This window comes from Pseudoalteromonas sp. CO109Y (genome assembly GCF_004208935.1).
In the GTDB taxonomy this organism is placed as follows: domain Bacteria; phylum Pseudomonadota; class Gammaproteobacteria; order Enterobacterales; family Alteromonadaceae; genus Pseudoalteromonas; species Pseudoalteromonas shioyasakiensis.
Genome location: NZ_SGPD01000024.1, coordinates 115,344 through 173,014, shown reverse-complemented (window position 1 = coordinate 173,014; position 57,671 = coordinate 115,344). Strand labels below are relative to the sequence as shown.

The following is a 57,671-nucleotide window of genomic DNA, read 5'->3' as shown; positions in this document are numbered from 1 at the left end:
CGCCACTTTTAACTTGCTTAATAAGGTTTTCGTAAAGTGGTTTCCATGCATCTGTTGGCACCATGTACACATCAAGACCGGCATTTGCTGCTTGCGCGCAGTTGCCATTAGTACAACCTGGAATTTGGCCGTGGCCGTTCCAGTCACCAACTACAAAACCATCAAAGCCCATTTTGCCTTTTAGTACGTCAGTAAGTAGGTATTTGCTACCGTGAATTTTTTCACCATTCCAGCTATTAAATGACGCCATTACAGTTTGTGCGCCAGCACCTAAGCCGCCCACATACCCTTGCGCATGAATATCAAATAACTCTTGCTCAGATGCCGTGTTATTACCTTGGTCATCACCGCCTTCTGTGCCGCCATCACCTAAAAAGTGTTTAACGGTACTTATCACGCGCTTATCAGATAAAAAGTCGTCATCAACTGCACCTTGCAACCCTTTAACAATGGCTGCTGAATATGCTTTTACAATTTCAGGGTCTTCAGAGTAACCTTCATAAGTACGGCCCCAACGGTCGTCACGAACAACCGCAACCGTAGGCGCGAACACCCAATCGATGCCGGTTACCATCACTTCTTGCGCGGTAGCGGCTGCAATTTTTTCGATTAGCTCAGGGTTGTTTGTTGCACCTAAACCAATGTTATGAGGGAATAGTGTCGCACCAATAACGTTGTTGTGCCCATGCACGGCATCGGTGCCCCACATAGTCGGAATTGAGCTGCCATCGAGCGAGTCATCAATTGAGGCTTGATACATTTTTTCAGCAAGATCAATCCAATCTGCAGCACTAGCATGTTTATCATTATTAGGGAATGCGCCACCGCCATTGAGGTAAGAACCAAAGCCGTATTTACGCATATCTTCAACAGTAATATCGCGGATTTCTGGCTGGATCATTTGCGCAATTTTTTGCTCAAGGGTCATATTTGCCAGCATTTTCGCAATTTTTGCTTCCATTTCTGGATTTGCAGCAATGCCCGTTTCGATGTTTGGCCAAATTTCTTGCTCAGCGCTCACGTTTGCCACCTTATCTTGCCCAGTGCAAGCTGTCATGCTGGCGCCTGCCATCATTAACGAGAAGAGTGTGAATGTTTTTTTCAATTTCATTTTTACACCTATGAAGATTGCTGAGTCTGAGTCGATACTTTTGAGCCAACCAGCGCAAAGTAAGTAATATATAAATAACAGGCGATAGGTAAGAATAACGCCATTTGTACGCCAATAGAATCGGCTAACACACCTTGTAGTAATGGAATAATTGCACCACCTACAATCGCTAAACATAAAATACCAGAACCTTTTGATGTGTACTTACCAAGGCCGTGTAAAGCAAGGCTGAAAATGGTTGGGAACATAATCGAGTTACATAAACCCACAAGCAGAATTGCCCACATAGCCAGGCTGCCCTCACCTGTCATGGCAATAACAACCAATAAAACAGCCAATAAGCCATGACATGCTAACACCTTACCTGCATTAAATTTTTGCATTACCACTGCGCCAATAAAACGACCAACCATGGCTCCTGCAAAATAGTAGCTAATATAATGCGCGGCTTCGTTTTCTGGTAAACCCGCAATGTTATCTAGGGTCAAAAAGCCGACTAAAAAGCTGCCAATCGCCACCTCTGCGCCTACATACACAAAGATACCTACAGCACCTAGAATTAGGTGGCGGTAACGCCAAACACTACCTAAATCAACAAAGTCTTCTAAGTCTTGATGTGCCGCTTCGCTATCACTTTCTTTTCCTAGTTTTGGCAGTTTTAAAAACGCAAAGATAACCGCAAGCACAAGTAAGGTTAACGACAGCATTAAATAAGGGAGTTTCACTTCCTCTGCTGTAGCTTGGCTAATTTCAGAGAGAATTAACCAACCACCAAAAATTGGCGCAACTGTTGTTCCTAAAGAATTAAAAGCTTGCGTCATAGTCAAACGCGAAGACGCTGTTTTTTGTGGACCAAGAACACTTACATAAGGGTTAGCAGATACTTGTAAAATAGTGATACCCGAAGCAAGAACAAACAAAGCCAATAAAAATAACTCATACACATGAGCAACAGCAGCTGGGTAAAACAGCGCACAACCAATGGCTGCAACCACTAAGCCGACAACAATACCAAACTGGTAACCAATACGACTGACCAACTTACCTGCCGGAATCGACATCACAAAATACGCGCCAAAGAAGCAAAACTGTATAAGCATAGCCTGCGTATAGTTAAGTGAAAACATGCCTTTTAAGTAAGGGATTAATATGTCATTAAGACAGGTGATGAATCCCCACATAAAAAATAATGTGGTCAATGATGCCAGCGCAAAGTGCTGCTTTGGCATATCTGCTTGGCCTGCTGCAGCCGAAACAGGAGTTGATACATGAGCCATAATTTTCTTCTCTAGTTAATTATATTTATCAGTTTGTTACAGCAAACTCTGGTACTTAATCACTAACAACAAATAGCGAAAAATGTTGCAACATTAAATGTAAGCGCTTACATTTATAACATATAAATCATATTTAGCAATTTATTTGCAGAAAAAATGTAAGCGCTTACAGCCGAGTCAAAACTCTAAATATTCAAGCCTTACACTAACCCAAAGGACGAGTATTAACTGTGTATAAATCAATCTCACTGTTACCAGATTCGGCTTTGCTCAAGCCCGAATTCACTTTTGGGGTGGCAACAGCCTCATTTCAGATTGAAGGGGCACGCGATAAGCGCCTCGATTGTATTTGGGATACATTTTGCGAAAAGCCTGGCACCATTGCAGATCAAAGCCATGGCGATGTAGCTTGCGATCATGTTGCGCGTTGGCAGCAAGATGTCGAGATGATTGCAGATTTGGCTGTCGATGCTTACCGCTTATCTATTTCGTGGCCGAGGGTCATGCAGCAAGATGGCTCGGTTAACGAGCAAGGTATGGAATTTTACGCTCAGCTATTATCGGCGTTAAAAGCACGTAATATTAAGACCTACGTCACCTTATATCACTGGGATTTACCTCAATACCTTGAAGATAATGGCGGTTGGTTAAACCGCGAGACAGCCTATAAATTTAAAGACTATGCCGAACTTGTTACTCAACACCTTGGTCACTTAGTTGATTCATTCGCCACCTTGAACGAGCCATTTTGTAGTGCCTACTTAGGTTATGAAGTGGGTGTACATGCACCTGGCATTAAATCGCAACAAGCTGGCCGACAAGCAGCGCACCACTTATTACTTGCCCACGGCCTTGCTATGCAAGTATTACGTAAAAACTGCCCAGACACAGAAGCAGGTATCGTATTAAACTTCAGCCCGACCTACCCTTTAACCGCCGATGATAAAAAAGCCGCAGAGCTTGCTGATCAATACCATAATCAATGGTATATCAAAGCGGTTTTAGAAGGTGCTTACCCATCTTTACTGGATGATTTAGCAGATGAAGTTAAGCCAACTATTATTGCTGGCGATATGGCAATTATTAGCCAAGATGTCGACTTTATTGGCGTTAACTACTATACCCGCATACACTACAGAAATACCGCTGATAACTGGTTTGAAGAAGCAAACCTTACAGATGTTCGCGTTACCGATATGGGCTGGGAAGTTTACCCACAAGGTTTAACTGAACTTTTGGTATCACTTCATCAGCAATATGATTTACCAAAAATGTATATTACCGAAAATGGCGCAGCCATGGCCGATACGTTAGAAAATGGTGAAGTGAACGATATAGAACGAGTAGATTATTATCACACTCACTTAAATGCAGTGTGTGATGCAATTCGCCAAGGCGTTGATATTCAAGGCTACTTTGCGTGGAGCTTAATGGACAACTTTGAATGGGCGTATGGCTACGAAAAGCGCTTTGGGTTAGTTTATATTGATTATCAAAGCCAACAACGCATTTTAAAAGAAAGCGCAAAACAATATCGCGCGCTACTCAAACAGCGATAAAAATAACAACAATCGAGAACACACATGCTGACAAAAAGAGAAAAAATAGCCTACGGATTAGGCGATACAGCAAGTAATATCATCTTTCAAACGGTGATGTTATTTTTAACTTTTTTCTATACTGATATCTTTGGTATTTCACCCGCGATTGTTGGCACCTTGTTTTTGGTGGTGAGAGTCGTTGATGCAATTACCGACCCATTAATGGGAGCTTTAACTGATTCAACCCGCACTAAGTGGGGAAGCTATCGTCCCTACTTACTCTGGCTTGCTTTACCATTTGGGGTGATCAGCATGATCACCTTCACCACGCCCGACCTTCCTGAATCAGGCAAAGTCATTTATGCGTTTGTCACTTACACTTTGCTGATGCTGGTTTACACCGCGATTAATATTCCTTACTCAGCGTTAGGTGGGGTATTAAGTAGCGACCCTAAAGAGCGAGTATCCATTCAATCATATCGCTTTGTGTTTGGTATGCTGGGCGGCTTAATTGTCAGTGCCTGTACTTTGCCTTTGGTAAATTGGCTTGGCAAAGGTGATAACGCAACGGGCTACCAACTCACTATGGCCCTGATGAGCGGCTTAGGTGTAATCTTATTTCTGATTTGTTTTCGCTTTACCAAAGAGCGTGTTGCAGCTCATAACAGCTCATCGTTGAGCTGGAAAACCCGCATGAACACACTATGGCAAAATGGTCCATTTAAAGTGTTGTGCTTTGCTGCATTTATGCTGTTAACCAGTATGGTATTGCGCACGACCCTTGCCATTTACTATGTAAAATATGTACTTGGTGAAGCAGAGCTAGTCACCTACTTTGTTACCATCGGCATGATAGGTAATATTTTGGGCTGTGCCTGTGCAAACCCACTCAGCAAACGTGTTGATAAGAAAACCGCCTATATTCGTTTGCAATATATCTCTGCAGCTATCAGTTGCGTGGCATTTTGGTTGCCGGGTGAACAACTGATACTTGCCTTTGCAGTGTACTTTTTATGGTGTTTCTTCACGCAAATGGCAACCCCGCTACTGTGGGCAAAAATGGCCGACACCATAGATTACGGGCAATGGAAAACTGGTGAAAGGCTAACAGGCCTAGTCTACGCAAGCGTGGTCTTCTTTATTAAGCTTGGTCTTGCCCTTGGCGGTGCCATTGCAGGTTGGTTACTGGCATTTTATGGCTATGAAGCTAATACCGAACTCAGTGAACACACGCTTTCGGGTATATTAATTTCGTTTACCCTTTACCCAGCAATAGGTAGTATGCTTGTCGCTTTTATAATGAAAAGGTATATTCTGGATAACCAAACGGTTGAGCAGATCAGTGCCGATTTATCGTTAAAGCAGCATCCATAATTTTGTTTAAAAAGGAATAACATGGCCACCATTTACGAGGTGTCGAAACTTGCAGGTGTTTCTCTTGCAACCGTTTCACGAGTAATGAACAACAATGCAAATGTCAGTGATGCAACACGTAAAAAAGTCACTGCCGCAATGGATGAGCTTGGCTATCGACCTAACTCAATTGCTCAGTCATTGGCATCAAATTGCTCGAACAGTGTTGGCCTACTGGTCTCTGAATTACAAGGTCCGTTTTACGGGCCTATGATGAGTGGCATTGAAAATACCTTTCGTAACCAAGGTAAGCATTTGATTATTGCTGCGGGTCACAGTGATGAAGAGCGTGAAAAACAAGGAATTGAGTTTTTGATTAGCCGTAACTGCGATGGCCTTATTTTACATGTTGAAGCGGTCAGCGATGACTACCTTATAAAACTCAGTAAAGGCCGTACGCCATTTGTATTGATCAACCGCTATATCAGCGAACTCAGTGATCGCTGTATTTTACTTAACAATATTAAAGGCGGTTACTTAGCTGCGAAACATGTTTTAGAACAAGGTCATAAAGATATTGCCTACATCAGCGGGCCGCTTTGGAAACAAGATGCCAAAGACCGTCTAGAAGGTCATAAACAAGCTCTGGCTGAGTTTAATCTTGAGTTTGATGAAAACCTCTTATTCCAAGGTGATTTCATGGAAGCGAGCGGTTATGAAGGTTTAAAAGCGCTTCATGAACAAACGCACCCATTCACTGCGCTTATCTGTGCCAATGATGAAATGGCAGTAGGTGCCATGGCTAGCGCGCGCGATTTAGGGTTAACTTTACCTAAGCAATTGTCGATTATGGGTTACGATAACGTATTTTTCACCCGTCACGTTTACCCACAATTGAGCACCGTTAATTACCCAATAGATGAGATGGGTCGCATGGCAGCAGATTGGGTGTTAAATCATGTTTATCAAAAACAAACCCCACCACTACAAACGCTATTTGAACCGGAACTGGTAGTTCGGCATTCAATTAGCCGCCAATCAGCTCAGATAACAAGCCAAGGTTAATTGGCTTTAATAACACTTGTTCAATCTCAAGTTGTTCAATTTTTTCTGGCTCTGGCTCTGCGCCACTAACAATGACTAGATTTAAGTCAGGGTGGCGCTGTTTTATTTCATGGGCTAAATCAAGCCCTTCGCCATCAGGCAAATGCATATCGAGTAACACTTTAGCAAAGTTTTGATCGTCACTCAGGGTCGCAAGACACGCAGCACAACTTGGTGCTATAACAGTTTCAACACCTAAACTTTCAAGCAATAATTGAGTGATTTGCGCTGCATCACCGTCGTCCTCAACCAATAAATAGCGCGTACTCTGTAAGGTCACTTCAGGGCTGTCGTCTTGCTCAACTACTGGTTCTGTATTGCCTTCGCAAATGTAATGATTGAGCACTTGGTAAAGCAACCCAGAATCAACCGGTTTTGCAATCATATCGTTAAAGCCAAGCGCACTTAACTCAGTTTTCACCCCTTTCATGGTGGCAGCTGTAAGCGCGATGATTGGTCCTTGATAACCCATTTTACGCAGCTCTATAGTGGCTTCTTTGCCGCCCATAACCGGCATATGCAAATCAATAAATACAATATCAAAAGGCTTACCCGCTTGCTCTGCATTAGCTACTTTTTCAATTGCTTGTTTACCGTGCTCGGCATAATCCACTTCTGCGCCAGTGCTGGTGATCATATGGCCAACGAGATTACGTAAATCTTTTAGGTCGTCGACCACTAATACTCGCCCAGTGGTTTTTAACGTTGTTAGTTTTTGCTGGCAATCGGGGTTTGAATCAAAGCGCAGCACTTGGCGTTCAATATCTCGAATATTGCCAGGGTAAATCGAAAGGGTAAATTCAGAGCCCACGCCTTGCGTTGATTCAAGTTCAATAGAACCTTGCATACGACTAAGTAACTCTGAACAAATAGCAAGGCCCAACCCTGCTCCACCGACATCTCGTGATTCTACATCAGCAATTTGTTCAAATGGTTTAAAGATCAGTGCTTGTTTTTCAGCTGGAATACCAAGGCCTGTGTCTTTAATACTAAAAAACAGCATTTCTCGTTCATTAACCCAAGCAGTCCAAGCTCGCACTGTGATCTCGCCTTGGTTGGTAAACTTGATTGCGTTGTTGATGATGTTAATGAGGATTTGGCGTAACCGTGTAGCGTCTGTGTTTATAACTAAAGGCAAGGCTTGCTGTGACTCAAACTTAAGAGTCAAGCCTTTATCAAGCGCAGAAACGCGCATTAAGGTATAAACGTCAGCCATTAGGCTATCTAAGTTAACATCACTGCAATTGAGCTCCAGTTTATCGGCAGCAATCTTTGATAGGTCGAGCACATCATTAAGCAAACTCAGTAAATGTTTACCATTTCGGTAAATCACACCCAACTCATTTTGAGCATGCTGATTTTTATCACTTTGCATGAGTAACTCTGTGTAACCCAAGATAGAAGACAGAGGTGTGCGTAACTCATGACTCAAATGGGCCAAAAAGCGGTCTTTAGAGCGGTTTTCAGCTTCTGCTTTTAAACGCTCAACACGCTCATCTTCAACATCTCGGCGAGCTAAAGCGTAGCGTATAGCACGGGCAAAGCGGCTAGAGTTCATCTCGCTTTTAACCAGATAATCAACCGCACCGGCATCGAGCGCTGCAGAATCGAGAGCTTCATCTGATTGCCCGGTTAGCATGATAATCGGGCCGCGAAAGCCATTTGCTACAGCCCGTTTTAGTACTTCGAGGCCATCTGATGCGCCTAAGCGGTAATCTAACAAACAAATATCATGTTTGTTTTCGCTAAGCTCACTAATGGCCTCTTCAGGGCAACTTAACCACTCAACATCGAATGTATGGGAACCTAATTGGTCTAAGTAGTCGCAAGTAAGAATATAATCGTCTTCGTCGTCTTCTACTAAGAGTAATCGGGTTACCTTGTCTAACATTCTTATTCCTTATTCCAATTTGCTTAATTAAGTATGATTGCGAATTGGACTTAATCGTTCTGTGATGTTGGTAGCTCTACAAACTCTACCCAGTATTTCCCTAATGTTTGCATTAACTCAACTAAACCTTCAAAAGTAACCGGTTTAGTGATGTATGATGCAGCGCCCAAGTCGTAGCCTTTAACCATATCTTCTTCTTGTTTTGATGTGGTTAAAATCACAACCGGTATGCCCTTCAAGTTAGGGTTGGCTTTGATGGCTTGTAAAGCTTCTCGACCATCCATACGCGGCATATTTAAATCGAGTAAAATCAAGCCCGGACGAGGCGAGTTTTCTTTTTCACTAAATTTGCCTTTACGCTCAAGGTATTCAAGCAGTTCTACACCGTCTTCAACAAAAAACAGCTCGTTCAATACACGGCTTTCGGCCAATGCGTCTTGGGTTAATAAACGATCATCTTCGTCGTCATCAGCCATTAAAATGGTAATTGGTTTAACTTTATTAAATGGCATTACGCCTCTCCTTGTAATGTGAAAAGCGATGCTTCCACGGGTAATTTAATAGTGAAACTTGCACCCTCACCAACGCGACTGCTTGCGGTTATTTCTCCGCCGTGACGCTCAACAATACGGCGACAAACCGATAAGCCTATGCCTGTGCCTTTATATTGAGAACGACCATGCAATCGCTGAAACGGAACAAATATTTTTTCGAGATACTCTTCAGAAAAGCCGATGCCGTTATCTGAAATTGTAATAACTTCCCACTCCACATCAGTGTTGTGATTTTCGCTGAATTCTGACGTTCGCTGGTATGTAATATCAATCACAGGCGCAACATCCTCACGCCTAAACTTCACAGCATTAGAAAGAATATTTAAGAACAATTGCAGCATTTGGCTTGGATCGGCTTGAATATGCGGTAAAGTGTCGAGATTAACCGTGGTCTCAGATTCTTTTATCGCAATTTCAAGATCATCAAGAACTTCTGCAACAACTTCATTTAAATCAGTATCAATAAAGTCTTTACCCCGGGTGGTTACACGTGAGAACTCAAGCAAGTCGTTGATTAAATTAGACATACGCTGAGCGGCATTTTTCATGCGGCTAATATAGTCGATGCCTTTTTCACCGAGTTCATCTTTAAACATCTTTTCGAGGCGGTCACTAAAAGCTTGAATCTTACGCAGTGGCTCTTGTAAATCATGACTTGCAACAAAAGCAAAGTCTTCTAACTCTCTGTTAGAGCGGCTTAACTCGTCTGAATATATGGTTAGCTCTTGGGTACGTTCTGCAACTTTTGCCGCTAGATTCTCGTTTTGGTTTTCAAGTTCAGCTCTATATTTAGCTTGGTTACGTTGGTTAATACGAGTTAATACAAACATACCTATAATCAATAAGGTACTGGTCACAGCCGTAATCGCAAATGTTAGCTTAGCTTCATTTCTAATCTCAGAAAGCTTTGCAAACTGCTCTATTTTAAAGTTCAGTTCACGCATTTGAATTTCATCAACTGCAGCGCGGATATCTTTGTATAAATCACGGCCTTGGTCTGTTAATAACAAGCGGCGAGCTTTAACGTCTTTATTTGCAAGGGCCAGATCGGTGGTTTTAGTCATCACCGCAACTTTGTCGTTTACTAAATATATTAAACGAGCAATGCGGTCTGCTTGGCCTTCAATTTCAGAATGAAGACTTTTCACAAGCATAATCTGCGCCTGCATTGAAGCGATTGCATCATTGTAAGGCAGTAAATAATCTTCTCGGTCAGTAAGTAAATAACCACGCTGACCTGACTCAGCTTGCACTACAGATAAATGCAAACGCTCAATCGCGGTGTTAAGCGAGTTGGTGTTATCAAGACTACTTTGTGTTTCGGTGAGTGAGCGAATGCTATTAAGGGCTAAAAACGCATTAGCCACCACGATACACAGCACCACGGCAATAAAGCCAGCCCAACTGACTGCTATTTTTCCTTTTTGTTTTTGCATTTGCTTCCCAGTTTTTAAGTGCTTAATCAGCTGCGTGAGTGTCGCTTATTTCCTGTAAGTGCTCACTACACTGCTGACAATTAGCTATTATTTTATTTAATGCCTCTAGTGCTTTTTGTTTTGGCATATCATTTTCTAATACGAGCTTAACTAACTCTGCATTCATTGAAATACGGTTCAGCGGCGCACGGGCATCGTGCACCATTTTTCGTAAAGACTCGTTATTATTCATAGCTATCCTTTTATTTGTATTCGCCAATGCCTCCATAAGCATTTAAACGGTTATAAAGTGTTTTAGTACTGATCCCCAGCATTTGTGCTGCAATCGTCTTATTACCTTGTACTTTATCTAAAGTAGCGTGGATCAATTCTTTTTCAACTTCTTCAATGGTTTGCCCTGCAACGACTTGGTTTGCTTGGCTCTCTTTATTCACTTTAGAAAATGGTGACTCTAATGATTCAGGTAAGGTAATAGTAGTGCCTTTAGGGTCACTCATAATAAAAGCACGGTGAATAGCGTGGCGAAGCTCACGCACGTTACCTGGCCAATCATGAGCTTCTAGCTCTTTGATTTGCGCCGCTTGCCATTTAAAGTCGGTGCCGTTTTCTTCATTAAGCTGCTCTAAAAAGGCATTGGCAAGCAGTGGAATATCTTCTTTTCGCTCACGAAGCGGTGGAATATCAATGGGGAATACCGCTAAACGAAAGTAAATATCTTCACGTATAACATTGTTTTGCGCAAGGTCGGTCAAGGTGCGGTTTGTTGCAGAAATAACACGGCAATTCACTGCTTGCTCTTTGGTACCACCCACTCGAGTTACTTTTTTGCTTTCAAGCACGCGCAGTAAATTTGGCTGCATATCAATTGGCATTTCAGTTACTTCATCTAAAAATAAAGTACCACCAGCAGCTTGCTCAAACACCCCCTCTTTACGCGCAATCGCGCCTGTAAATGCGCCCTTTTCATGGCCAAAAAGCTCGCTACCAATCAGCTCTTTTGAAAATGCACCACAGTTAGTTGCCACTAGAGGACCATCACACTCAGTGGCGTTGTGAATTGCTTGCGCCACCACTTCTTTACCTGCACCACTTTCACCCATCAACATCACATTAGCAGAGGTTGCAGCGACGCGTTCAATCATAGTGTAAAGCTTTTGCATCACCTCAGATTCACCTATTAGAGTGCCGAAGTGGCGTTTAATCGCTGGCGTTGCTTTTTTCTTAGGGGCTGCTTTTTTAGGGTTAAGTACACGCTCAATGTCTTCACGTTGAAGTGGCTTAACTAGGTGGCCGACATTTGGCTCACACATTTCAGCCAACTTACCTTTTACTGAAGGGTGACCTGAAATTAACGTAACACGCGGCGATTGACCGATAGCTTTTAAGTGCTCAAGTAAATGAAGTCCGCTGCCATCTGGCAACATAAAATCTAAAAAAACATGGTCAAACGTATTGTTTTCAAACCATTGCTCAGCTTCAGCAAGGTTCGCTGCGGTATTTATATTGTGCCCTAGGAACTCAACTATATGACAAACTACATCGCTAAATTCACTGTCATCATCAACTAAAAGTACGTTCAACATATTCATTTCCTAAGCTTTTTCTACCATTCTACGCAAAGTTTTTTCGAAAATAAAACTAAACGTTAGATACCTAAATAGTTCTTAATTCCAGTTATATTACCTTATTAGTTTCGATTTAGGGTAAGTATAATGAATTAAATTCGGAAAAAAGGTTATTATGGCGAGTTCAATATTAAGCCAAGCTGTACTTGCATTAATTTAAAGTTGTAATTCTATGAAGTTATTAAGAAAAGTAATTCACCCAAGTTTAAGTAATGACTATGGAACGGTGTTCATTCGTAACACTGCCCGCGCCATTGTTTTAAAAGGTGAACAAATACTACTTTTATACACCGCCCGTTATGATGACTACAGCCTACCTGGTGGTGGCGTTGATGAAGGCGAAAGCATTAAGCAAGGGCTTCTACGAGAGTTACATGAAGAAACAGGCGCACTACAAATTAAAATAAAGCAGCCATTAGGATTATACGAAGAAGTTAGGCCTTGGTATAAAGACGACTTTGATTGTGTTCATATCAAATCTTATTGCTACTACTGTGAAATTAGCGATGAATTTACAGACCCAAAAATGGAGCATTACGAAGTGCAAAATGGCATGCACCCTAAGTGGGTGAATATTTTTGATGCCATCGCGCATAACGAAACCACTATGACAATGAGTGATAAACAGGGACTATCGATTCAGCGCGAGACCTTTTTATTAAAGCTCATTGCTGACACTCTTTAAGTTATTTTACATTACTTTACGCAACCATCAGATATTGTGGCAGTCTAAACTTATAGTTAAAGACAATCATAAGAGAAAACCATGAGTAAGGTAGCCCCCCTTTCAAAGCCAACCATCCTTTTACATTGGACCGTTGCCATTTTGTTTATCGGCGTATTCGCGATGGGCATTTATGTTGCTGATTTTGCCGAGCCACCCGCTAAATTTACTTATATGGGTTGGCATAAATCAATGGGCTTAGTGGTACTGGTTTTTGCAATCGCAAGGTTTATTTGGCGTATAAAAGAAGGCGCATTACCCGCGACATCTGCAATGCCTAAATGGCAAACAGCGATTGCTCACCTCACTCATGGCTTATTATTACTTGCAACTCTAGCCATGCCGTTATCTGGTTTTATCATGAGCTATGCAGGTGGTCGTGCAATTAGCTTCTTTGAGTTTGAGCTATTGAGCGCACCAGAGAAAACACCTTGGCTTGCTGATGCAGGCAGCTTTGTGCATCACAGTTCAGTGCTTATTATCGTGGTGATTTTAGCCTTACACATTGCCGCAGCACTTAAACACCAGTTTGTTGACAAAGATGGCATGCTGAGCCGCATGTTAGGTAAGTCTTAAATCAAATTTAAGCGGGCTTAGGGTGAGCATAAAAGCGCCATAAGCCCACTAAATTACTTATTAAAAATACCGTTTCCATTACCACTGCTAGTGGTGAAAAAACTAAAGTGTTATGGGCTATCCAACCAATCGTGCCAACAATCATCTGTATGCGTAAGGTAAAATCTTTGCCTTGGAATGAAGCATAAGTTTGCAGTAACGTTGCCGACAGCGCGATAAAGCTAACCCAGCTTTGCCAAGTAAATAGTACTGCGCTAATACTCAAAAGCATAAAAGCTATCATCACCCAGCTTTTGCGGGCAAAAATACAATAGCCATAACGTAGTGCTGCAATCAGCATTAAACATGCAGCGCTGAAGTTATCGAGCAGCATAAAGTGCACAGATGTCAGTAAAACCGAGCTAAACAAACAAGCTAAAATTGCCTGCCTTTGTTTAAACTGAAATGAAGCCAAATCGAGTAATGTGGCAATGGCAACTAAGCACTGAGATAAAATAAACATAACGACTCCTGAAAAATCAGCAGTGTAATGTTCACTGTTTTGCTGCGCCTTAACTTAAGTTAAGACGCCGTCTAATTCTCGATAAAGAAATCGCAGAGATCCCTAAATACATAGCAACCTCGTTTAAACTCAGTTGTTCAAGCCAATGCGGCTTTTGTTCCAGTAAATATCGGTAACGCTGCTCAGGGGTATTGAGTAATAAAAACGCTTCTTTTGCTTCTTTAAACAATAATTGCTGACTAATTAACTGATGTTTAATTGCTTGCCAGTCGGCACTATCAAGTAAAGCTAAAGGAACCTTAATAAGCTCAGCATCACGTATTACTTTAAGCTGATAAAGCGCTGGGGTTTTAGTTAACCAGTTACCATAAAGCAGTGCAAATTCATCTTGAAAGTAAAACTCTTTACACTTTTGCGCACCTTGCGATGATGCATGTAATGCCCCAAGCACCCCAGATATAATTAAGTAACCTGCATCTTGTTCGTCACCTTGCTGCAATAAAACATCACCTTTAGCGTAACGCTTTATAGCGCATTGCCCTGCAAGTTTGTTACGAAACTCACAGGCTAGCTGATGGTAACTATCACCAAGCGGAAGTAACTGGGTATCTGTCAAGATTGCCAACCTTGCATTAATAATCTAGTTATTTGCTGGGCGTTAATCCCCTCTCGAACCACAAAGCGCTCACCACACCAAAGCGGTGAAAAACCACTGTCGCCTTTAGCCTCTGCTTTTGCACGTAATGCGGTCATTGCAATCGACGCATACGGAAAAGGCGGCGCCTGCTCTGGCATCGCCCCTAATTCTTGCATCACTCTGTTGCGTATTCCTCGGGCCGGTCGGCCAGAGAATAAGGTTGTCAATTCTGTTGAGTCTGGCTTAGCCGTTTTTAATACTTCACGATGTAAAGCACTTGTTGTCGCTTCTTCACAAAGTAAGTAAGCGCTCCCCACCTGCACTGCTACTACACCTAATGCTTGGTACTGGGCTACATCTTCTGCTGTACAAATTCCACCAGCAGCAATAACGGGAATATCAAGCTTTACACACTCTCGCACCAATTGAACAGTGGTTGGTTGCAGCGATAAATCCATTGATAAAAAATGGCCGCGGTGGCCGCCTGCTTCAATCCCTTGTGCAATAACCGCATCGGCACCATTTGCTTGTAACCAGCGCGCTTCATCTAATGTCGTGGCTGATGAAAGAACCGCTCCGCCCCACGCTTTAATCTGAGAAACAATCTCTTTACTGGGCAGGCCAAAGTGAAAGCTAACAATGGCAGGCTTATAAGGCGCGATAATATCGATCACTTGCTGATTAATTGGCTGGCGTGAAGCGTTACGGGTAAATTGTGAGGCATCGACAGCAAACTCATCGAAATAAGGCTCAAGTACATTATGCCATGCAGTTTGCTGAGCCATTGTATAGTCAGGTGTTTGATGACAAAAGAAATTAAGGTTGTAAGGCTTATCAGTATGCTGGCTAATGTAATCAAGCTCTGAGACAAGCTGCTCAGCCGAGAGCATAGCGCAAGGTAACGAGCCAAGCCCCCCAACTTCACAAACAGCCACTGTCAGTTTGGCGTTTTGCACACCCGCCATCGGCGCTTGAATAATCGCAAGTTCGGTATTTAACACAGAATTTGTCATTACGTATTCCTTGTAAGTTTTGCAGCCTGTTGCAGTTTTTACAGAAAAAGAGTGCCCAGCTAAGATTAAATTAAAATAAAAGGCAATTAAATCAAATAGCTAGAACAGCGAAAAATTAGGTATTAGCCTTGCAAACCTTTTCCTACAATTTTGTAAGGAGATAATGATGACTGATACTGTTACTACAATCAATCCAGCCAATGAGCAAACCTTAAATACGTATAATTTATTGTCGCTGCAACAAGCACAAAGTGAAGTTGACCAATGTCATCAAGCTTTTTTAAAGTGGCGCACCACATCCCATGAGCAGCGCGCTAAATTACTCAATCAACTTGCACAAGTAATTGAATCAAACCAGCAAGAGTTGGCCCAGTTGATGACCGATGAAATGGGAAAGTTATATCAACAAGGCCTACAAGAAGTTGAGCTTTGCGCTGCAATTTGTCGCTATACCGCAGAGCAAGGGCCACAAGTGCTTGCTGATGAAAGCCGTGATATGCAAGACGGCCGTGCAATTATTAGCTACCAACCAATCGGTGTCGTTTTAGGTATCCAACCTTGGAACTTCCCGCTTTATCAAGTCATTCGCTATGCTTGTGCGAATATCATGGCGGGTAATACCACGGTGCTAAAACATGCAGGCAATGTATTTGGCATGGCTGAAAAAATTGAGCAATTATTTACTCAAGCTGGCTTTGATGACTATTGCTTTAAAAACCTACTGATTGACGGCAAAACCGCAAGCAAACTTATTGAGCACTCAGCTATTCGAGGTGTGACATTTACTGGTAGCGACGAAACAGGAAAGAAAGTTGCTGAGCTTGCAGGTAAACAGGTTAAGAAAACCGTACTTGAGCTTGGCAGTAACGATGCCTATGTTGTACTCGATGATGCTGACTTAAATACCGCGATTACCGCATGTACACAAGGGCGTTTGATCAATAACGGGCAAACCTGTGTTGCCGCAAAACGCTTTATTGTTGTTGATGCTTTATACGATGATTTTAAAGCCTTAATTAAAGAACAATTTGAACAAGTTGTTCTTGGTGATCCGAATGATGAAAAAACCACGCTCGGTCCAATGGCCCGTAAAGATCTGCGCGATAAACTTCATCAGCAAGTGACTGATTCAGTAAATGCGGGTGCGAGCATTGTTACCGGCGGTAACGTTGCTGAGCACACAGGCTTTTATTACACCCCGACTCTGCTTGAAAACATTAAACCGGGCATGCCCGCCTATGATGATGAATTATTTGGCCCTGTAGCATCGCTTATCAGAGCAAAAGATAATGATGAGGCAATGCAAATTGCTAATGACTCTCGCTATGGTCTTGGTGGCGGTATTTTCTCAAAAGACGAACAAGCAGCCATTGAGCTTGCAAAGCACCATTTTGATACCGGCATGGTGAATATTAATGGCTATGGTCTTGCTCAGCCGAACTTACCATTTGGTGGTGTAAAAGACAGTGGCTATGGCCGTGAACACGGCGGCTTTGGGCTACGTGAATTTGTTAATATCAAAACCATTATGATCAACGACTAACCACAAAAAAGGGCTCATTAGAGCCCTTTCTTATATCTAATTGTCCACCCTGAATAAGGTTATCACTTTTCAAACATGGGCACTTGCTGCTTAGACGCTGCTGGCATTTTTAACTCATCCACTGCTTTTTCTTTATCAATCTGCTCTTGTTGTTTTTGATTGTCAGAATCGGGGTTATAAACAAGTTCAGTAAGTAGTGCAAAATGATCTGAGCCATATTTTGCCAAACGCTCAATACTCTTAACGCTAAACTCATTACTATGAAAAAGGTGGTCAAGCGGCCAGCGCATAAAGAAATAACTGGCATGAAACGTATTAAAAAAGCCGCGACCTTTGCGTGGATCTAACAAACCACTAATACGCATGAACAAGCGGGTACTCCGCGACCATGCAACATCATTTAGATCACCGGCAACAATACAAGGTCGCTGTCTGTTTTTAAGTGCTTTCGCTAAGATTATCAACTCAGTATCACGGGGTCGTGAACTGTCTTCTTCCGTAGGACTCGGAGGAGCAGGATGAATAAAGTGCCCTTGTACTTCTATGCCATCTGCATCTTCAAACAAAATATGAATTGAGGGGATATCGCTTTCTATAAGCTCACAAACTTTCTGTTGTTTGATTTTAAACTTGCTGTACAAGTGCATGCCATAACGATTATCTTTTGGGCAGTACACTCGATATGGGTACTCTTGTTCTAAACTGCTCAGTTCATTTTGCCAAGTTTGATCAGACTCTAACGTAATGAGCAAATCAGGTTGGTGCGTTTTAACTAAGCCAATGAGTTTGTCATATTCGGTGTTCGACATTAGTACATTTGCCGACATAATACGAATACTGTGCTTATCGGACTTATTACTTGAGGCAACTTCTTTGTTAGCGATCCTTGTGTAAGGGTAAATCCAGCCAACTTGCAATAACAGCACTAGGATACTAGCTAGAGCACAACCAATATAAAGCATTGATCCCGTACGACTGATTAAATAGCTTGAAGCAATTAAGCTCCCACAAGCAAGGTAAACCACTTGCAAGCGTACAAAGTCACAACTGCGAATTAAATAATGTTGGGAATATGAAAATGGCAAGATTGAGACCACTAGCAGCATGGCCAATAGTGAACTCAATCCATAAGTCATGATCGATTCAAGCAAAATTAGCGACTCAAAATAGAAATAATTTCTCGGGTATCTTCCACTAAACGCACGACAGTATCGTCGACTTGAATTGAAATTAGACCATCTCTGTCTCGTGATTTAATCACTTTACCGCGGCGGTAAATATCACGGTCAAGAATATCGCCTTTGCGTAATTTCTTCTGCCAACCAGGTGGTAAATCACCACCATTATCAAGTTTCTTTTCAAGGCCAGGTGGTAGACTTTTACCTTTGTCCTTATCCTTGTCTTTATCTTTTGCAAGTGCGCCAGTCGTCACTAGGCTTAAACCAATCACTGCAACTGTTAACAATGCTTTCATGCGAGTGCTCCTTTTATTAGTCCCAATTAAGCGTAGCAAGTTTTTCTGAACTGAGTATGAAACAGCTAAAAAAAGCCGCTAAGCGGCTTTTGACAGGATTAACGATGGCGAGTAACAATTGATAAAATCTCTCGCGTATCGTGTACTAGATGAATAAGACGGTCGTCGATTTCGATGGCAATAATACCATTTCGGTCGCGACGTTTAATCACTCGCCCATGACGATATATATCACGGTCAAGAATATCACCATGATGATAACGCTTATACCAACCTGGTGGTAAGCCACCACCATGCCCTACTTTTTTGTATAAACCAGGTGGTAAATCACGGTAGCTGTAACGGTCGTATCTATCATAACGATCATGTCTGTCATGATGGTGATGTTTGTGGTGTTTTTTATGCTTTTTATGCTTTTTACGTTCGTGCTTATGTTCGTATCTATCATGGTCACGATCATGTTTCGCGTTTGCTTCCATAGGCATCAAACTCAAACCTAAAACGGCAACTGAGATAGTAATTAATTTATTCATAATAGAGACCCTCAACGTTTGCTCTTGATAAAAAGCCTAACGTTTTAGCCTGAATCATAGATGAAGGGTTACAATTTAAAAACGTAATTGTTTACATATCAAAATATTAGAAAGCCAATCTTTACATTTCTTTAAACTTATTTGGCACTATTTACGAAAAATCGAGTCTGAGTTACAGTTCCGTTTGAGGTGTTTGTCGTTATATTTGCAACATAAACAAACGCTTCCTCACTACATAATAAGGATAATTTATGAATGTACTAAAATGGTGTTTGGTCATTAGCATTACTGCACTAACGGGTTGTAGTGCCATGATGAGCCAATATGGCAATCAAAAAACGCAATCAAGTTCATTGGTTGAGTACCTTTACCCAGACCAGCAAGGCAGAGCAGCCCATCAAGCAACGATCCCAACTTTGAACTTACCTGCCACTGTAGGGATTGCCTTTATTCCTAACAAGTACAATGATGGCTTACACCATGGTGACGAAGTGGCACTGCTAAACAAAGTTAAAAAGCAGTTTTTGCAATATGACTACATTGACCGCATTGAAGTGATCCCAAGCACTTATTTAAAAGGCGGCGAAGGATTTACCGCATTAGAGCAAGTATCACGATTATATGATGTGGATATTATGGCGCTTGTTTCGTACGACCAAGTATCGCAAAGCTTAGAAAATAACGCCGCTTTTTTATATCTAACGATTGTTGGTTTATATGTGATTCCGGGCAATGAAAACTCAGTACAAACCTTTGTAGATACCGCCGTATTTGATGTAAAAAGCCGAAAAATGCTGTTTCGCGCTCCAGGTATACATAAAGCAGAGCAACGCAGCACAGCGATTGGCATCGATGAAGTCGCTAAAGAGCAGTCGCTGGCAAGCTTTAATGGTGCCGTTGATGACATGATCACGAATCTCGATGCGGAATTGGCGCAATTTAAAACCCGCGTTAAAGAAGAAAAAGTAGCTAATGTCACGCACAGAAATGGTACTGGCGGCAGTAGCTTATTTTGGTTAGTTGCAGTACTGACAGGTTTTGCCGTACATCGCCGTAGCGCATAACAGACAAAGTTATTAATCGCGAAAGCTTTTACCCATCCTAAAAAGCAGTTACCCTTTGGTTTTTGTTGTACCTAACCAAAGGGTTTTCATGAAGTTGTCGATACTTTCAGTGCTTGTGAGCACCTCATTATTTAACCATCAAGCTTTCGCTAATAATGAGCTAGAACATATTACAACAACCGCCTCGCGCAACGAAGTGTTGGCAGATCCATTGCCAGTTGTGATCAGCAGTATTTCACAAAAGCAACTAGCCCTAATCGCTCCAACCCATATTGAACAAGCCCTTAAGCAAGTGGCCGGTGCTAACCTTCAACACGGTAATGGCCAGGAGTATTTACCCGCTTTACGTTCACCTGTACTTTCTGGCGCAGGTGCCTGCGGTGGCTTACTTACCGCTGAAGATGGTATTCCACTTCGCGCAGCTGGTTTTTGCAACATCAATGAATTATTCGAAGCCCACACAGAAATGGCTGAACGTATCGAAGTACTGAAAGGCCCGGGCTCTGCCCTTTATGGTTCAAATGCAGTGCATGGTGTAGTCAACGTGATCACGCCAGATACAACCTATGACCACAACCAACTTGGTTTTGATTACGGCTCGTTTGGCTACACTCGCTACAAACTTGGTACGGGGCGTGACTTTGGCCAGCAAGGTTTAGGCATTAATGCCACGATCACCCGAGATACAGGTTATCGTGATGACGAAAGTGTTGATCAAGAAAAGCTATCACTGCGTCACCGTTTTGATGGCGAAAAATTAAGTGTAAGTACAGGCCTGACTTACACCCATTTAGATCAGCAAACAGCTGGCTACATCGAGGGCTTTGAAAGCTATAAGGATGAGCAAATAGCTCAGTCTAATTTTGATCCTGATGCATTTCGTAAAGCCCGCTCTTTACGTGTTTGGTCAAAGCTAAACTGGACACAAGATGAGGCTAACAGCTTTACCCTAACGCCTTATATCCGCGATCAAAACATGACCTTCTTTAAGCACTTTTTACCGGGTACTCCCCTTGAAGAAAATGCTCAGCAAGGTGTTGGCCTACAATCAAGCTGGCAGCATAAGCTAACAGGTTCTAGCCTGTTAACTGTTGGCTTTGATGGTGAGCTTACAGATGCTGACTTTTTACAATATCAAGACAGCCCAACTGAAGGCTCAGCGTTTTTAGCTGCCACCGTGCCTCAAGGTAAACACTACGACTATCAAGTAACTAGCACCCTATTAGCACCATTTGTTAATCTTGATTGGCAACTTGATGAGTTACTTATCAGCCTTGGTGGCCGATACGAGCGTATGCGATATGACTACAACAACCATATGTTGGCTGGTCGCACAAAAGAAGATGGTACTCCATGCGCAATGGGCGGATGTCGCTATTCTCGACCAGAAAGCGGCGAAAATCGCTTTACTAACTTTTCGCCTAAGCTTGGTTTAAGCTATCAATATGCTGAAAACCAGTTTATTTATGCCAATGCTTCAGAAGGTTATCGAGCACCGCAAGCGGCAGAGCTTTATCAGTTACAACGCGAACAAAATGTCGCAGATCTGAAATCTGAAACAGCTAAAAACCTAGAGCTTGGTATAAAAGGTCAACAAGCACAGCTGCATTATGTAGTTAGCATTTATGCAATGAACAAAAAGAACACGATTTTCCGTGACAGTGATTTTTATTACGTCAATGATGGCCAAACCCAGCATCGTGGTGTTGAGCTTGAATTAGCCTATGCCATTACGCCAAGCTTATCGATGCAGTTAGCCGCAAGCCACGCCAAGCATACATACAGTTATGACCAGTTACTCAGCGGGATAAATATCAATGGCAATCTCATTGATACTGCACCGCGTAACATCGCTAACTTACAGCTACTTTGGCAAGCAAACGATATGACGCGTGTTGGCCTTGAGCTACATACCACCAGCAGCTACTTTACTGATCCTGAAAACCAGCATAGCTACGAAGGTCACTCATTAGTAAACTTAAGAGCGGCGTGGCAACTATCAGCTAATTTTACTGTGACTGCACGAATAAATAATTTAACCGACGAACGTTATGCAGAGCGCGCTGACTACACCACATTTAGTGGCGACCGCTACTTTCCGGGTAGACCGCGCAACGCCATGTTATCAGCAAGTTATCAGTTTTAAGTAACCGCATTATTTGGTGAGCTATCTCATAGTTCACCCACGCTGTTTAGTGTTTTGGTATGATAAATGTACCTATTGCTATAGTTCCTAAACAGCGTGTCATCTTCTCAAAATCTAATTCGTAACCTTCTTTTAGTGCTGGGCATTTTTCTTATTGCAGCCAGTTTGCGAGCCCCTATCACTGGCATTGCACCAGTACTTGAACAGATCATTGATCAATTTAAGTTAAATGCATCACAAGCAGGCATGTTGACGACTTTACCTTTAATTGCATTTGCTATTGCTTCACCCATGGCAGCAAGCCTTGCTAAAAAATGTGGCCTTGAAGTATCACTGTTTATTGCCCTTGTATTAATAGGCATAGGGGTTGTCTCTCGTGTTATTGATTCTGCCACCGTATTATTTATTGGCACTGCAGTGATTGGTGTCGGTATCGCGATTGGTAATGTGTTATTGCCAAGCTTGATAAAACGTGACTTTCCACACAAAGTAGCAGTAATGACGTCTAGTTATGTTTTAGCGATGGGTATATTTGGAGGCTGCTATTCAGCACTCATCATTCCACTAGCTGAGTATAAAGATCTTGGTTGGCAATTGGCGCTTGCCAGTTATGCCTTATTGATTGTGCTGGCAATTGTGGTGTGGTTGCCACAACTTAAGCAACATACCATGCCAAAACAGGCATCCGTTTCAAACAGTACACAAAGCAAAATTTGGCACTCTACACTTGCTTGGCAAATCACCTTATTACTCGGCTTTAACTCATTTTTCACTTATATCATGCTAGGTTGGCTACCCAGCATTTTAATAGAAGGCGGCCATAGTGCGCAGCATGCGGGTGCTTTGCAAGGCGCCTTTCAAGTTGCCTCAGCGCTACCAGGTATTGTGCTTATTCCACTACTTGCCAAATTAAAAGATCAACGCATCTTAACCCTAAGCTTAGCGTTACTTGGCACGCTTTGTTCTGTTGGGTTATTAGTTGCGCCTAGTTTTGCTATGCTTTGGTCAGTCACCTTAGGGTTTTGCTCAGGTGCCTGCTTTATCTTGGGCTTATCATTTGTAAGCCTGCGCACTCATGACTCAATGCAAGCTGCGGCGTTATCGGGTATGGCACAATGTATCGGGTATTTATTGGCTGCAACAGGCCCTATTATTGCGGGCGCCTTACATAGTTATTTTAATAACTGGGCGGGAGCACTTTGGCTGTGTATTGCATCAAGCCTATTGTGTGCTTTATTTGGTTACTTAAGTGGCCGAAATATCACTATCGGCCAACAATAAATATGAAACCGCAGCTATTTAGGTGCGGTTTCAAAGGCACTCATATTACTTAGGTTATCTAGCCAAGGTTTATGTGAGCGATACCAAATATGCGCTTTAGGGATAAGCTCATCAGCTTGCTCTACGGCGCCAATACGTAAGCCATAAATACGCTCGCCAGCTCCTACAGAAGTCGCGTACAAGGCTGTACCACAGTTACCACAAAACCCTTGCGCACGCTGATTACCACTTTCGGCAATTTTTATATATTCTTTTGGCTCAGCACCTGTAAAAGTAACCCCATCTGGCACAGACACCACAACGGTACGAAAAGGCGCACCCGAGATAATTTGGCAGTCAGTGCAGTGACAGTTAATCACTTTATTTTCATCAACTTCTGCGTGGTAAGTGACCTCACCACAATGACAACGACCGGTAACCTTCATATTAAACTCCTTGTTGAGATGGCTGCTCTTTTACAGGGTAATGATTAGCCTGTTTTAAGCTTTGTAAATCATTAAAACGTACCCCATGCTGGGCCATAATAGGACGTATTTTTTTGCTTATCAATTGCCTAATGTAAAAGGGCTGGTTCGGCACAAAATGATGGATTGTATGGGTGCGGCCAAAATCAAAACAAAATAACTGAAACGGTAAAAACCAACGGCTGGTGATCACATGCGTTTGCTCAAGCAAATTATTTACACCGCCATAATAATGCATTGAAGATGTCACTAAGTTAAGAGACGTTGAGCGAATGATATTAGGCACAATAAGTACCACCATTAAAAACTCAGCTCCCGCCAGTAACTCAGCTCCCCACGGCGGCAATGTAAACGGCTGCACAAACTGCACAGCATAATAAGCAATTACCCCATAAAGAATCGCAAAATACGCGGTTGCAAACGGAAAGCCTGCATTAAACACCCGTAAAAACTTAAAGCCGCTAATTTCTTTACTAAATCGCTTGGTATTGATTAATAAACCTAGCAGACCATCAGTAATGACCAAGGCTCTTAAAAATGGCGATTTAATGCCATTGCCCACTAAACGCTCTTCTAAATCTTGTGAGGTGCCGGATACTTTATGGTGATGCAAATGGATTTTTCTGCGATACCAAGGATTAACCGTATTGGGCCGCATAAGCCACACGGTTAACATCATAAAGTTATGTATAAAAGGGTGATTACTAAAATACTGCTTATGGATAAGGTCATGCTCAAGCTCATGCGATACCGAGGTAATAAAGGCAGCCAGAATGATGCAAAGCCACGAGGGAATAATCGCTAAGTAATAAAGTGTCGCAACACCGATTAGTGAAAACAACGACGCCAGCAGAATAATCATCGCGATGGCGTTTTGCTGGTTAAGAATAGGGTAATGCGATCTAAGCGATTGCTCTTCGGCCTTAATGGCTGTAACAATCGCCTTTATGTTTTGCTTTGCGGTTAATTCTGACATCACAAGCTTTGCTAACTGTTTGATGTCAAAATCATACAGTAATTACCTATTGCTCTCGAGAAAATTGCGTTAAAAATGGAATTACATCATTTGCTGGCAATGGTTTAGAAAAGTAATAGCCTTGTATATAGTCACAACCGGCTTCGGTTAGCACAGCCAATTGCTCGCGCTCTTCAACTCCTTCTGCAACGACTTTAATACCTAATACACGACTCATTTGAATAATCGATTTAACCAGCGCTTCGTCGCCTAAATCAACATGCACTTCATCAATAAATGACTTATCTAGTTTTAGTACATCAACTGGGAAGCGGCGCAAATAACTAAGAGACGAATAACCCGTACCAAAATCATCTAATGAAATTAAACACCCAGCTTGCTTCAACTGCTTTAACACATCGAGATGGTTCGTATTTTCTGGCGCTAAAACACTCTCAGTTAATTCAAATGAAATTTGTGATGGTTTAACCCCTTGCCCTTTAATAATCTCAAGCCATGCATTACGTTCAGGGTTAAACTCAGTAAATTCAAATAAAGAACGGTTCACATTAAAAACAAAGTTTTCATAACCTTGTGCTTCTAAAGCCTTTATTTGCTGGCAGGTTTTAATCAATACAAGTTCACCGAGGGGAATAATCACCCGCGACTCTTCTGCTAACGGAATAAACTCAGCAGGTGATACCCATTGCCCTTGGTTGTTCCATCGCACTAAACTTTCGAATTTAGCGACCGTATTATTTTCAATATCAATAATAGGTTGAAAATACACTTCTATGTCGTTGCTCTTTACGGCTTGTGTAAGCTGCTCAACCAGTAAGTTGTGCTTTTTAACCTTGTTATCCATCTCTTTGCAGAAAAACAGATATTCATCGCCTGTTTGTTTTGCATTCAAGGTAGCAAGCTCAGCTTGGCGAACTAAACGACGAGCAATTTTTTCGATTTTTTCTTGTGAGCTAGCAGCGCTAGTTTGCTCAAATCGACTAATACCAAGCGTAACTGACACCTGCTGACTAATGCCGCCAATAGAAATGGGCTCAACAAGTAACGCGGTAATTTGTTTACAAACATGCTCAAGTTCACTGACATGCTGATAAGTTTGTAAAATTGCGAAACTATCACCATCGATACGCGAAAAAGCAGACTCTTTAAAGCTAGCGTCGAGGCGCTCTGAAAGCTCGCATAAAACCTTATCGCCAAAGGTTAAACCGTAAACGGTGTTGATATCTTGAAACTTATCAACATCAAAGTAGATAACGGCTAAGTTAGTATTCTCATCATCTTGATAAGACAAAGATGATAGCAACTGGCATAAGTACTCTTTGAAGTAAAAGCGATTGGTCAAACCGGTGAGTTGATCGTGGTTTGCATGAAAATAAATTTTCTGCTCAGCTTCTTTTTTCTCGGTGATATCCAAAATAAACGCCACATAGCAATCTTCACCATTATTTTGCATTTTGGTTATCGATAAAAACTGCGTGTACAACTTACCTTGTTTGGTTTTATTAGTGATCTCACCAGACCACTTACCCTCAGTATTAATTTGGTGCCACATTGCTTTATAAAAATGCGGGTCATACTTGTTTGAGCTTAAAATTTTTGGATTTTGCCCTAAGACTTCATCCAATGAATAACCCGTCATTTTAGTAAATGCCGTATTCGCATAGGTAATATGCACATTGTGGTCGCAAATAAAAATTGCTTCGTGGCTTTGCTCAATCAATTGGTTTGCAAAATCAAGTTTAGCTATAAAGCGATCTTTTTCGATTTCACGCTGGATAAGACCAGTAAATAACGAGAAAAAAGACTCAATTTGCATCGCATCATTAATTTCATGCTGAAATAGCGCGACAAGAATGGTATCGGTTTTACCCGATATACTTTGTAAAGGCACACCCACATAAGCTTCGATACCCATATCAACAAGTAGCTGATCATTAGGGAATAGCTGCTGAACACCCGAGCTGAAACTAGAGATACTGCCACAGCTCACATTGTTACAAGGCGTACAGCGGATATCGTAGCTGATGTTTTCAACAATTTCGTCATGCGCACACAAAGCTATAGTCGTTGCATACAAAGTTGACTCATCGACTTGAGCTAAAAAAACATGAGAAGCACCAAGCACTTCTGATAAAGACAGGCATATTGCATTATAAAAGTTCTCACTTTTAAGATTTGAAATACTTTCAACAATACGCTTTAAGTCGTATGTACCCACGCTATGCTACCCTACCGATATTGTGCACTAAGTGATTGACTTCACTTATAGTTCAGACCGCAAATTGTATTATAAGATGTATTCAAACACCATCGTACTCTAGTCTTAAATGATTAATTTTCAACCAAATAAGCACACATTTTTCGTGGTTATTTGTAGACTAAGCATAGTTTGAACTTGACCGCTTATAAATAGAACAAAAGTTGCTTTAATAGAGACTGAATTGGTACTTAGATTTGAGTTATAGGTGTTAGGCTCTGGGTGCTAGGTTCTAGGCTCTGGGTGCTAGGCGCTAGGCGCTAGGCGCTAGGCAAAATGTACCCGTAGGAATGGCTTTAGCCATGAATTATGTTTTTCAGCATTGCTGGTTTGGTTTTCTTGGTTCGGCAGTAAACTACCTCCTACAATGCTTTTACGTAAGGGTTGTTTTCAAAACCCAACAACCGCACCGCTCGGCTAAAAACTGACAGCTGATGGCTGAAAGCTTTTCAGGCATAAAAAAAACCTAACCAATTGGCTAGGGTTAAAAAGTGGTACCAGTAGGCGGACTTTTACTTATTTCAGTGCCACGCCCCGCGTGGCGCTCAAGTCCGCAAACTACTTTTCAGGCATAAAAAAAACCCAGCAAAACTGCTGGGGTTATAAAAGTGGTACCAGTAGGCGGACTTGAACCGCCACGCCCGAAGGCAACGGATTTTGAATCCGTCATGTCTACCAATTCCATCATACTGGCTTCATTTTTCTTTCACCTTCTAAACACGAGAAGATAAAGAAAAACCACTTTAGAGCAAAAGCTTTTTTAACTGCTTTTGTCTCTATGCCAAGCATTATACAAAGAATGGGTAAGGCAGCAAGCGTTTTGTGCGGCGTCACTGATCAACCGCACAATAATTAAACAAGTTGTTAACTTTAGAGTTTTGGCATCATTCGCGAAACAATCGCCTGACAATCGATATCATGACTCAGGCAGCCGTACTGACTAAACCCTGCACCACTTAAACGACTTTTTACAAACGCTTCGGCAATAAGTGGCTCACCAAATTGTAATAGCGTTGCTGCTTGCCAAAGTAACGCGAGCTTTTCAATTATACGCCGAGCATGCATTTCAAGGTTTGCGGTATCTGTGAGCACCTCTTTAAGTTCATCGAGCTTTATCGCAAAATCAGGGTGCAAACTGCGCGCTTTTTCAAGTTCATTGATAAGCACCTCAAGTGATTCAGGTTCACGGCTAAACACGCGTAGAAGGTCGAGGCATTGCACATTACCAGAGCCTTCCCAGATAGAGTTTACCGGCGCTTCTTTATACAGTCGGCTGGTAATGTTGTCTTGTACATAACCCACACCACCAATACATTCCATAGCCTCATAAGTATGCTGCACTGCACGCTTACAGATCCAATATTTACCGATTGCTGTGGCGCTACGTATTAATGCCACTTCATTGCTATCATCTTGGTTATCAAGGGCGTTGGCAATACGCATTGAAATGCCTAGTGCAGCCTCTGCTTCGATAGCTAAATCTGCCAATACATTGAGCATGAGTGGCTGTTGATGTAAGTTTTTACCAAACACACTGCGCCCAGCTGTATGCCAAATTGCTTCTTTTACTGCTTGTAACATCAGCGAGCTTGAACCCAACATGCAGTCATAACGAGTTAGAGCAACCATTTGAATAATAGTGGCAATGCCTCGCCCCGGCTCGCCGAGTAACCAGCCATGCGCGCCTCTAAATTCAATTTCAGAACTCGCATTTGATTGATTACCTAATTTACTTTTTAAGCGCTGAATATACATGGCATTTTTCTCGCCAGTTTCGAGCCAGCGCGGCACTAAAAAACAAGATAACTGCTTGTCATCGGTATTAGCGAGTACCAAAAAGGCGTCGCTCATAGGCGCTGAGCAAAACCATTTATGGCCGGTTAAAGCATATAATTGCCCTGCACCACTTTCATTGATGGCGTCTGCTTTGGTGGTGTTCGCCCGAACATCAGAGCCGCCTTGTTTTTCGGTCATCGCCATACCTATGGTGACACCTTTTTTCTCTGTCCAAGGCTTATTGTCAGAATCGTAATGATTTGCCAGTATTTTAGGTAGCCACATAGCCGCTACATTTTCTTGACTCGCAATGGCAGGCACACTAGCAAACGTCATGGTTAATGGGCAACCAGAGCCCGGATCAGCATGATTGTGTAGCACCGCCATTACCGCTCTTACAGCATGGCTACCGGCTTTCTTTTGCTGCCAAGGCAAAGCGCTGTGCCCTTGCTCTATAGCATGCTGCATTAGCTGATGGTAACTTGGATGATAATCAACTTGGTCTATGCGTTCGCCAAAGCGGCTGTGAGTTGTTAATTCGGGTAAGTGTTTGTTTGCTAAGAACCCAGCTTGCAGTAATACACCTCCCACTTGTTCCCCAAACGCCGTTAAATGCGCAGTTCCCCATTGCCCAGAAAAACGATTTTGCCAGTATTGAAGTACCCTGTCGGCCTCATAGGCGTTGTAGTTTTCAAGTGGTTTGGGTTGATTAAATACTTGGTGAGTTTCGCTTTGAGAAACGGCCATAACTGTGTGCTCATTTTTATTATTTTCTCAACTATAGCAGGTCAGACCTGTTTATCGACTTGCTAAACGGCCGTTAAGTATTTCTTGTTTGCGAAGGACTTTGCTAAACTACTGCGCAATTTAATTGGACGAGATTGTTTATGTCAGCTGAGTTTCCACGTGCCGGTTTCTGGCGCCGCTTTGCCTCTTTAATCTACGATACCTTGGTTATCATTGCCTTTGCGATGCTGACAACCGTACTGTATTTATTAGCTGTTCAAGGGCTAATTTCTTTAGACTTACTAAGTATTGGTGACGCTGAAGATGTATCTGCTTTCATTCAAAATTCACCATTATTGTATGGCATTCGTAGTGTGTTATTGGTGATAGTGAGTGTTAGTTTCTTTAGCTATTTTTGGGCTAAGAGCGGCCAAACTATTGGTATGCGTGCATGGCGTTTGAAGGTGCAAACCCTCGATGGTCATTTAATTAGCTGGCATCAAGGCGCACTTAGAGCCATTACTGCTCTATTAGGTTTAGGTAATTTAGTGGTGTTGGTCGATTTTAAAAATAAGCGCGCATTGCAAGATTACATCGCAAAAACGGAAGTGATCACCCTCACCAAAGAAGAAAATAAACGTATTTATCGCTCACTTGATTAAGCAACACATCAAACACAAAAAAAGCGTGGCTCAAACCACGCTTTTTTTGTGCTTTTTAAACGACTATCAAACTCGTTTATTCAATAGGTAAGTTGCAAACCCTATAAACAGTAGGCTTGGTAATACGGCACCAACCACAGCTGGAATTTGGTAAACCATCACCACAGGACCAAATATCTCATTGGTTAAGTGGAAAGTAATACCGGTTATAACACCCATGATGATACGTGCGCCCATAGTTACTGTGCGAAGCGGGCCGAATATAAACGATAAAGCAACTAACAACATAACGGCGATAGATACTGGCTGCATGATCTTACGCCATAGCGCTAGCTCATAAGTGCTGGTGTCTTGCTCATTTTGCTGCAAATAACCTAAATATGACCAAAGCCCAGTAAACGACAGCGCTTCGGGCTTAACCGACACCACTCCTAATTTTTCGGCGGTCAGTTGCGAGTCGTAAAACTCTTCTTTATGCTGCTCAGTACTGATCTGCTCTGGCGTGATCAATACCTTATTTACATCACGAAGTAACCAACCATCTTTACGGTTTATTGCCTCTTCTGCCTTGGTAATTTGAGTAAGTTGTAACGATTTATCAAAGTGATACATGTGCACGCCACGTAAAGTGCCTTGCTGATCGACATCTTCAATATTAATAAAGTTGCTACCATCTTTCGCCCACACACCTTGCTTAGCATTAAATACATCACCACCATAAATCGCTTGGTTACGTATTTCTTTTGCTTTGAGCTGTGCTTCTGGAGCACCCCATTCACCTAGCGCCATCATACAAATCGCCATAAACATCGCGGTTTTCATGACTGATGCAATGATTTGCAAACGTGACATACCCGCCGCTTGCATAACGACCAGCTCACTGTTTGATGCCAATGCACCTAAACCTGTTAAGCCGCCAATCAAGGCTGCCATTGGGAAGAAGATAACTAAATCACCCGGCATGCTGTATAAGGTGTAAATCAACGCAGTTGCAATATCATAGCTACCACGGCCAACTGATTTTAACTGCTCAATAAACTTAATGAGGGTACTAATACCTACCAGCACCATTAAAGCAAAACCGGTGGTTTGAATTATGCTGCGACCTAAATACCAGTCGAGTGTTTTCATCATGCGCTTAACTCCCGCTTAGTCACAACTGCCTTTAACCATGCGCCGAGCGGACGACCTTTAATAATCAAGAAACCACCAATAAACAAGGCTGATAAATGGATCCACCACAAACCAATTGAAGGTGGAATTTTACCATCTTCAACAGCAAACTTAGCTGCATTCAATAAAATGAAGTACCCTAAATACAAGCTAATTGCAGGCACTAATTTAGCGAATTTCCCTTGGCGCGGATTCACCACACTCAAAGGTACTGCAAGTAAAGTTAATAACGGAATTGAAAGCGGAATAGCTAAACGCCACTGCCACTGTGCAATTGCTTCAGAGGTTTTCATTTTGAATAAATCAAACGTTGGTATAGCTTCTAACTTACGACGCTGATGTTCAATTTCTTGATCTTGAATTTGTACACTGTAACCATCGAACTCTGTTAGGTTTAACGCAGCAGACTCGCCATCTGTTTCATAGCGCTTACCGTCATTAAGAACAAGTTGCTGCTCACCGTTATCTTGCTCAATCACCACACCACGCTCTGCATATACTAAACGGGCTAAGTCACCTTTTTCACGATCTGGTAACTGCGCAACAAATACCTTGTGTAGCTCTTTACCGCTATTTTCGATGTTGTGAATGAAGACTACGGCTTTCTCGTTACCGGTTTGCTGAAAACGTCCTGCACGTAATGCCGATAAGCCTGCATCAGCTTTGGCTTGCTCTTTTAATTGATATTCTTGCTCACTGGCCCATGGCGCAACATAAAGAGTAAGCGCACCGGCTAAAATAGCCATCGCAGTACTTGAGATAAGCGTGACCCGAACCACATACCACTCACTAACACCACAGGCTTTGAAAACAGTCATTTCGCTGTCTGCATAAATGCGACTGTATGCCAAAATAATCCCTAAGAAGATACTCAAAGGTAAGATAAGCGAAGCAAGTTGAGGAAGTTTTAGTGCAATCATCGAAAGCACAAGTTTAGCTGGAAGACCCCCTTCAGAGGCGTCTCCTAATATAACAACAAACTTTTGAGACACAAAAATAGTCATCAAAGTTAAAAATACGGCGACCTGCGACTTGAAGACTTCAGTGGTCAAATAACGAAAAATTAGCAATGCTCGCCCCTGTTAAACATCGAGTTTCACTGGAATAGTAAGGAATTTTGAGTAAACTAGTTATTTTACTCACTTTATTATATGCCATCAAAGTTAAATATCATACCTAGCAAGAACATATAATCTTGCATAAATGGTGCAGATGGCGTCTATTATGTGATATTGATATTCACATTAAGATAAAGTTCAAAAACACATAAATAGAGTCATAGTTTATGTACTAAGATTAGTGCTATTAAACTAAAAAATGTAAGAAAGGACTCGAAAAAGAATTTCTTACCCTTATAAACTAAGGTTATACGACTCAATATCAGGAGTAACAATGGAATTTAGCGTAAAAAGTGGTAGTCCAGAAAAGCAACGTAGCGCATGTATTGTAGTAGGCGTTTATGAGCCACGTCGTTTATCCCCCATTGGTGAACAATTAGATAAAATCAGTGACGGTTATATCTCAAACTTACTACGCCGTGGTGATCTTGAAGGTAAGCCAGGCCAAGTACTGCTATTGCATCATGTACCTAATGTACTGAGCGAGCGTGTACTACTAGTAGGTTGTGGTAAAGAGCGTGAGCTTGATGACAAACAATATAAACAAATCATCTCAAAAACGATTAACACGCTAAACGAAACCGGTTCGATGGAAGCGGTATGCTTTTTAACTGAGCAACACGTTAAAAGCCGTGACACTTATTGGAAAGTACGCCAAGCAGTTGAAACAACTCAAGACTGCTTGTACACCTTCAATCAATTGAAAAGCAAAAAGAGCGACCCACGTCGCCCACTACGTAAAATTGTTTTCAACGTACCAACGCGTCGCGAGTTAACCATTGGCGAAAGTGCAATTGAGCATGGCTTAGCCATCGCTGCTGGTAGCAAGTTATGTAAAGACGTTGCTAACATGCCGCCAAATATCTGTAACCCAGCTTATTTAGGTGAGCAAGCACAAGAAATTGCTGATAATTTCGATAATGTAAGCGTTGATATCATTGGCGAAGAAAAAATGGCAGAGCTGGGCATGAATTCATACCTAGCGGTTGGCCGTGGTAGTGCTAATGAATCAGTTATGTCGGTGATCAACTATCAAGGTGGCGACAAAGACCAAGCGCCAATCGTGTTAGTGGGTAAAGGCTTAACCTTTGACTCAGGTGGTATTTCAATCAAGCCAGGCGAAGCCATGGATGAAATGAAATACGACATGGGTGGTGCAGCGGGTGTTATTGGTACTATGCGCGCTTTAGTGCAAATGCAATTACCAATTAACGTTGTCGGTGTTTTAGCAGGTTGTGAAAACATGCCTGGCTCAAACGCTTATCGCCCGGGTGATATCTTAACAACTATGTCGGGGCAAACAGTTGAAGTGTTAAATACCGACGCTGAAGGCCGTTTAGTACTGTGTGATGCACTCACTTATGTTGAGCGCTTTGAACCAGATACTGTTGTCGATGTAGCAACACTGACAGGTGCGTGTATTATCGCACTGGGTTCGCATGCCACAGGTTTACTATCAAACCACAACCCACTTGCCCATGACCTTCTAAAAGCATCTGAGCAAAGTGGCGACCGCGCATGGCAGTTACCTCTTTGGGATGACTATCAAGAGCAACTTGAAAGCCCATTCGCTGATTTCACCAACTTAGGTGGCCGTGCTGCAGGTACGATTACAGCGGCATGCTTCTTGTCTAAATTCACCAAAAAATACAATTGGGCGCATTTAGATATCGCAGGTACAGCATGGCGCAGCGGCGGTAAAAACAAAGGCGCAACCGGTCGTCCGGTACCTATGTTGACTCAGTATTTACTGAACCGCGCAGGCGTGAGTGAAGCAAGTCACGATTAAGCTTCACCGCAAGCTTAAAACTAACCCTAAATAAGGCGCCAAATGGCGCCTTATTAATTGAAGCAATTCGCGTTCTATGTCAAAATCCCTGCTTTGATCTGTGTATCTGTGGGGACGAAAGTCACTATGAATATGAACGCACAATTTTACGTTCTAAAACAAGATGATAGTGCCCACCAAACGGCTGGCGCTGTTTTCGATCTGGCAGCTAAAATTGCTGCGGATCAGTATCGTCTAGGTCATCGCGTATTTATTTACGCTGATAACACCGACACGGCCCACACAATCGACGACATCATTTGGTCATTTGAACCAGATAGTTTTGTACCACATAACTTACAAGGTGAAGGCCCTAAAGGTGGCGCTCCGGTTGAAATTGGTATGACTCCACCTGTCGGCAACAGAAAAATATTAATCAACTTAGCTGAACACCTACCGGATTTTATTCGCCGTTTTCAGCAGGTTTATGATTTCGTACCCGTTGAGCCAAATGCTAAGCAAGCCGCCCGTGAGCGGTTTAAAAAGCTTCGCCAACTGGGCGCCCATATTGCAACGCAAGAAATTGACATTTAAGCATTTATTTAAGGTTCTGTGTAATGGATAAAACCTATAATCCGCAAGATATTGAACAGTCTTTATACCAAGGCTGGGAAGAAAATGGCTACTTTAAACCGTCTGGCCAAGGTGACGCATACTCAATTATGATCCCGCCACCAAACGTCACGGGTAGCTTACACATGGGCCACGCGTTCCAAGATACCATCATGGATACGCTAACGCGTTTAAAGCGTATGCAAGGCAACAACACTTTATGGCAAGTAGGTACTGACCACGCAGGTATCGCAACGCAAATGCTTGTTGAGCGTAAGCTTGCTGCTGAAGAAGGTAAAACACGTCACGACCTAGGCCGTGAAGCATTTATCGATAAAATCTGGGAGTGGAAAAACCACTCTGGCGGCACGATCACTAAACAATTACGTCGTTTAGGCGCTTCTGTAGATTGGGACCGTGAGCGTTTCACTATGGACGATGGCCTTTCTGAAGCGGTTAAAGAAGTATTTGTACGTCTTCACAAAGAAGACTTAATTTACCGTGGTAAGCGCCTAGTTAACTGGGATCCTAAACTACACACTGCTATTTCTGATCTTGAAGTTGAAAACAAAGACAAACAAGGTCACATGTGGAACCTACGTTACCCACTTGCTGATGGCGTAAAAACCAAAGATGGTAAAGACTACATCATTGTTGCGACAACACGTCCTGAAACAATGCTAGGTGATTCAGGTGTTGCTGTTAACCCTGATGATGAGCGTTACCAAGATCTGATCGGTAAAGAAATTTTACTACCTATCGTAAACCGCCGTATTCCAATTGTTGCCGATGAACATGCAGACATGGAAAAAGGCACAGGTTGTGTGAAAATCACGCCTGCCCACGACTTTAACGATAACGAAGTAGGTAAACGTCACCAACTTCCTATGATCAACATCTTCAACAAAGATGCAGCGGTATTAAGCGAAGGCGAAAGCTACACATTCGACGGTAAAGAGCTTGAATTAGATGCGCCAATTCCTGAGCGCTTACACGGCCTTGACCGCTTTGATGCACGAAAAGCGATTGTGAGCGAATTTGAAGAACTTGGTCTACTAGAAAAAATTGAAGATCACAGCCTAACAGTTCCTTACGGTGACCGTTCTGGCGTAGTGATTGAGCCACTTCTTACTGATCAGTGGTACGTGCGCGTAGCACCGCTAGCAGAGCCTGCAAAAGAAGCCGTTAAAAATGGCGACATTAAGTTCGTGCCTCAACAATACGAGAACATGTACTTCTCGTGGATGAACGACGTACAAGACTGGTGTATTTCACGTCAGCTTTGGTGGGGTCACCGCATCCCTGCTTGGTACGACAACGAAGGTAACGTATACGTTGGTCGTGACGAAGCTGAAGTACGCCGCGATAACAACCTTGCTGATGATGTTGCACTTAAGCAAGACGAAGACGTTTTAGATACCTGGTTCTCATCTGCACTTTGGACATTCTCAACGCAAGGCTGGCCGGCAAACACTGATGATTTAAAAACTTTCCACCCGTCTGACGTATTGGTAACAGGTTTCGACATCATTTTCTTCTGGGTTGCTCGTATGATCATGATGACCATGCACTTCATCAAAGATGAAGACGGCAAGCCACAAGTACCATTTAAAACCGTTTACGTAACTGGCCTTATCCGCGATGAAAACGGCGATAAGATGTCTAAATCGAAAGGTAACGTACTTGATCCTATCGACATGATTGACGGTATCGATCTTGAAAGCCTAGTTGAAAAGCGCACTGGTAATATGATGCAGCCACAACTAGCGAAGAAGATTGAGAAGAACACTCGTAAAACATTCGAAAATGGGATTGAAGCACACGGTACAGACGCACTGCGTTTCACCCTTGCAGCAATGGCTTCAACGGGTCGTGATATCAACTGGGATATGAACCGTCTTGAAGGTTACCGTAACTTCTGTAACAAACTATGGAACGCAAGTCGTTACGTATTGATGAACACAGAAGAGCAAGACTGTGGTTTCGCTACAGATGCTGAGAAACAGTATTCACTCGCTGATCGTTGGGTTTTAGGGCAGTTTGAAGCAACTGTTAAAACCTATACTGAGCATCTAGAAAACTACCGTTTTGACCTAGCTGCAAACACCATTTATGAGTTCACGTGGAACCAATTCTGTGACTGGTACCTAGAGCTTACTAAACCAGTATTGTTTAAAGGTAACGAAGCACAGCAACGTGGCACTCGTCATACCCTAATCACGGTATTAGAAAGCCTACTTCGCTTAATGCACCCGTTAATGCCATACATCACAGAAACGATTTGGCAACGCGTGGCACCACTTGCTGGTATCGAAACTGCAGGCACTAGCATCATGGTTCAAGGTTTCCCTGTATACAATGAAGCTAATGTTGATAGCCAAGCGATGGACGACCTAGAATGGGTTAAACAATTCATTCTTGCTATTCGTAACATCCGTGGTGAAATGGATATCAGCCCAAGCAAACCATTATCGGTATTGCTTGCTAATGCGTCTGACGAAGACAAACGCCGCTTAACGGAAAACGAAGCTTTCTTAGCGTCTCTTGCTAAGCTTGAAGAGTTCACGTTACTTGATAACAAAGACGAAGCACCTGCGTGTGCAACATCGTATGTTGGTAACCTTGAGATCATGATCCCAATGGCTGGCCTAATCGATGTTGAAGCTGAACTAGCTCGTATCGCGAAGCAGCTTGAAAAAGCAGAGAAAGGCTTAGCTCAAGTTAATAACAAATTAGCTAACGAGAAGTTCGTAAATAACGCGCCAGAAGCTGTGCTTGCTAAAGAGCATGCTAAGCTGGCTGAGTTTACAGATGCGAAAGACAAACTATTAGCGCAAAAAGCGAAAATCGAAAGTCTATAACAGCATATATAAAGCGCGATTTATTCGCGCTTACAAAAAAGCCGCGCTATAACATTGTTATAGCGCGGCTTTTTAATGCTCTGTAACAGCGACTTTATTAAAATTTGTAGTTGTACTGAGCACCAATTAGAACTGCGTGACCTTTTGATTCATATTCCCATGAAACATCTTGGCCTAAAGAAGCAGCTAGGCTGTCTTTTTCAGAGAAGTTTTGTGTTTTACCACGAAGGATACTTACACCTAAGTCAACATTTGAGTTTTCGCTGAATGCGTAGTTACCACCAAACGAGAACCAGAAACGATCTGTATCAGGGATAGAGATTGAAAGGTGTGATTGGTCTGCTGGTGACTCATCGTATGCAATACCTGCACGAAGTAAAAGTGCATCGCTGTACTGGTAGTCAGTACCGATAGAGTAACGCATTGAATCAGAGAAGTTCTCTTCTTTAGAGAATACAGGCGTTTCAAGGCTTGGTGTATAAGCTTCTAATTTTTGGAAGCTGTCCCAACCAGTCCATAAGATGCTGTAGTGTACGCCTAGCTTCTTATCAAGTTGATGTGAACCAGAAAATTCAGCAATTGCTGGTAAAGTCAGTTTTAACTCACCCGGTACTGTAGTACCCGCTAAACCGCCAACTGCAGCTGGAAGTTGGTTTGAGTACTCGCCTTCAAAGTCGATATCTGTTTCGCTGCGGTAGTTAAAACCAAAACGGTTGTTTTCGTCTAACTGATACATCGCACCAATGTTCCAACCAAAGCCGTAGTCGTCACCTTCAAGGTGAGCAATTTGCGTGCTAGCTGGTAAACCAAATGGGTTAGTACCTGCATTGCGAACAACCTTTGCATCAGCATAAACATAGTTTAAACCAAGACCTAAGCTGAACTGTTCGTTGATTTTATATGAAGCGCTTGCATTCATGTTAACTGTTACGATTTCAGTTTCACCCGCGATAGAGCCTGCAGCGTAGTCATCTTTAAACTCAGTTGAAAGACCGAAGTTTGAAAAAGCACCAAAGCCTAAAGACACTTTATCGTTTAAAGGCATTGTGAAATAACCTGCAGGGATAAATGCAGATGGTGCAATGCTATCGTCATCGATAGAGCTTTCATCTAAGCCGTATGCAGCACTTTCGCCTTTTAAGCTTACATCTGGAATTACAGCAATACCTGCTACTGAGATTTGCTTGTCTTTGAATAAAGACATAAGTGCAGGGTTACGAGCAACAACTGATGCGTCATCTGCAACAGCTGCTTCACCAGCGTATGCGCGACCTAAACCTGAAACGTTTTGCTCTGCTAATTGGAAAGCTGCAGCGAAGCTGTCAGCAGAAACAACAGCAAGTGATGCTGCAATTAGTGTTTTAGTGAACTTCATAAATCTGTGTCCTCTTGCAAACTTGTGCGAAAGCTAATCCAACAATGAGGGCAACCTATTAGTTAAGCATAAAAGATTAGCGCTGTATGTTGGTATTAGATGTTTTATTCTAATGATTACAAACTTTCGAACATTACCTTAATTAAGATCAAAAAACTGTAATTTTTCGTTAGAAATAGGTAAAAAACCCGCATTTTAACAACAAGATAACAACTTATTAAAACTCATCAGAGCTCTGATTACAAAAACAACAAACAGTAGTAATTATCATTTGCATTGACATCTATTTCTTGTCCCTTTAGACTAAAAATAAAGGTTTTACTGTTGAGTTTGAGTATGGAAATCGCATTGATTATTGCGGCACTGATGTTATGCGGTGTGAGTGTTCATTATTTTTGTAAAGCAAACTATTGCGCGTGCACTAAAGCAGGTGATTGCGATAACCCAGTTAATCACTATTGGCTAGGCGCCATGCTGAGTGCTGTTTTATCACTACTGTTATGTTGTTTGGCCTTACATGTCGAAAAAGGCACATTGCTGTGGTTGGTATTAATGACGAGTTGTTTTAGTGGTGCATTTATATCAGCAAAACGCAGTGCCAAAAAACGCTGTGTTAAGTCTAAACAAGCAGATGCTCTTTTAACAAACGAGCCAAATTAAGCTGATAATCTAGAGGCTTAATGCTCGCGATAATTTTTAGTTCTTTTTCTACACTTAAATCGACATCTTTGGCAGTAATATGATGCTTATGCTTGGCATTATAGAAGATCTTTATTTTCGGCTTAATTGGGTTTTCGTGGTTACCTTCCATCACTAACGCCAAGCGCTCATTATTCAACTTCACAATCGTACCAACAGGGTGAACCCCTAGGCATTTAATAAAGCGTTGCACCAACTCAGAGTCAAACAATTGCTTATTGGCAAGTAAATAACGCAGCGCTGAGATTGGCTCTTCACCCATTTGATGAGGCCTGTCTGCAGTCATTGCATCATAAACATCGACGATTGCCATCATACGGGCTGCACGGCTCAGCTTTTCAGCTGCAATACCGCGAGGGTAGCCTGTACCATCTAAACGCTCATGGTGATTCACTATCATATCGAGCATTAACGGCGTAATGCCCTTTTCACCTTTCACCAAACCTAAACTCTGCGCCACATGCTTTTTAACAACTTGCATTTCGTTGTCGTTCAAAGCGCTTGGTTTTGACAATACACCTTGTGGCATTTTCGCCTGACCGATATCGTGCATCAATGCACCCATTGCCAGCTCTTTAATTGTCTTTTCTTTGTAACCTAGGTACTTAGCAAACACACTCACCAAAATAGCGGTGTTGATCATGTGCCGCCAGTTATAAATATGTTTATCTTTAAGGCGAGTTAAAATAGTTAAGGCATTGTGATTACGAAATACCGAGCTGACTATATCAACGGCGATATCATCAAGCACAGCTACATTCATCTTTAAACCCGATGTGATATCTGAGTAGAAACCTTGCAGTTTTCGGCTGTGCTGCTCGTAATGCACGCTGGCTTTTAAAAACTCTTGTTGAACCGTGATCCCTTGTGGTGCTTCGTTAGCTGCAGGCTTTTGTTCAACCTTAGGTTTAGCCGGTTCAGGCTTTGGTTGGTATTTTTTAGGGAGTGCAACATCGCTTTGTGTAAAGTCGATGAGTAGCTCTTCAACCCCCTCAGAGATAAGGCGTTGAATAATCGTTTTATCACGCACTAAACCACGTGTTTTGATTTTAATACTATTTACATGCTCTTGTTGCTTACTGACACTGTCAACAAACATCCCTGGTACAAGTTCGGCAATGGGTAAGGTAATAAGCATATGTGAGCTTAGCGCATAAAAACATCGAGTTTTTTATTATCGCTAATTGATTACAAATGTCTATAGATTGGGTAGCGAATACGAAATAGGTATGAGTTACGGAGTTAGAAAGGGGAAAGTTAGAAAGGGGAAAGTTAGAAAAAGTAAAGTTAGAAAGTAGCAACTCGCTAACTTTATCCCTGAAAGCTGACGGCTGATAGCTGACAGCTCTCTAGCTATTTATTCCTGAAAGTAAGTGCCCCAGCCGTCGTATTCAACGTCAGTTTGCTGAGCAAGCGCTTCTAGCTTGTCTACGTCTTCCATAATCGCTTCTACTTCAAGTTCACACTCAACAACCACGTCAAAGCTCCACACTTTCTCGCCGTCTTCTAGCTCAAGTTCTGCAGGTTCTTCAACATCGTAACCTAGTTTAAAAGCGGCTAAAGCGGCTTGCTCTAACTTTTCAAAATTTTCGCTAACAAAGTGGTGTTCCACTTCATAAAGTACTTCAGGATCTGAGCCATCTTCAAGTAATGAAGTAACGATGTCTTCAGTAATTTCGCGCCAATTTTCCATTATTTGTTTCTCACTTGAGCATCTAATTCAGTTATTTTAGCAGCCATAATCTGATGAACATGTGAAGCATGGTCACGAGCAGATACGTCTTTATCAAGATAAATCGGCGCTAACATTTCGAGGTAAATTGTACCATTATCCCAGCGATTTAGCTTAATAGTTTTGTGCGTTGTACTCATACAAACTGGCACTACTGGCACATCAGCACTCATTGCTGTGTGAAATGCCCCTGTTTTAAAAGGCAATAAACCACGACCATAGCTTCGCGTACCCTCAGGAAACATCCAAACCGATAGACCTTTTTGTTTTATTTTCTCAGCTGATTTAGAAATTGTGCCTGCTGCTTTTGAACGGTTAGCGCGGTCAATTAAGATATTTCCCGATAACCAATACAGCTGACCAAAAAACGGGATCCATTTGAGGCTTTTTTTACCTAGGCTTACGCAGTTCTCCGGCACCATGGCAGGTAAAGTGAATAGGTCATAGTTATTTTGATGATTTGCTACATAGACAGCGGGGCCAATATTTTTTGGAGTCTCGTGATATTTAAGCTCTAGTTTGACACCTAAAAGTTTAGCTACCTTGCAAAACCAACCCGCAATAATATGCACGTTATTAGTATGAAACGGCTTAACGATGCATAAAAGCAGCCCAAAAACACAGCTTAAAACAATGAATAACGCCATGAAAATTATGCGAAAAATAGCTAACAAACGAATTCTCCTCGTACTAATCAGCGCGCATTATAACGTGAAAAATACCATTTCCATAGCTTTAAGCGCACATGTGTACGCTTAAAATTTCATAACGTTTTAACAATAAAAAGGCCTGCAATTGCAGGCCTCTGGTTTTTACTCTGTTACTTCGCTTGGCGACTCATCACTATCATCTGTTTGAGTCACTTCGACTACAGCCTCATCAACTCGCTGCAGACCACGGGGTAATTTGTTACCACGTCTACCGCGTTCACCATGATAATGCTCAAGATCAGTCGGTTTCAGTGTCAGTTTTCGTTTACCTGCATGCAGGGTTACGCTACTGCCCGCAGGCACCACAGCCAGTACTTTTACAAACTCTTCACGGGCTTGCACTTTCGCACTTGGGATAGAAATAATCTTATTTCCTTTACCCTTACTAAGTTTAGGTAAATCACGCAGTGGGAATAACAACATGCGGCCTTCGTTAGAAATTGCCATACAGTAATCTGTTGCTACATCAGTTACTCTAATTGGCGCGAGTAATTCACCGCCTTTAGGAACACTGACCAGCGCTTTACCGTTTTTGTTTTTACTCACCAGATCTTTAAAGTCGCTTATAAAGCCATAACCTGCATCTGAGGCCATTAACAACACTTGGTTGTCTTCTGCCATCACCACATGCTCAAAGTTGGCTCCTGCGCTTAGGTTAAAGCGCCCTGTCATTGGCTCACCTTGGCTTCGAGCTGAAGGTAAACTGTGTGCATCAGTAGCAAAAGCACGACCACTTGAGTCTAAGAACACTGCAGGCTGGTTACTTTTACCTCGCGCTGAGGCTTTATAGCTGTCGCCTGACTTATAACTTAGCCCTTCAACATCTAAATCATGGCCTTTACCAACACGTGCCCACCCTTTTTCAGATAGCACAACGGTCACTGACTCTGAGGGGATAAGGTCTTTTTCACTTAACGCTTTCGCTTCAACACGTTCAACAACTGGTGAGCGACGATCATCGCCATACATTTCAGCCGCTTCTTGAATTTCTTTTTTCATCAAGGTCGACATACGACGCTCTGAACCAAGCGTTTGCTCTAGCTTGTCACGCTCAAGAGCAAGCTCATCCTGCTCACCTTTAATCTTGAACTCTTCAAGTTTTGCTAAATGACGTAGTTTTAACTCTAAAATCGCTTCCGCTTGAATATCAGTTAAACCAAAACGCTCCATTAATACAGGCTTTGGTTTATCTTCAGTACGGATAATTTCGATAACTTCATCAATATTTAAAAAGGCCGTTAATAAACCTTCTAAAATATGTAAGCGAGCTAACACTTTATCTAAACGGTGCTGTAAGCGGCGGCGAACTGTTTCACGGCGGAACGTTAACCACTCGGTTAAAATACTACGTAAATCTTTAACTTGCGGACGACCATCAAGGCCAAGCATGTTTAAGTTTACGCGGTAGTTCTTTTCTAAATCTGTAGTTGCAAATAAGTGTGCCATTAATGGCTCAGCTTTAATGCGGTTTGAGCGCGGTACAATCACGATACGAGTTGGGTTTTCGTGATCAGATTCGTCACGTAAATCAGCAACCATTGGCAATTTTTTAGCATTCATCTGCGCTGCAATTTGCTCAAGTACTTTTGCACCTGAACACTGATGAGGCAGCGCGGTGATCACTATATCACCTTGCTCTTCAGTGTAAATTGCACGCATCTTGATAGAGCCACGTCCGGTTTGATAAATCTTACGAATATCGTCTTTCGGTGTGATGATCTCAGCTTCTGTTGGGTAGTCAGGCGCATGCACTAACTCAAGCAACTCTTCGATTTCTGTCTTTGGCTTATCAAGTAATAAACAACAGGCACTAGCAACTTCACGCACATTGTGTGGTGGAATATCGGTTGCCATACCTACTGCAATCCCCGTTACACCATTAAGTAAGATGTGTGGTAAACGCGCAGGTAACACCATTGGCTCATCAAGTGTACCGTCAAAGTTTGCGGTCCAATCGACAGTGCCTTGACCCAGTTCTTTTAGTAGAACTTCTGAGAACTTAGATAAACGCGCTTCGGTGTAACGCATTGCAGCAAATGATTTAGGGTCATCGGCTGCACCCCAGTTACCTTGACCGTCCACCAGCGGGTAGCGGTAAGAAAACGGCTGCGCCATTAACACCATCGCTTCGTAACAAGCACTATCGCCATGGGGGTGGTATTTACCCAGTACATCACCCACGGTACGGGCTGATTTTTTATATTTTGCTTGCGCCGATAGCCCCAGCTCGCTCATTGCATAGATGATACGACGCTGTACAGGCTTAAGACCATCACCTACATGAGGTAAAGCACGGTCCATGATGACGTACATTGAGTAGTTTAAGTAGGCGTCTTCAGTAAAGCGCCCCATTGTTTGTTGTTCTACGCCTTGCATCAGCAAGGTATCTGTATCACTCATTAACGCTTACCTATTTTTTCTTAGCACTAACGCGATAGATCACATTAGCAAAGTCGTCTGAGATCAATAAGCTGCCATCTGCAAGTTCTGCAAATGCAACCGGGCGACCAAATGTTTCTTCGTTTTGCATAAAGCCTGTGATGAACGGGGTGTAATTAGTAATACGACCTTGTTCAACATTTGCTAGCATCACTTTATAGCCTGATTTTTTACTACGGTTCCACGAACCATGCTCAGCAACAAAAAGCTGCTCTTTGTATTTAGCAGGGAACTGCTTACCGTTATAAAAATGAATACCTAGAGGAGCAACATGAGCACCAAGTGCAAGGGCTGGCGATTTGTAGTCAGCAATACTTTTACCTTTGCCAAACTCAGGGTCTAAAATCGCCCCAGCGTGAACATAAGGGAAACCATAATGCGCGCCCTCTTCACCTTCACCAACACGGTTAATTTCACAAGGTGGCATGTCATCGCCCATCATGTCACGGCCGTTATCACTAAACCAAAATGCATTCGTTGTTGGGTGATAATCAAAACCAACTGAGTTACGAACACCTTTGGCGATGGTTTTAATTTCTTTTGTATCCACATCTAACGAGAAGATACGGCCATATTTGTCGTCTTCCGCACAAATGTTACATGGTACACCCACTGGCACAATTAGCTCACCGGTTGGCGCAAAACTAATAAACTTCCAACCATGGTGACGATCAGTCGGAAACTTGTCGTATACCACGTCAAATTTAGGATCTTTTAGGTTTTTATCTACGTCTTTAAAACGAATGATACGTGACACTTCAGCCACATATAAATCACCATCTTTAATTGCTAAACCTGATGGCATTTCAAGGCCAGTAGCAATCACAATCTTTTTATCTGCTACACCATCACTGTTATGGTCAATCAGTGCATAAACATTGCCTGCTTTACGCGAACCTGCGTAAACAATGCCTCTTTTTGATACCGCGATTTGACGCGCGTTTTCAACATCATCGGCAAACAGGCTTATAGAAAATCCATCAGCAACTGTTAATTTATCAAGAATATCTTTTGCCATTACAGGCGCTGATAACAAGCTCAGCGATAATAATGAGGTCAGTAGTTTTTTCATTTTTGTCTTGCCCTTTAATTCTTTGCTAGCAACTAGGTTGCTACACCCTTTATTAAACTTCTGCGCGGTTACCGTGATCTTCTAACCATTGGCGACGGTCTGACGAACGTTTCTTCGCAAGTAGCATATCCATCATTTCCATGGTTTGCTCTTCTTCGTCTAAGGTTAATTGCACTAAACGACGCGTATTAGGATCCATGGTGGTTTCGCGTAATTGCAATGGGTTCATTTCACCTAAGCCTTTGAAACGCTGTACATTGACTTTACCGCGTTTTTTCTCAGCTTCAATGCGCGCTAAAATACCGTTCTTTTCGTCTTCATCAAGGGCGTAGTAAACCTCTTTACCAATGTCGATACGAAATAGCGGCGGCATAGCTACATACACATGGCCTTGTTTGATAAGCGATGGAAAGTGGCGAACAAACAGCGCACAAAGCAAGGTAGCAATGTGCAATCCATCCGAGTCAGCATCGGCCAAGATACATATTTTGTTATAACGCAGACCAGATAAATCACTTGAATCAGGGTCAATACCCAAAGCGACAGAAATATCATGCACCTCTTGCGATGCTAAAATCTGCCCAGATTCAACTTCCCAGGTATTTAAGATTTTACCGCGCAGCGGCATAATTGCTTGGAATTCACGGTCGCGAGCTTGTTTTGCTGAGCCACCCGCTGAGTCACCCTCTACTAAAAACAGTTCAGTACGGTCATTATCTTGGGCGCTACAGTCAGTTAATTTACCCGGTAATGCAGGGCCTGAGGTAACACGCTTACGCACAACTTTTTTAGCAGCACGTAAACGGCGCTGGGCATTTGAGATACATAACTCAGCTAATAATTCTGCCGTTTCTGTATGCTCGTTTAACCATAAACTAAATGAGTCTTTCACTACACCAGATACAAATGCAGCACATGAGCGAGATGAAAGCTTCTCTTTTGTTTGGCCTGCAAATTGTGGGTCTTGCATTTTAACCGATAATACGTAGCTACAGCGCTCCCAAATATCATCTGGCGTTAACTTTACACCACGCGGTAATAAGTTTCTGAATTCGCAGAATTCACGCATAGCTTCAAGCAAGCCTTGGCGTAAACCATTAACATGTGTACCGCCTTGCGCGGTAGGGATTAAGTTTACATAACTTTCAGCGATTGATTCACCGCCTTCAGGTAGCCAAACAACCGCCCAGTCAGCGCCTTCTGTTGAACTTGAAAAGTCACCAATAAACGGCTCTTTTGGTAATACTTCAAAACCTTTAACTGCTTCAACTAGGTAATCTTTTAAACCTGTTTCGTAATACCATTCTTGGCTTTCTTTGGTTTGCTTATTAGTAAACTTAATGCGCAGGCCTGGGCATAATACCGCTTTGGCTTTTAATAAGTGATTAAGCTTAGTGATAGAAAAGTTAGCTGAGTCAAAATAGCTAGCATCAGGCCAAAAACGCACGGTTGTACCTGTGTTACGTTTACCTACAGTGCCAATGACGTTTAAGTCTTCAACCTTGTCACCGTTTTCAAAGGCCATACGAAATTGCTGCGCATCACGGCGCACAGTGACTTCAACACGAGTCGATAGCGCATTTACAACCGAAATACCTACACCGTGTAAACCACCCGAAAACTGATAGTTTTTATTAGAGAACTTACCACCGGCGTGCAGCTTGGTAAAAATAAGTTCCACCCCCGGAATACCTTCTTCAGGGTGAATATCAATCGGCATACCACGGCCATCATCGATAACCTCAAGGGAGTTATCTTCATGAAGGATGACATCTATTTTAGTGGCATGACCTGCCATTGCTTCATCGACACTGTTATCGATAACTTCTTGACCTAAATGATTAGGTCGAACCGTGTCGGTATACATACCTGGGCGGCGTTTTACGGGCTCTAATCCGTTTAAGACTTCAATTGCTTCGGCGTTATAATTTTGCTGACTCATAGTTTTTATATCTTTTATGCGCTTAGCTATGTTTTACGTGATTTTAAGAAAATCTACAATACTTGCAAAGGTTTGTTCGAAGCCGATAAAACTATGATCGCCTCCAAATTCAACGTGTTGCTTACACTGAGAATAATATTTAACCGCCTGCTGAAACGGTAGTACTTCATCGCCCGTTTGCTGTAGCAAATAAATCAATGAAGGGGTGTCTAATTGCGGCAAATATAAACTGCGCAATGCATCCATGTGACGAGTACCAAGTTCATAGTGACTGTCTTGATACGGGTTATAGTTTTCCCCTAAATAGTTATCGAGTAACTCAAATGGGCGAACCGCAGGGTTAATAACCACTGCAGGGATCGAATAACGTTGCGACAAATAGGTCGCATAAAAACCGCCTAATGAACTACCTAGTAATACAGTATCATCATTTAGCAGTTGTTCTAATTGTAAAATTGCATGTAATGGCTCATGAGTTAATCGCGGCACCTGATAATCGACATCAAATTGCGCCATGTGCTCACCAAAACGAACTGCTTTGTAAGATTGCTCAGAGCTATTAAAGCCATGAATATAAATTACTCGTTTAGCCATACTACATCCGTGCTTAACAGTAAGTTTTGTTGCTCATCAATTATTAAGTCGATGATTCGAAATGCGGGGCCTAAATCCTCTTGCTGCCACGCCATAGTGTGTTTGGTAAACTGTATTGAACTGGCAGGTGTCGCATACACACTAAGGTTACGGTAGGTTTGCGTGTACTCATGATGCACATGACCATGAAATACCCCCACACACTGCTCAGTATTAACACAGGTATTTAAAAACTGTGGGCCATTTTCTAGCATATGTTTATCTAAGTAGGCTTGAATAGGCAGCGGGTTATGATGACAAAACACCACGCTAGGTACCTGCCCTACCGCTTGGCTTAATTCATCTAAATGCGTTTGTGTTACCCAACCTGCTGGCGTCGGGCCTTTTGAGTTTGCCAACAGCAACTGCCCACCTAAAAAGGTAATGCGCTTATTGTTTAAAATTTGCGGGCTTGTAAGCTTTTCATATTCAACGAGTTCATCATGATTACCCGGCAACCAAAACACCGGACAACTCAGCGCTGAGTCTGCTATTAACTTAGCAAAAAGCTGGTAAGACTCCGTGCTGTGATCTTGTGTTAAATCACCACCAAATACCACACAATCCACATCGAGCTCAGCAATAGCCTGTAAACAACGCCCAAAATACGCTGCCGTATTTACGTTAAAGTATTCACCCGTTGTGTCTTTTGATAAGTGGCAATCAGTGATATGGGCAACTTTCAGTGCTGTTTTATCAAAATGGTAGGCGTTACTAAACCAAGCCATTATTTACATCCCAATTTAAAACTGCTCGGCCGTTTTCAACACAAGCCACCAGCCAGTCATATAAGAAGGCGTTAAGCTGATATTTTTCATCTTTTTGATGCATATTCGGATTTGGGTAAGCATAGGAAGGCTTGATGCGCTGATGAAAATCATGATGCACAATTTCAGCGACTTTCGCATCATGATACATGCGCACAGTTAAATACAATGGCTTAACCGAAGGTAAATGACCGGCTTCTTGTTTGATAGAAATATCTGTGGTGTATTTTGCTGTATCGTCAACTTTAACCGCAAAAGTGCTGTGCCCTAATTGTACCTTTCGTTCCTGACCTATACGGCGCTCATTAGGTAATAGCTTGAGCGCACGCACGTAATTATGCTCACACAAAGTTAAGTACTTAGGTAAGCTTTGAATATAACGCTGCTGGGCACTGACGTACGACAAAATAATCCCCTATGAGTTTTTCCAATCAGACAGTATACGTTGCTTATTCAGTGCTAACCACTGTAATGAGATAACTGTCGCTGCATTATCAATTTCCCCCTGTTCTAGGCGCAACATAGCTTCATCGTATGACATTACATGGGTTTTGATATCTTCATCTTCATTATCAAGGCCAAAAATACCGCCTTGATACCCTGCTAAGTCAGTGCGCGCTAAATATAAATACAAACGTTCAGTGGTGCCGCCGGGGCTTGAAAGATACGACATCATAAATTCTAGCTCGTTAAGCTCAATTCCCGCTTCTTCGAACGCTTCGCGCTTCGCTACATCTTCATAATCAGTACTGCCATCTGCCATGCCTGCAATACACTCAAGTAACCAAGGTGACTGTTTTGATGCGAGTGCCCCGATTCTGATTTGTTCGATTAACAAAACTTGGTCAGTCGCAGGGTCATAAGGAAGTACAGCAACAGCATGGCCGCGCTCTAAAATTTCGCGTTTAACTTCTACTGATTTGCCACCAGCAAACAATGCATGATGAAAGCGGTAAGTATTAATTTTAAAGAAACCATCATAAACACGCTCAATCGGCTTTAACTCTATGTCATCATGATTAAATTGTGAGATTGCTGATATTTTCATTCACTATTTCCTTTGCGTTTTAAGTAAATGTTACGGCCAATTATATTCTGTTACACTTGGACATGCAGATTTACGTAATTTTTTTTTGGTTATTCATTAAAAAAGAGTACCATGGTCACAGTACAAAATTGTCTAAGGACTGAACGAACAATGAAAAAAACACTACTCGCTGCGCTGATCGGTTTTTCAAGCGCACTGACTGCAACAGCTAGTTATGCTGAAGACTTACTACAAGTTTACGAGATTGCGACAGCAAACGATCCTACCGTACTTAAAGCAAAAGCCCAAGCAGATGCACAAGCCTATGAGAGCGATCGCGCGTTAAGTGCACTATTACCACAAATTGGTCTAAGTCTTGGTTACCAATCAACCAAATCAGATCTTTACGAGGGTAATGATGCAACGGGTTATACAGGTTATGACTATGACCCTGATGAATTTAGCCGTGGTATTAGCTTAAGCCAAACACTGTTTGATTTAGGTGCGTGGAATTCACTGGGTATTGCAGATAAACAAGCATTACAAGCAAACGCTCAGTATGATTTTGCTCGCCAAGACTTAATCGTTCGTGTAGCTGAGGGTTACTTCAATGTACTAAGTGCAATCGATAACCTTGAGTTTGTTCAAGCAGAAAAACGTGCCATCGAGCGCCAATTACAACAAACTAAAGAGCGTTATGCGGTAGGTTTAACTGCAATCACTGACGTACACGAAGCGCAAGCTCAGTACGATAATTCTGTTGCACAAGAAATCGTTGCTAAAAACAGTGTTGAAACAGCGCGTGAGCAACTTCGCGAAATCACTGGTAAATACCACGCGAAATTAGACATGTTGAATACTGAAACGTTTTCAACAGTTGCACCTAAAAAGCAGTCAACTGACTACATTGAAATTGCAAAAGACCAAAACTTAAATCTGCAAGTTTCAAAAGTAACGGTTGATATTGCTAAAGATCAAATCGATTTAGCAAAAGCTGGTCACTATCCGAAGCTAACATTAAGCGCTTCATACGGAGACAGCTTAACTGATCTAAACAGCAACTCACACCAACCACGCGAAGACAGTGCAAGTATTGGTGTTAACTTCAGCCTACCTATTTACTCAGGTGGTGCAACAACAGCAGCGACAGATCAAGCACGCGCTTTCTATGTTGCGGCAAGTGAAGATTTAGAAGCAAGCTTACGTGCAGTAACTCGCTCGGTTATCACATCGTACAACCAAGTAGTGTCTGACATTGCTACTTATAAAGCGCTACAACAAGCTGTTGTTTCTGCTGAAAGTGCGCTTAAAGCAACTGAAGCAGGCTTTGAAGTTGGTACACGTACTATCGTAGACGTACTGATCAGCACGCAAAACCTTTACAATGCAAAAAGTAACTTAGCAAATGTTCGTTACCGCTATGTTGTTTCAACACTTCGCTTGAAACAAGCTGCTGGTACACTAACTAGCGAAGACCTTGTTGCAATTAACCAAGGTTTAAAAGAAATCTAAGCATTTCTTCTATAAAGTCCTTATCGTAAAGCCAGCCTCGTGCTGGCTTTTTTGTATTTTTATAGACATACAGTTAAACTAGCTTTTTTATTTTTAGAGATTTTTTTGTGGTTAGTTCTTCTCCTTTTAAAGCGTCTTTTTTAGGCCCTCGTTACTGGTTAACTTGGATTGGCGTGTTCTTTTTATATCTTATCTCTTGGTTACCACATAAATTACAATTAGCACTTGGAAAACTGCTTGGTCGTCTAGTACACCGTTTTATGAAACGTCGTCGCCACATCGCGGAGGTAAATATCCGTTTATGTTTTCCTGATATGCCAGAGCATGAACAACGCGAATTAGTTCGTAAAAATATGGAAAATACCGGTATTGCAATGATGGAAACCGGCATGGCTTGGTGGTGGCCCCAATGGCGAATCAATAAAGTGTTTGGTTCTGTTAAAGGCCTAGAACACTTTGAAAAAGCTCAGCAATCAGGTAAAGGTGTGCTGTTACTTGTGCCACACTTTTTACACCTAGAAATGGCGAGCCGTATTATGGGTGTAAAACACCAAGGTATTGGCTTTTATCGCCCGCATAACAACCCTTTAATGGAATATTTCACGACTAACGGTCGTCTTCGTTCTAACGAATACTTAATTGGCAAAAAAGATGTTAAAGGCTTACTGCAAGCACTTAAAAATAAAAAGGTTTGCTACTATTTGCCAGATCAGGATTACGGCCGTAACCGCTGCGAATTTGCGCCTTTTTATGCGGTAAAAGAAGCAGCAACAACAACAGGAACGCTGTTATTTTCAAGTAGCCGTAACTGCGAAACAGTAAGCTTAACGAGCCGTCGTGATGAAGAGGGTCGCTACCATCTAGAGGTATTACCTGCACTTGAAAACTTCCCAAGTGGCGATGACCTTGCAGACGTTACCCACGTAAATCAGCGTATGGAACAAGCTATCGATTTAGCGCCTGAACAGTATATGTGGCTTCACCGTCGCTTTAAAACTCGCCCAGATAAGAATGCACCTTCTTATTACAAGTAGAGTGACATTTTGCTGTTTGTATGGTTTTATAAAGCTAATCAACAACAAGAGTATTAGAAATGTGGTTTTGGGTTAAGCATTTATCATTAGCTGTTATTTTGATTGCTGCTGCTATTTACTTTTTATTTGGTAGTGGTCCAGTAATGGACATTAAAGATACCAAAAATGCTGCAGCGCAAGGATTATCGCGCTTTTATGCGGCGCTACGTAACCAAGTAAATAACAAGAATAATGAGCGCGATAAATACGTTCTTAAATTACCTACGCCAGAAACCAGCTTAGATGTCGCACTTTTTGAACGCGAAAAGGTCGTAGAGCCTTCATCACCTAACTGGACTGGTGATATTCAACCGCGCCGCTTTGAAAACGGTAACACCTTAAAAGATGTACTCTCTGACTATGCCCGTCACGAAGATATCGTACTGTACTGGTATTTAAGCAAAGATTATGTTGTAAAAGATCATTTTCGTGTTGATAGTAACTTTGTTTCAACCCTTTATCAGGTTGGCCGCGCCATCAACGATGATTTCGAAAATGAGGTTTACACCTATTTTTGCTTTAAGCAAAGAGCCGCGGTTATCACTGAGCTGCCCTCTGCTTATGTGCGCGAAAACTGCCGTCGCTTAAAAAGCTAAAACACCTGCCGCCACGCCTGACTTACTAAGTCGATGTGCTGAGTTAACTCAGCACGAGGCGCACAACGCCCTTGCTGATTCAAACTCATGACATGATAACGTGAACGATAGGCAATATACGCAGCCACTAATTCTTGCTGCATTTGCTCAGTAATACAGCCTAAACGTGCAGCATCAGCTAAAATACGAACATTGTCGGACCAGGTCGTTAGCTCAGAGTGCTGCATAGCATTATTTAGCACCAAGTACTGAGTGATAAACTCAATATCTGTGATACCGCCCCTATCTTGCTTTAAATCAAACAGATCATCATTGCCTTTAGCAAGGTGAGCACGCATTTTTTCGCGCATCTCAACGACATCAGTCTTTAGCTTCTCATTATCGCGGGCTTGGCACAAAACGTCTTTGCGGATTTGTGCAAAACGCTCTCGCAACGAATCTTGCCCATAAATCATGCGTGAACGAACCAAAGCTTGATGTTCCCAGGTCCATGCTTGAGTTTGCTGATAGTGGTAGTAACTTTCTAAATTAATAGCTAGTAAACCCGATGCCCCTTCAGGACGTAAACGAGTATCAAGCTCATACAATATGCCTGACGCAGTTCGGGTGTTGAATAGATGCATTAAACGCTGCGCAAGCTTTAAGTAAAACTGACGCGAGTCAATCGACTTATCACCATCGGTATAACTGCTGCCATCGTGGTTATGCACAAATACCAGATCTAAGTCTGAATCGTAGCCAACTTCAAAGCCGCCAGTTTTACCGTAAGCAATAACCGCAAAGCCCTTTTCTTGATCTGAGGTATTCGCTGGCCGACCAAAGCGCTCAACACATGCATGCCATGCAATATTGACCGCTTGCTCTACAATAGCCTCAGCAAGCGCAGTAAGATGATCACTTACCTTCATCACACTCAGTACACCGGTTGCATCGGCTGCTGCAATGCGTAACTGATGCGTTTGTTTAAACTGACGAAGTGCTTCCATTTGCAGCTCTAAGTCGCCATGCTCAATACGTAAGAAATACTGCCTAATTTCATCTTTGTAAGCAGATAAAGGCGTTGGTTTATAGAGCACCTGCGGATCTATCAGCTCATCAAGTAAAATTGGGTAACGAGAGATATGTTCGCCAATCCATTTACTATGGCAGCAAAGTGCCACCAGTTGATTTAAGGCACCTGGGTTTTCGTATAACAGCTCTAGGTAAGCAGTTCGTGAGATGATCTTGTTCAGCACTTGGCAGATCATGGTAAAAGCATCGCTACTGGCTTTTGTAACTGTTAGCTGTTTAAGTAAAAGGGGCATTAATTTATCGAGGATATCACGACCTCGACTGCCAATTTTCGCCTTAGTTAAGCGCGCTTTAAAATCTTCAAGCGCCGCTTGCCAGTCAAGATTCGGCTCACACATTAGGCTTACATCTGTCATTTCCCAAGCGCTAATGTACTCACTTTCACACGGATCCGCTGTTTCGCTTTCAAAGCCAATCACTTGTTCGAACTCACCATGGACTTGAGACATGGTCTGCTCAATGCTAGTTAAACACTGATCAAAATCATCTTTATTGAGCAAATAGCATAAACGCTGCTGGTTTAACTCATCATCAGGCAAAGTTTGCGTTTGCTTATCATCGAAAATCTGCAGGTACTGTTCAATTTGTCGTAAGTCTAAATAGTTTTGTGTTAATAACTCAGCTTCTTTATTCGACATCACTTGGTTGTTAACCAGCTCTTTTAAAGCAACCAGTAATGACTGAGTTTGTAGGTTAGCTTCACGGCCGCCTCGAACCATTTGCAGCGCTTGTACTACAAACTCTACTTCTCGAATACCGCCAGCACCTAATTTAATATTGTTTGTAAGGCGCTTTCGGCGCACCTCTTGGGCAATCATTTGCTTCATCTTGCGCAGCGATTCAATCACCGAAAAATCTATATAGCGGCGGTACACAAATGGCCGTAGCAATTCATAAAACTCATCCCAATAACGGTTTTCAGTACCAATTAATCGCCCTTTTAGCATGGCGTAGCGTTCCCACTCACGTCCTTGTTCTTGATAATAATCTTCCATTGCATGAAAGCTCATCACCAAAGGCCCACTTTCACCAAATGGGCGCAGGCGCATATCGACTCGAAATACTTGGCCATTTACCGTGGTTTGGTTAAGCGCCATAATTAGCTTTTGCGCCACTTTGGTATAAAACACCTGGGCTTCAATGGAGCGGCGCCCCCCTTGCGTTGCAACATCGCGAGGATAAGAGAAAATTAAATCTATGTCAGATGAGTAGTTAAGCTCTCCCCCACCAAGTTTGCCCATACCTAAAACTAACATTGGCATTGCATTACCGTCATCATCAAGCGGCATACCACTGACTTTTGCGACCTGCGCAAACGCCCACTGATTAGCACTATCGATAAGCTGGTTTGCAAGGGCCGAGATATAAGCGATGCTATCGGCAATTGGGTTTGCACAGCACAAATCAAGAAAAGCCACCTTCAACCAGTACTTTTCTCGATACAAACGTAGCTTTGCCAGCGCAGCATTGTCATCCAGTTCATTGATTTCAGAATTACTTAACGGAGCTTCAACTGCACGATTAGCAAGCTCTTTATCATCAAGTAACCAGTCTTTTAAATCAGGCTGAGATTGTAAGCAGTTCCACGCAAAGTCACTTAAAGACAGCAAGTTAATAATTTTTTGTTGCTCAGTTTGCCCCTCATACAAGCTCGCGAAGCGGGTTTGGCCTAACTGATGAAGTGACTCGGGAAGCGCGTGTAAATTACTCATTAAATACTCTCTTTTAACTTGCCAATAACCGTACTAGAATGATTATCAAAGAATTATTTAGCAGGGACCTGCATGTCATATTTATCACTATCTAACACTAGTTTAGTCGCGATTGCTATTAGTTTCGCTGTAATTTGCGTCACTATAGTACTGCTACGTATTCTAACGCAAATCAAAGCAAAACAAGCGCTTAAAGAAGAGCTTGCGCAACATGATAACTTTGCCATGGGGATCAGCTTTGCCAGCGAAATTATGGTCGTTATAGCCACCATCGCTTATATATTCGATGAAATTAGCTTAAGTGCAGCCCAATCTAATCCGCTAAAAGTACTTTTACTCATTGTGCTGTTATTTGCCTTTATAAAAATAGGTCATTTAATTCATCGTAAATGGATTTTGCATCGCTTTAATGAAGAAGCAGCCATACTCAAACAAAATGTTTGCGCCGCCTTGGTCGATTCAGGCATGTTAATCGCTAACTGCATTATCGCTCTTGGCCTTTATAACTGGTGCCATACCCAAGGTTACAGCAGCTTATTGATCGCCACTGTGAGCTTTTTTGTGCTGCAAGGTATGTTTGCCCTTGATAGTAAAATTCGTGAATACCGCTTTGCAAAAGCCAACCAAGGTGCATCACTACAAAGTAACTTTAACCTTGAAAATACCTCTATTGGCATTCGCTACGCGGGTAAGTCTATCGGCCTAGCACTTGCGGGCTATGCTGGTCTTGCCAGTGCATCATTTATTAGTGGTAAGATGGTAGAAAATTTATTCACTCTAGTATCTCATTGCGGTGCAATGTGGGTATTGTTATATATTTTGAGCTACATTATAAAATATATCTCTCTACCTAATATCGACACATCGTTAGAAGTAGATCACCAAGATAACATTGGCATAGCCTGTATAGAGTTTGCCGTTTTCGGTGCAATAGGCTATTTACTAATAAGTATGTTTTCAATTTGATACGGAAGTATTTGAATCGTGAGGCATTATGCCCTTTAAAGTTAATAATTATTTATTAGTTGATATAGATGATGAGTTTAGCCGCGCATTTGCTCAGCACTACTTTGCAAATGCCGAAAATTCGACTCTAGTTGTGGCTGGCGCTAATAGCCGCCATATGGTTAAACTCATGTTTGATCAACTCGTTAAAGATTATTGCTATTGCGATTTTAGTAATGAAATTAGTGTCTCAGAACTCGCCAGCTATTTACATGAACACCACGATATTCAAGGTGTACTGATTAATCACACCGACTATCAGCTGGCGAATGATGCTCAAAAGTTTATTTATAACTCACTGCACAAAATACGTTACTTAGTGCAACAAGATGGACATAGCTTTAGTTTTACACCTTGCCCGGATGCTGCTCACATTAACCACCTTTCTTGCCAATCTGAGATTGCCGAAACCACTGCAGATGTTTTAAGTGCCAAAGACGAATTTAAATAACAAATAAATAATTGCACCTAAGCCGCTGTATACTTACCATATTGCTAAATTTATTGATAAGTGACAGCCATGCGAGT

General features: G+C 42.2%; 51 protein-coding genes and 1 tRNA gene (2 of these 52 cut by a window edge). 20 read left to right on the top strand and 32 right to left on the bottom strand.

Annotation, left to right across the window (positions count from 1 at the left end):
* Positions 1–1,111, bottom strand: partial view of a glycoside hydrolase family 3 N-terminal domain-containing protein gene (locus EXT43_RS09480; RefSeq protein ID WP_063529052.1) — the 5' end (the start) only. Its footprint begins 1,406 nt before the window's first position; 1,111 of the gene's 2,517 nt are visible here — the first part of the coding sequence; the start codon lies at positions 1,109–1,111; its stop codon lies off the left edge, out of view.
* A gap of 8 nt (positions 1,112–1,119) precedes the next feature.
* Complete coding sequence (locus tag EXT43_RS09475; protein WP_063529053.1) at positions 1,120–2,388, bottom strand: sugar MFS transporter; 1,269 nt, start codon at positions 2,386–2,388, stop codon at positions 1,120–1,122.
* A 230-nt stretch (positions 2,389–2,618) separates the two neighbouring features.
* On the opposite strand from EXT43_RS09475, the gene EXT43_RS09470 reads away from it, so the two are divergent.
* The 3 genes from EXT43_RS09470 to EXT43_RS09460 are packed head-to-tail and all read left to right on the top strand — an operon-like array spanning position 2,619 to position 6,347.
* Positions 2,619–3,947, top strand: coding sequence for a GH1 family beta-glucosidase (locus EXT43_RS09470; protein WP_130166836.1), 1,329 nt, complete (start codon positions 2,619–2,621; stop codon positions 3,945–3,947).
* A gap of 24 nt (positions 3,948–3,971) precedes the next feature.
* Entirely contained in the window at positions 3,972–5,303 is a 1,332-nt protein-coding gene (locus tag EXT43_RS09465) for a glycoside-pentoside-hexuronide (GPH):cation symporter (protein ID WP_063529055.1), read from the top strand.
* Between the two features lie 21 nt (positions 5,304–5,324).
* Positions 5,325–6,347 carry a LacI family DNA-binding transcriptional regulator gene (locus EXT43_RS09460; RefSeq protein ID WP_063529056.1) on the top strand — a complete coding sequence of 341 codons (1,023 nt, stop codon included), beginning with the start codon at positions 5,325–5,327 and terminating at the stop codon, positions 6,345–6,347.
* Here EXT43_RS09460 and EXT43_RS09455 read toward each other — a convergent pair.
* From EXT43_RS09455 to EXT43_RS09435, 5 genes are read right to left on the bottom strand one after another with little or no spacing between them, the layout of a single operon-like run.
* The gene (locus EXT43_RS09455) at positions 6,310–8,277 is read right to left on the bottom strand and encodes a response regulator (protein WP_130166835.1); all 1,968 of its coding nucleotides are present in this window, start codon (positions 8,275–8,277) and stop codon (positions 6,310–6,312) included. The two genes, EXT43_RS09460 and EXT43_RS09455, sit on opposite strands and share 38 nt — an antisense overlap.
* A gap of 50 nt (positions 8,278–8,327) precedes the next feature.
* The gene (locus EXT43_RS09450; protein ID WP_130166834.1) at positions 8,328–8,789 is read right to left on the bottom strand and encodes a response regulator; all 462 of its coding nucleotides are present in this window, start codon (positions 8,787–8,789) and stop codon (positions 8,328–8,330) included.
* A complete protein-coding gene (locus EXT43_RS09445) occupies positions 8,789–10,267 on the bottom strand; it encodes a sensor histidine kinase (RefSeq protein WP_130166833.1) in 1,479 nt (492 codons plus the stop codon). The genes EXT43_RS09450 and EXT43_RS09445 overlap by 1 nt, the downstream gene beginning before the upstream one ends.
* A 22-nt stretch (positions 10,268–10,289) precedes the next feature.
* Entirely contained in the window at positions 10,290–10,499 is a 210-nt protein-coding gene (locus EXT43_RS09440; protein ID WP_054562695.1) for a histidine kinase, read from the bottom strand.
* A 10-nt stretch (positions 10,500–10,509) separates the two neighbouring features.
* On the bottom strand, positions 10,510–11,850 hold the full coding sequence (locus EXT43_RS09435) for a sigma-54 dependent transcriptional regulator (protein WP_063529440.1): 1,341 nt from the start codon (positions 11,848–11,850) through the stop codon (positions 10,510–10,512).
* Positions 11,851–12,064: 214 nt separating this feature from the next.
* On the opposite strand from EXT43_RS09435, the gene EXT43_RS09430 reads away from it, so the two are divergent.
* Together EXT43_RS09430 and EXT43_RS09425 are read left to right on the top strand one after the other, a co-directional pair.
* Positions 12,065–12,577, top strand: a complete 513-nt coding sequence (locus tag EXT43_RS09430; protein ID WP_063528926.1) for an NUDIX domain-containing protein — start codon at positions 12,065–12,067, stop codon at positions 12,575–12,577.
* An 81-nt stretch (positions 12,578–12,658) separates the two neighbouring features.
* Positions 12,659–13,192, top strand: coding sequence for a cytochrome b (locus EXT43_RS09425; protein ID WP_130166832.1), 534 nt, complete (start codon positions 12,659–12,661; stop codon positions 13,190–13,192).
* Between the two features lie 7 nt (positions 13,193–13,199).
* Here the strand turns inward: EXT43_RS09425 and EXT43_RS09420 are convergent, their stop codons facing one another.
* The 3 genes from EXT43_RS09420 to EXT43_RS09410 are packed head-to-tail and all read right to left on the bottom strand — an operon-like array spanning position 13,200 to position 15,344.
* Positions 13,200–13,694: a YgjV family protein gene (locus tag EXT43_RS09420; RefSeq protein WP_063528924.1), complete on the bottom strand. Its 495-nt coding sequence runs from the start codon at positions 13,692–13,694 to the stop codon at positions 13,200–13,202.
* Between the two features lie 49 nt (positions 13,695–13,743).
* On the bottom strand, positions 13,744–14,310 hold the full coding sequence (locus EXT43_RS09415) for a Crp/Fnr family transcriptional regulator (RefSeq protein WP_063528923.1): 567 nt from the start codon (positions 14,308–14,310) through the stop codon (positions 13,744–13,746).
* Positions 14,307–15,344 (bottom strand): nitronate monooxygenase, encoded by a 1,038-nt coding sequence (locus EXT43_RS09410; protein ID WP_130166831.1) that lies wholly within the window; start codon positions 15,342–15,344, stop codon positions 14,307–14,309. The genes EXT43_RS09415 and EXT43_RS09410 overlap by 4 nt, the downstream gene beginning before the upstream one ends.
* 166 nt (positions 15,345–15,510) lie before the next feature.
* On the opposite strand from EXT43_RS09410, the gene EXT43_RS09405 reads away from it, so the two are divergent.
* Entirely contained in the window at positions 15,511–16,887 is a 1,377-nt protein-coding gene (locus EXT43_RS09405; RefSeq protein WP_062566109.1) for an NAD-dependent succinate-semialdehyde dehydrogenase, read from the top strand.
* A gap of 62 nt (positions 16,888–16,949) precedes the next feature.
* On the opposite strand, the gene EXT43_RS09400 is transcribed toward EXT43_RS09405, so the two are convergent.
* The 3 genes from EXT43_RS09400 to EXT43_RS09390 all read right to left on the bottom strand — a co-directional run bounded on the left by EXT43_RS09400 (position 16,950) and on the right by EXT43_RS09390 (position 18,894).
* Positions 16,950–18,023 carry an endonuclease/exonuclease/phosphatase family protein gene (locus tag EXT43_RS09400; RefSeq protein ID WP_130166830.1) on the bottom strand — a complete coding sequence of 358 codons (1,074 nt, stop codon included), beginning with the start codon at positions 18,021–18,023 and terminating at the stop codon, positions 16,950–16,952.
* Positions 18,024–18,040: 17 nt separating this feature from the next.
* On the bottom strand, positions 18,041–18,361 hold the full coding sequence (locus EXT43_RS09395) for a hypothetical protein (protein WP_130166829.1): 321 nt from the start codon (positions 18,359–18,361) through the stop codon (positions 18,041–18,043).
* Between the two features lie 98 nt (positions 18,362–18,459).
* Complete coding sequence (locus tag EXT43_RS09390) at positions 18,460–18,894, bottom strand: hypothetical protein (protein ID WP_130166828.1); 435 nt, start codon at positions 18,892–18,894, stop codon at positions 18,460–18,462.
* 251 nt (positions 18,895–19,145) lie between these two features.
* On the opposite strand from EXT43_RS09390, the gene rhlP reads away from it, so the two are divergent.
* The 3 genes from rhlP to EXT43_RS09375 all read left to right on the top strand — a co-directional run bounded on the left by rhlP (position 19,146) and on the right by EXT43_RS09375 (position 23,385).
* The gene (gene rhlP / locus EXT43_RS09385) at positions 19,146–19,958 is read left to right on the top strand and encodes a rhombotarget lipoprotein (RefSeq protein ID WP_130166827.1); all 813 of its coding nucleotides are present in this window, start codon (positions 19,146–19,148) and stop codon (positions 19,956–19,958) included.
* An 88-nt stretch (positions 19,959–20,046) separates the two neighbouring features.
* Positions 20,047–22,104 carry a TonB-dependent receptor gene (locus EXT43_RS09380; protein ID WP_130166826.1) on the top strand — a complete coding sequence of 686 codons (2,058 nt, stop codon included), beginning with the start codon at positions 20,047–20,049 and terminating at the stop codon, positions 22,102–22,104.
* A 96-nt stretch (positions 22,105–22,200) separates the two neighbouring features.
* A complete protein-coding gene (locus EXT43_RS09375) occupies positions 22,201–23,385 on the top strand; it encodes an MFS transporter (protein ID WP_130166825.1) in 1,185 nt (394 codons plus the stop codon).
* 14 nt (positions 23,386–23,399) lie between these two features.
* On the opposite strand, the gene EXT43_RS09370 is transcribed toward EXT43_RS09375, so the two are convergent.
* The 5 genes from EXT43_RS09370 to EXT43_RS09350 form a co-directional block, all read right to left on the bottom strand.
* On the bottom strand, positions 23,400–23,810 hold the full coding sequence (locus EXT43_RS09370) for a GFA family protein (RefSeq protein ID WP_130166824.1): 411 nt from the start codon (positions 23,808–23,810) through the stop codon (positions 23,400–23,402).
* Between the two features lies 1 nt (position 23,811).
* Complete coding sequence (locus EXT43_RS09365) at positions 23,812–24,825, bottom strand: fatty acid desaturase (RefSeq protein ID WP_130166823.1); 1,014 nt, start codon at positions 24,823–24,825, stop codon at positions 23,812–23,814.
* A 46-nt stretch (positions 24,826–24,871) separates the two neighbouring features.
* Positions 24,872–27,043, bottom strand: coding sequence for a GGDEF domain-containing phosphodiesterase (locus EXT43_RS09360; RefSeq protein ID WP_130166822.1), 2,172 nt, complete (start codon positions 27,041–27,043; stop codon positions 24,872–24,874).
* 648 nt (positions 27,044–27,691) lie between these two features.
* Positions 27,692–27,776: transfer RNA gene (locus EXT43_RS09355), tRNA-Leu, on the bottom strand.
* Between the two features lie 176 nt (positions 27,777–27,952).
* Complete coding sequence (locus EXT43_RS09350) at positions 27,953–29,605, bottom strand: acyl-CoA dehydrogenase family protein (RefSeq protein WP_130166821.1); 1,653 nt, start codon at positions 29,603–29,605, stop codon at positions 27,953–27,955.
* Between the two features lie 140 nt (positions 29,606–29,745).
* Here EXT43_RS09350 and EXT43_RS09345 point away from each other — a divergent pair, with 140 nt between their 5' ends.
* Complete coding sequence (locus EXT43_RS09345; protein ID WP_054562713.1) at positions 29,746–30,246, top strand: RDD family protein; 501 nt, start codon at positions 29,746–29,748, stop codon at positions 30,244–30,246.
* Between the two features lie 66 nt (positions 30,247–30,312).
* On the opposite strand, the gene lptG is transcribed toward EXT43_RS09345, so the two are convergent.
* Together lptG and lptF are read right to left on the bottom strand one after the other, a co-directional pair.
* Positions 30,313–31,380 (bottom strand): LPS export ABC transporter permease LptG, encoded by a 1,068-nt coding sequence (gene lptG / locus EXT43_RS09340; RefSeq protein WP_130166820.1) that lies wholly within the window; start codon positions 31,378–31,380, stop codon positions 30,313–30,315.
* Positions 31,377–32,489, bottom strand: coding sequence for an LPS export ABC transporter permease LptF (lptF, locus tag EXT43_RS09335; RefSeq protein WP_062566119.1), 1,113 nt, complete (start codon positions 32,487–32,489; stop codon positions 31,377–31,379). Before lptF ends, lptG begins: the two co-directional genes overlap by 4 nt.
* Positions 32,490–32,811: 322 nt before the next feature.
* Here lptF and pepA point away from each other — a divergent pair, with 322 nt between their 5' ends.
* From pepA to EXT43_RS09320, 3 genes are all read left to right on the top strand, one after another.
* Positions 32,812–34,326, top strand: coding sequence for a leucyl aminopeptidase (pepA, locus tag EXT43_RS09330; RefSeq protein ID WP_054552638.1), 1,515 nt, complete (start codon positions 32,812–32,814; stop codon positions 34,324–34,326).
* 126 nt (positions 34,327–34,452) lie between these two features.
* Positions 34,453–34,899, top strand: a complete 447-nt coding sequence (locus tag EXT43_RS09325; RefSeq protein WP_054562716.1) for a DNA polymerase III subunit chi — start codon at positions 34,453–34,455, stop codon at positions 34,897–34,899.
* 23 nt (positions 34,900–34,922) lie between these two features.
* Positions 34,923–37,778 carry a valine--tRNA ligase gene (locus EXT43_RS09320; protein WP_130166819.1) on the top strand — a complete coding sequence of 952 codons (2,856 nt, stop codon included), beginning with the start codon at positions 34,923–34,925 and terminating at the stop codon, positions 37,776–37,778.
* A 97-nt stretch (positions 37,779–37,875) separates the two neighbouring features.
* Here the strand turns inward: EXT43_RS09320 and EXT43_RS09315 are convergent, their stop codons facing one another.
* Positions 37,876–39,153: an outer membrane protein transport protein gene (locus EXT43_RS09315; protein WP_054562718.1), complete on the bottom strand. Its 1,278-nt coding sequence runs from the start codon at positions 39,151–39,153 to the stop codon at positions 37,876–37,878.
* Positions 39,154–39,489: 336 nt separating this feature from the next.
* Here EXT43_RS09315 and EXT43_RS09310 point away from each other — a divergent pair, with 336 nt between their 5' ends.
* Positions 39,490–39,813, top strand: coding sequence for a hypothetical protein (locus EXT43_RS09310; RefSeq protein WP_130166818.1), 324 nt, complete (start codon positions 39,490–39,492; stop codon positions 39,811–39,813).
* Here EXT43_RS09310 and EXT43_RS09305 read toward each other — a convergent pair.
* From EXT43_RS09305 to EXT43_RS09260, 10 genes are all read right to left on the bottom strand, one after another.
* Positions 39,773–40,990 (bottom strand): HD-GYP domain-containing protein, encoded by a 1,218-nt coding sequence (locus EXT43_RS09305; RefSeq protein ID WP_054562720.1) that lies wholly within the window; start codon positions 40,988–40,990, stop codon positions 39,773–39,775. The genes EXT43_RS09310 and EXT43_RS09305 overlap by 41 nt on opposite strands.
* Before the next feature lie 219 nt (positions 40,991–41,209).
* Positions 41,210–41,545 carry a ribonuclease E inhibitor RraB gene (gene rraB / locus EXT43_RS09300; protein WP_054562721.1) on the bottom strand — a complete coding sequence of 112 codons (336 nt, stop codon included), beginning with the start codon at positions 41,543–41,545 and terminating at the stop codon, positions 41,210–41,212.
* A complete protein-coding gene (locus EXT43_RS09295; protein ID WP_062566123.1) occupies positions 41,545–42,258 on the bottom strand; it encodes a 1-acylglycerol-3-phosphate O-acyltransferase in 714 nt (237 codons plus the stop codon). The genes rraB and EXT43_RS09295 overlap by 1 nt, the downstream gene beginning before the upstream one ends.
* A gap of 138 nt (positions 42,259–42,396) precedes the next feature.
* Positions 42,397–44,694: a DNA topoisomerase IV subunit A gene (gene parC, locus EXT43_RS09290; protein ID WP_062566124.1), complete on the bottom strand. Its 2,298-nt coding sequence runs from the start codon at positions 44,692–44,694 to the stop codon at positions 42,397–42,399.
* 10 nt (positions 44,695–44,704) lie between these two features.
* On the bottom strand, positions 44,705–45,805 hold the full coding sequence (locus tag EXT43_RS09285) for a PQQ-dependent sugar dehydrogenase (RefSeq protein WP_058586580.1): 1,101 nt from the start codon (positions 45,803–45,805) through the stop codon (positions 44,705–44,707).
* Positions 45,806–45,857: 52 nt separating this feature from the next.
* Complete coding sequence (gene parE / locus EXT43_RS09280) at positions 45,858–47,747, bottom strand: DNA topoisomerase IV subunit B (protein WP_054552648.1); 1,890 nt, start codon at positions 47,745–47,747, stop codon at positions 45,858–45,860.
* A 33-nt stretch (positions 47,748–47,780) separates the two neighbouring features.
* The gene (locus EXT43_RS09275) at positions 47,781–48,341 is read right to left on the bottom strand and encodes a YqiA/YcfP family alpha/beta fold hydrolase (RefSeq protein WP_055021196.1); all 561 of its coding nucleotides are present in this window, start codon (positions 48,339–48,341) and stop codon (positions 47,781–47,783) included.
* Positions 48,326–49,108, bottom strand: coding sequence for a metallophosphoesterase (locus EXT43_RS09270; protein ID WP_130166817.1), 783 nt, complete (start codon positions 49,106–49,108; stop codon positions 48,326–48,328). Before EXT43_RS09270 ends, EXT43_RS09275 begins: the two co-directional genes overlap by 16 nt.
* Positions 49,095–49,553: a DUF1249 domain-containing protein gene (locus EXT43_RS09265; RefSeq protein WP_054562727.1), complete on the bottom strand. Its 459-nt coding sequence runs from the start codon at positions 49,551–49,553 to the stop codon at positions 49,095–49,097. The genes EXT43_RS09270 and EXT43_RS09265 overlap by 14 nt, the downstream gene beginning before the upstream one ends.
* Positions 49,554–49,562: 9 nt before the next feature.
* Positions 49,563–50,195 carry an NUDIX domain-containing protein gene (locus EXT43_RS09260; protein ID WP_055197686.1) on the bottom strand — a complete coding sequence of 211 codons (633 nt, stop codon included), beginning with the start codon at positions 50,193–50,195 and terminating at the stop codon, positions 49,563–49,565.
* Between the two features lie 150 nt (positions 50,196–50,345).
* Between EXT43_RS09260 and tolC the strand changes: the two genes are divergently transcribed.
* The 3 genes from tolC (at position 50,346) to EXT43_RS09245 (ending at position 53,355) form a co-directional block, all read left to right on the top strand.
* Positions 50,346–51,686, top strand: a complete 1,341-nt coding sequence (tolC, locus tag EXT43_RS09255; protein WP_062566126.1) for an outer membrane channel protein TolC — start codon at positions 50,346–50,348, stop codon at positions 51,684–51,686.
* Between the two features lie 107 nt (positions 51,687–51,793).
* Entirely contained in the window at positions 51,794–52,720 is a 927-nt protein-coding gene (gene lpxL, locus EXT43_RS09250) for an LpxL/LpxP family Kdo(2)-lipid IV(A) lauroyl/palmitoleoyl acyltransferase (protein ID WP_054562730.1), read from the top strand.
* A 59-nt stretch (positions 52,721–52,779) separates the two neighbouring features.
* Entirely contained in the window at positions 52,780–53,355 is a 576-nt protein-coding gene (locus EXT43_RS09245; RefSeq protein WP_054562731.1) for a TcpQ domain-containing protein, read from the top strand.
* Here the strand turns inward: EXT43_RS09245 and glnE are convergent.
* Entirely contained in the window at positions 53,352–56,138 is a 2,787-nt protein-coding gene (gene glnE / locus EXT43_RS09240; RefSeq protein WP_130166816.1) for a bifunctional [glutamate--ammonia ligase]-adenylyl-L-tyrosine phosphorylase/[glutamate--ammonia-ligase] adenylyltransferase, read from the bottom strand. The two genes, EXT43_RS09245 and glnE, sit on opposite strands and share 4 nt — an antisense overlap.
* Positions 56,139–56,210: 72 nt before the next feature.
* Between glnE and EXT43_RS09235 the strand changes: the two genes are divergently transcribed.
* The 3 genes from EXT43_RS09235 to rsmE all read left to right on the top strand — a co-directional run.
* Positions 56,211–57,104 carry a hypothetical protein gene (locus tag EXT43_RS09235; RefSeq protein WP_054562733.1) on the top strand — a complete coding sequence of 298 codons (894 nt, stop codon included), beginning with the start codon at positions 56,211–56,213 and terminating at the stop codon, positions 57,102–57,104.
* 28 nt (positions 57,105–57,132) lie between these two features.
* The gene (locus tag EXT43_RS09230; RefSeq protein ID WP_058586585.1) at positions 57,133–57,594 is read left to right on the top strand and encodes a hypothetical protein; all 462 of its coding nucleotides are present in this window, start codon (positions 57,133–57,135) and stop codon (positions 57,592–57,594) included.
* Between the two features lie 69 nt (positions 57,595–57,663).
* Positions 57,664–57,671, top strand: partial view of a 16S rRNA (uracil(1498)-N(3))-methyltransferase gene (gene rsmE, locus EXT43_RS09225; RefSeq protein ID WP_130166815.1) — the 5' end (the start) only. It continues 727 nt past the right edge of the window; the window shows 8 of its 735 coding nt (coding positions 1–8); its start codon is at positions 57,664–57,666; the stop codon falls past the right edge of the window.

Excerpts from the sequence above, each read along its gene's own strand:
- EXT43_RS09285 (WP_058586580.1), bottom strand. The coding sequence starts at position 45,805 with ATGAAAAAACTACTGACCTCATTATTATCGCTGAGCTTGTTATCAGCG.
- EXT43_RS09475 (WP_063529053.1), bottom strand. The coding sequence starts at position 2,388 with ATGGCTCATGTATCAACTCCTGTTTCGGCTGCAGCAGGCCAAGCAGAT.
- EXT43_RS09245 (WP_054562731.1), top strand. The coding sequence starts at position 52,780 with ATGTGGTTTTGGGTTAAGCATTTATCATTAGCTGTTATTTTGATTGCT.
- EXT43_RS09275 (WP_055021196.1), bottom strand. The coding sequence starts at position 48,341 with ATGGCTAAACGAGTAATTTATATTCATGGCTTTAATAGCTCTGAGCAA.
- EXT43_RS09365 (WP_130166823.1), bottom strand. The coding sequence starts at position 24,825 with ATGTCAGAATTAACCGCAAAGCAAAACATAAAGGCGATTGTTACAGCC.
- EXT43_RS09430 (WP_063528926.1), top strand. The coding sequence starts at position 12,065 with ATGAAGTTATTAAGAAAAGTAATTCACCCAAGTTTAAGTAATGACTAT.
- EXT43_RS09425 (WP_130166832.1), top strand. The coding sequence starts at position 12,659 with ATGAGTAAGGTAGCCCCCCTTTCAAAGCCAACCATCCTTTTACATTGG.
- rhlP (WP_130166827.1), top strand. The coding sequence starts at position 19,146 with ATGAATGTACTAAAATGGTGTTTGGTCATTAGCATTACTGCACTAACG.
- tolC (WP_062566126.1), top strand. The coding sequence starts at position 50,346 with ATGAAAAAAACACTACTCGCTGCGCTGATCGGTTTTTCAAGCGCACTG.
- EXT43_RS09350 (WP_130166821.1), bottom strand. The coding sequence starts at position 29,605 with ATGGCCGTTTCTCAAAGCGAAACTCACCAAGTATTTAATCAACCCAAA.
- parC (WP_062566124.1), bottom strand. The coding sequence starts at position 44,694 with ATGAGTGATACAGATACCTTGCTGATGCAAGGCGTAGAACAACAAACA.
- EXT43_RS09410 (WP_130166831.1), bottom strand. The coding sequence starts at position 15,344 with ATGACAAATTCTGTGTTAAATACCGAACTTGCGATTATTCAAGCGCCG.
- EXT43_RS09380 (WP_130166826.1), top strand. The coding sequence starts at position 20,047 with ATGAAGTTGTCGATACTTTCAGTGCTTGTGAGCACCTCATTATTTAAC.
- EXT43_RS09440 (WP_054562695.1), bottom strand. The coding sequence starts at position 10,499 with ATGAATAATAACGAGTCTTTACGAAAAATGGTGCACGATGCCCGTGCG.
- EXT43_RS09395 (WP_130166829.1), bottom strand. The coding sequence starts at position 18,361 with ATGAAAGCATTGTTAACAGTTGCAGTGATTGGTTTAAGCCTAGTGACG.
- EXT43_RS09260 (WP_055197686.1), bottom strand. The coding sequence starts at position 50,195 with ATGAAAATATCAGCAATCTCACAATTTAATCATGATGACATAGAGTTA.
- EXT43_RS09435 (WP_063529440.1), bottom strand. The coding sequence starts at position 11,850 with ATGTTGAACGTACTTTTAGTTGATGATGACAGTGAATTTAGCGATGTA.
- EXT43_RS09445 (WP_130166833.1), bottom strand. The coding sequence starts at position 10,267 with ATGCAAAAACAAAAAGGAAAAATAGCAGTCAGTTGGGCTGGCTTTATT.
- pepA (WP_054552638.1), top strand. The coding sequence starts at position 32,812 with ATGGAATTTAGCGTAAAAAGTGGTAGTCCAGAAAAGCAACGTAGCGCA.
- EXT43_RS09235 (WP_054562733.1), top strand. The coding sequence starts at position 56,211 with ATGTCATATTTATCACTATCTAACACTAGTTTAGTCGCGATTGCTATT.
- EXT43_RS09420 (WP_063528924.1), bottom strand. The coding sequence starts at position 13,694 with ATGTTTATTTTATCTCAGTGCTTAGTTGCCATTGCCACATTACTCGAT.
- EXT43_RS09460 (WP_063529056.1), top strand. The coding sequence starts at position 5,325 with ATGGCCACCATTTACGAGGTGTCGAAACTTGCAGGTGTTTCTCTTGCA.
- EXT43_RS09325 (WP_054562716.1), top strand. The coding sequence starts at position 34,453 with ATGAATATGAACGCACAATTTTACGTTCTAAAACAAGATGATAGTGCC.
- EXT43_RS09405 (WP_062566109.1), top strand. The coding sequence starts at position 15,511 with ATGACTGATACTGTTACTACAATCAATCCAGCCAATGAGCAAACCTTA.
- EXT43_RS09400 (WP_130166830.1), bottom strand. The coding sequence starts at position 18,023 with ATGACTTATGGATTGAGTTCACTATTGGCCATGCTGCTAGTGGTCTCA.
- EXT43_RS09390 (WP_130166828.1), bottom strand. The coding sequence starts at position 18,894 with ATGAATAAATTAATTACTATCTCAGTTGCCGTTTTAGGTTTGAGTTTG.
- EXT43_RS09370 (WP_130166824.1), bottom strand. The coding sequence starts at position 23,810 with ATGAAGGTTACCGGTCGTTGTCATTGTGGTGAGGTCACTTACCACGCA.
- glnE (WP_130166816.1), bottom strand. The coding sequence starts at position 56,138 with ATGAGTAATTTACACGCGCTTCCCGAGTCACTTCATCAGTTAGGCCAA.
- EXT43_RS09465 (WP_063529055.1), top strand. The coding sequence starts at position 3,972 with ATGCTGACAAAAAGAGAAAAAATAGCCTACGGATTAGGCGATACAGCA.
- EXT43_RS09305 (WP_054562720.1), bottom strand. The coding sequence starts at position 40,990 with ATGCTTATTACCTTACCCATTGCCGAACTTGTACCAGGGATGTTTGTT.
- EXT43_RS09310 (WP_130166818.1), top strand. The coding sequence starts at position 39,490 with ATGGAAATCGCATTGATTATTGCGGCACTGATGTTATGCGGTGTGAGT.
- EXT43_RS09270 (WP_130166817.1), bottom strand. The coding sequence starts at position 49,108 with ATGGCTTGGTTTAGTAACGCCTACCATTTTGATAAAACAGCACTGAAA.
- EXT43_RS09320 (WP_130166819.1), top strand. The coding sequence starts at position 34,923 with ATGGATAAAACCTATAATCCGCAAGATATTGAACAGTCTTTATACCAA.
- EXT43_RS09345 (WP_054562713.1), top strand. The coding sequence starts at position 29,746 with ATGTCAGCTGAGTTTCCACGTGCCGGTTTCTGGCGCCGCTTTGCCTCT.
- lptG (WP_130166820.1), bottom strand. The coding sequence starts at position 31,380 with ATGATGAAAACACTCGACTGGTATTTAGGTCGCAGCATAATTCAAACC.
- EXT43_RS09450 (WP_130166834.1), bottom strand. The coding sequence starts at position 8,789 with ATGCCATTTAATAAAGTTAAACCAATTACCATTTTAATGGCTGATGAC.
- EXT43_RS09315 (WP_054562718.1), bottom strand. The coding sequence starts at position 39,153 with ATGAAGTTCACTAAAACACTAATTGCAGCATCACTTGCTGTTGTTTCT.
- EXT43_RS09230 (WP_058586585.1), top strand. The coding sequence starts at position 57,133 with ATGCCCTTTAAAGTTAATAATTATTTATTAGTTGATATAGATGATGAG.
- rraB (WP_054562721.1), bottom strand. The coding sequence starts at position 41,545 with ATGGAAAATTGGCGCGAAATTACTGAAGACATCGTTACTTCATTACTT.
- parE (WP_054552648.1), bottom strand. The coding sequence starts at position 47,747 with ATGAGTCAGCAAAATTATAACGCCGAAGCAATTGAAGTCTTAAACGGA.
- EXT43_RS09455 (WP_130166835.1), bottom strand. The coding sequence starts at position 8,277 with ATGTTAGACAAGGTAACCCGATTACTCTTAGTAGAAGACGACGAAGAC.